Raw genomic sequence first — 57,671 nt, forward strand, 5'->3', positions numbered from 1 at the left:
AAAAGGAGGAAATGAAATGCTGCCAAAACCAACCCTGAAGATTCTTTCTCTTTGTTTTATCTTGTTATTGTCCTTTCCTTTCTCGGTCTTCGCCGCAGAAGCCGAGACCGCCATCGATACCGGCGATACCACCTGGATCCTCGTCTCGGCGACCTTGGTACTATTTATGTTCGTTCCGGGTTTGGCTTTATTTTATGGAGGCTTGGTAAGCCAAAGAAACATTCTCGCCACGATGATGCACTGCTTAAGCGCTCTTTCCGTTGTCAGCATCGTATGGGTGCTTTGGGGGTACAGCTTTGCTTTTGGCCCCGGGGACAACGGGGTCTTCGGAGGATTCTCCTATTTGGGATTTCATGATGTCGGCCAAAGCCCTAAAGAGGGGTTAACCATCCCCCACCTGCTGTTCGCCTTGTATCAGGGGTTATTCGCGGCAATCACTACAGCCCTGATTTCGGGAGGCGTTGCGGAACGCATCCGGTTTCCCGTTTGGCTTCTCTTCTCGATCGCCTGGGTTACCTTGGTCTATGCTCCAATGGCGCATTGGACGTGGGGCGGCGGCTGGTTGTCCAAATTGGGCGGTCTGGACTTCGCGGGAGGTACGGTGGTTCACATCCTGTCCGGCGTCAGTGCGCTGGTGGCGGCCATCGTTGTCGGCAAGCGCAGAACGTTCCCCAACCAAACCCATCCTCCTCACAATCTGGTATTTTTCTTTATCGGAGGCATGTGCCTGTTTTTTGGATGGTTTGGATTCAATGCCGGCAGTGCATTGGCATCCGGCGCCCTAGCGAGCCAGGCTTTTGCCACAACGCTCATGGCCGGCTGCGCCGGCGGGATATTTTGGATCTTTTTGGAATGGAGGCTTCGAAATAAGCCTACCCTGGTTGGCGGAGTCACCGGGGTCATCGGAGGCTTGGTAGCCATCACTCCGGCTGCAGGATACGTAACCGTCCTGTCCTCCATCGTCATCGGCGGAGTAGCCAGTCTCGTTTGTTATTGGTCCCTGAATGCTCTCAAAGCCAAATTCCAGTATGACGATTCCCTCGATGTGTTCGGTCTTCACGGCGTTGGAGGCATCTGGGGCGCCATGGCAACCGGGATTTTCAGTACAAAAGAAGTCAACGCCGCCGGTGCTGACGGCCTCTTAGCAGGCAATCCGATGCAGGTGCTCATCCAACTGGAGGATGTGCTTGTCGCCGTTACCCTGGCCTTCGCCGGAACCTATGTCATCCTCAAAGCCATCAGCTTGTTCACTCCGCTGCGGGTAAGCGACGATCAGGAAAGCACCGGGCTCGACCTCAGCCTTCATGGAGAAAATGCTTATAACACCTTCGAACTAAACAGCAGTGAACCGCACGATACCCCGTTGTCCGTTTATGAAAAGGATTCATATAACGCCAACCAAACTTCTTTGAAGGGAGTCTGATCTATGAAGCAGCTTACAATCATTGTAAGGCCGGAGAAACTTAGCAGCGTTACCGCAGCGCTTCACCATATCGGTGTAACAGGAATGACAATAAGCGATGTAAGAGGACAAGGAACTCAGAAGGGCGTTACCACCATTTATCGCGGAGTCGAATATCAAACCAATTTCGTCCTCAAAAACAAAATCGAAACCGTCGTGAGCAATGAAATTTACGAGAAAGCCATCGAATCGGTGTTGGAGGCTGCAAGAACCGGCAAAGTCGGCGACGGGAAAATTTTTGTTACCGAGATTACCGATGCCATAAGAATCCGTACCGGCGAACACGGCCAAGCCGCTCTGGACCAGTAAATGTTCAACCCCTCCAAATCCAGCCTTGCCAATGGCGGAATTGGAGGGGCTTGTCGTCTTTTTCAGGGAGGGCTTTCCGCCGCAACAAAAGCGGGTTGACGCCGTTTTCTCGGCATCAACCCGCTTTTGTGCCCTGACAGCATAAACCCACGCTACGCATGAATGATCAAGAAATTACTCTTGGCTCTGGAGATGCAAGGCATCATCACGTTCCGCGAGTTCTTCTCATGGTCTGACAAGAAAAAGTCCCTGTGATCGACCTCCCCCTGTTCCACTTCGATCTCACAGCTGCCGCATCCGCCCACCTTGCAAGAATAAGGCGCATCGATCCCATGTTCCAACATCACATCAAGCAAGCTTTTGTCCTCCGGAATCCGCAGTCTTATATTGCTTTTCGTCAGGACGGCTTCAAAGGGCAGACATGGTCCTGTGTCAGGCGGACTGAACAACTCGTAATGGATGCTCGATGGCGGATAACCGTAATCCAATGCCGCATGTTTAAACTGTCTGATCATAGCCTCCGGACCGCAAAAATACACATGGGTCCCGATCCGCTGCTTCCACATCACCCTGGTTGGCATCCGTTCCCGCTGGCTTGAAAAATAGAAACGTACGCGTTTCCCATAAGCGGTTCCGATTTCTGAATAGAAGGGACAATATTCTTCGGAAGCCGCAGCATAATGCAGTTCAAAGGACTTCCCTTCGGCAGCGAGTTGCGGCATCATCGCCATAAATGGAGTTATTCCGATTCCTGCGGCAATAAACACATGATGCCGCCCTTCGAAGCTCAGCGGCAAATGATTTTGGGGATGACTAATTTCAAGGGTATCTCCTTCTTTCATACGGTCATGCCAATACACCGATCCGCCCCTGGAAGTTTCGCTTCGCCGAACGGCAATCTTATAATATTCGTCCTGCAGCGGATTTCCTGCCAAGGAATAGTGCCTTTCCAACAACCCTCCATCTGTCTCGAGATAGGTTGTAATGTGCGCCCCTGGCGAGAACCCGGGAAGCATTCCTTCGGCGGCAGACAGCTTGAAACTTTTCACAACCGGCGTTTCCTGCATGATTTCCGTCACGACGACTTTCAGTTTCGGACTGTACATGATTGTTTCACCTCCAAGAACAGCACGGATTATACGGATATATACCCCAAATAGGCATTCATTCGTTCAGAATAATGGCTGGACACCAAAAGCGGCGCCCCGCAGTGCTCACACTCCATTTCAGCTTCGGCCGTCTTTTTTTGAAGCCGGTAACATCCCACGCAAAACACGGTCTCCCGTGCTTCTCCGGTAGGATACCCGTCGATTTCATCTTTAGCGAAACCTAGTCCCCGTGACAATGTTAACAAAGGATGATACATTTCCATATCGCAAATCACGATTAGCTGAACTTCCATCGTCTGATTCTCAAGCGTCCGGGATATTGCAGATTGATCCCATACTCCCAACCAGCGTACAGGAACATCGATGCTTCTCGTAAATCTCTTGAATGCTTTGTGGGATTCTCCGCGTACCTTCTGCAAATAATGCACCTCCGCCTGCTTTCCTTGTCTGCCTAAAGCAAGCAGTATCGGAATCGCGTGAAGTATGCTTGTTTCGTCCACAAACAGGATATATTTATGTTTATGATTATTCATGGTGACGGCCTTCTTTGGTGATGGGCATTGGAGAGTCCCTGACTTGGAGTGATACAGAAGATGCATCCTTTCCTCCATCGTGCAGCTCTCCAAGTCGAAATAATACCGGACTTGAGGCGTTTGCCCTCCATTCAAACGGAGAAACGTGACCGGCACATCAACATATATACCATTTAGCTCTACTCCCTGAATCCATCCTGCAGTATGGCTGCACTCCCCCTGGACCCGTTCGGCATGAACGCAGCAATATCGTGCAAGAAAAGTTCCTGATTGTAAAATATGATATACGTTGTCCACGGTAGTCCCTCCTTGATCTATTTCCGGGCGCCGATATGATCTTGCAGATATTCCAGCAGCAGCGGCTTAAATGAAATGAACCCTTTATATTCCGCCAAAGGATCAGGAAGATCTTCTAAAACCTTGTAAAACCGTTCGGCCCACACTTGATTTTGCACCAGCATTTCCAAAGGGAGCAGATGGGTATGAATGCTGAATAAAATGCCGTTATTGCCCGATAACCGGAACAATCTCTGATCCTCTGTGCGCAAGCGCACCTCTTGACCCACATTACCTAGATGGAGCAAGTATTTGTTTTTCCCCCAATCACCGAATTCCTCGGGCGATGTGTCCAGCCTGTCCCCTACATTGATCGTCCAGTTCAAACGGGTCCATGGCTTTCCCGCTTCCATTCGCAGCAGAAACCCGAGCACTTTTTGCGCCAATCCGCTCTCCGAATAGATGGGAACAGGAGAATGAAACTGCAGATAGGTCATTCCGAGATCAAAGGCAAGGGACCAATTGGCGGGAAAACAGAGCTGACCGGCATCCATGTACAGATCACCGTCCCGCTGCTGCAAATAGATCAGATCCTCCTGCACATGACGGCCGATAAAATCAAGCGGTTCATAAGGCAGTGTGGAGGATTCTCCAAAAATAAACTTGTGTTCTTCATGGATGAGCTTGTTTTGAAATGTCCACAGCCGCCCCTCTTTCTCCAATCTGAAATACCGGGGATATACATGGGACATTTCATGCATCAGCATGCCGGCAATTTCCCATTGGGCTGCAAGCGTGTGCGGAAACGACCGGAAGGTCCGCTCGGGGTATTGTTCCAAAAGCCTTCTCTTTTCAAGCACTTCTTCCCGGTATTCCGGAGTGACATCAATGCAAACGGGCGGCACCAGAGCTCTTGAATTGTTTGAATACCGGTAGGAATCGCCTTGAAACGGAAACGGAAACCTTTCCAGCAGCGATCGATCCTTGATTTTCACTTTGAAAGCATCCGTCATTTCTTATACCTCCTCAGAGCCCATAATAGAATCGGGCTCCGGAGCACCCAAGAAGACAAGCTTCTTGTCATGACCGGGGCCCTCTGCAAATAACCCTTTGATTGCGTATCATGTGCAATGCTGCTGTCGGTTCAATCGCCGTGAATGAAACTTATGCTTCGCCCGGTTTACGCAGGCCGCAGAAAAAACCGATTCCGTAATCCGGCGAATCAAACGTGATTCGGCTGCCTTTCTCAAAAAACAGGACATCTCCTTGAACCGCTTTTACCGTATTGCCCGTTTCATCCGAAATGTGCATTTCCCCTTCTACAATGATTTTCATCTCATCGTAAGTATAGGTATAGGACAGCGGTTTGGACTTTTCTAACCGGAAAAAACCGCTTGTCATGGTTTTTTCCTGATCATTAGAAGACAGGACATCCCCCAAAAAGGCATTCGTCTCCGGAACTCCCATGGAAGCCAAATCTGTTTTGATTGCTTGATTTACATACTTCAGCGCCACTTTGAATATCCTCCTTAAAAAATATGTTATATTTCATGACTTGATCATTACATATACATTGAATTCATGAAACACTTCTCTCTCATATAGTGAGAAACAGTGAAATATGATCCCCTGCTTTCGCATCGCAGCAAAGAAAGCTGCGGTTTTACATCTTGGCCATATATCCTCTCGTAACCACGCCAGTCCGGATGGAATTAGCGAGCATACATAGAGCGCTGCCTAGAGCGATCCGGCGGTAAGTTTCCGTTATACGCCGGTCTTCTGCCATGGCCAGCCGGCTTGCAAGAAGCCGCTCCTTACATTCCGTGCTTAAGTTTTCCGTACCTCTTATGGAAGCGGCCACCAGGTTTTCGGCCGCCTGCGTGCTTCTCACCCGAATATCCCCGTCTCGCGTCCGACCCGATGGAGAATAGGCAAGAGAGGTAAGAATCCGCTTCTCCGCACTGCTGATGGTTTCCTGTAGGAACAGGGCACATTCAGGATCGATGGACTCTTCCGGGATAGGTTCATAAAGCGCTGCGGCTTGGTAGGGAACGGCATCCTGAACGAGCAGACGCGTAATGCCCCGATCATTGATCGCTTCCAGAACGAGTTCCGGTTCGTCCCCGACTACCACTTCCTTATGCGGCGGCCAAATGTCCATCCAATAATGATCCAAATGCCGGATGCCCACGTGAAATACATAGTAATCCGGATAAATTCTGAGCTTGTCGGGCCCATTCCCCAGATGCTCCCGGTAAAAATCATAAAATTTGGCTATGGAAGCGGCAAGGAGGCCGCTGGCTCCGATGCTGCCCCCGGAATCACGGACCACGATACCGACGCGGTCCGCCGCATGAAAGCCCGGGAATATCTGCTCAAAGGATACCGGTTGGCCGTCCAGCTCAAAAGCAAAATCAGACGTTCGAATGAGATCAGTCGTATGCATCAGGCAAAGCTCCTTTCCATCACGTTAGAACAAATTTTATCAACAGCTGTTTTTTACGAAAGATAACTTTACATCTATTTGGGAGAACAGCAAAATAAAAATGAAATATAAGACCAATTGTTTAGAATCCCAATAGTCGAGAAAGAAAAGTTGATGCATCCGTAAATATATGAAATATTATTGTTATGTAATATGACATAAAAGGTGTTTGGAATCTTTTACTGAGGAGTGATGTGTGTAATGCCAGCCAACCCAAGTACGATGGCAGACGAAAGTTTATTGATGAAAGTCCCTGCCTGGTGGAACTGTATGACGGGATTTGAAGAGATGCGCGACAAAGCCAGACTCGTCAGCGAACAAGTGCTTCGCCCCAATGCGGAAATCTCAGATCGGGAAGGCACATATCCCCGAGCCAGTTTGCAGGCCTTGGCGGATGCCGGTTTTGGTGCGGTTACGATTCCAAAGGAGTACGGGGGGCTTGGGGCAGGATGTTCGGGTTTTGCTATCCTGGCTGAAATCTTTGCCGGCTACTGCGCTTCTACGACCATGGTATGGGTCATGCATACCGCGGCTGTCCAGACCCTTTTTATGGCCGGCTCCGAGGAACAGCGGCAGCGTTATATTCCTCATGTCGTTCGCGGTCAGATCGGAGGACTGGCATTTAGCGAGCCTGCGACCGGCGGCCATTTTTGGAATGTGGTCAGTAAAGCTCCGCGTCATGGCGACGGCTATCTGCTGAATGCGCACAAATCCTTCGTAACCAGTGCGGGAGAGGCCGATTGGTACATCGTAGAAACCAATTCCCCGGACAGTCCGCTGTCCGATCCCTTGATGTTTTTGATTGTTGAAAATAATCAGGAAGGCGTCGTAGCCTTTCCATTTGACGCGCTCGGATTGAGAGGGAACAACAGTGGCCCTATGAAATTTAACGATGTGTTCGTTCCCGAACATAACCGCCTCGGTGAAGAAGGAGGCGCCGGCTTCTATAATGACACGGTCATAGACCCCTTCTTTCTTCTGGGTTCAAGTGCATGCTGGATTGGCATCGCCCAAGGAGCGATCAGCACGGCGGTGGACAATGCCAAGAAAAAGATTCATGCCGACACCGGTCAGTCTGTCGCCAACTATCAAGTCATCCGCCATGAGATGGCCAAAGCTCAAATCCTTGTTGACAGTGCAAGAAGCATGCTGTATCGAGTTGCCGAAAAAATGGATGAAACCACCCGGAAAGGCGAGCTTCTGAGTTCCTGCCTGTACCCGCTTTGGGAACTGAAAACCCATGCTGCGGATATTGTGATTGAGGTAACGAATAAGGCGCTGCAGATCTCGGGAGGCCGAGGCTATTTAAAAGGAAATATTGAACGATTTATGCGTGATGGAAGAGCGGGTGCCATCATGGGCCCCACCAATGAAGTTTTACGGGAATGGATCGGCAGAACGATGATCGGCGTTCCCTGGCTGTAAGTCCCCTAGTTCGAACGAAAAGGGGCTAATGGTATGGTAAAGGCGATGAAGCAGCGATACCGTTTCGACGGAAAAAGCCTGACGCTCCAGGAACTTTATGCCCTTTTGCCAAAGCATAAAAACAAGGAGATTCTGGGCTCGATCATCGTTCAAACCGCCTGCGGTCTGCCGATCAAACTGGTCTTTGTTCAAAATCGCAATCGGCGGCGGGATTGGCTGGTACTGCTCAGTACCGACTTGGCGTTGACAGATGCCGAGGTCGTTCGTATTGCGAAAGTTGAGTTAATAACTTGGAAATTTTTGAACCGGCCGAAAGCGTGTTTTAATAAGGGCTTGCAGAATGGGGTTGAGCTGTTTCAGCTTCAGCCCATTTTGTATGTCTATATCTGCACATCGGGGTGAAGCCCCTTTTTTATGCTTGGAAAATTGGAATGATAGCGTTCGTTTCTCCATAGAGGGGAAAGAAATCGGCGGATTAGAAATTGAAGGTTATATCGAAGATCAAAAACTGGCATATGATTTGTACTTTAACCAAGCGTATATAGATGAACAAACCATGATGAACATTGCCAAGAGCCTGAAGTTAAATCATTAATTTACGGGTTTATTCCCTATCTGGCAATATAACCGCCGTCCACAGGTATGATGGTACCCGTTACATAATCGGAAGCCTCGGACGCCAAAAACACGGTGATGCCCGCCAAATCCTTCGGCGTCCCCCATTTGCCCGCCGGGATGCGGGCCGTGATTTGCGGGTAGCGAGCTTCGTCCTGAAGCAGGTCATGATTCATTGTCGTGGCCATGTAGCCGGGCGCGATGGCGTTCACCTGAATACCGTGCATGGCCCATTCGTTCGACAGCGATTTGGTTAACTGCACCACGCCCCCTTTGCTGACGGCATAGGCCGAAGCTTTGAAGCCGCCGATAAAACTCAGCATGGAGCCAATGTTGATGATTTTGCCCGTCTTCTGCTGCACCATCTGTTCACCGGCCATTTTGCACAAATCGAAAACCGCGGTCAAGTTGATCTCGATCACGGTATTCCAAGCTTCAAGCGGAAGATCCAAGCAGGCCCTGCGATCGTGGATGCCGGCGGCGTTTACCAAGATGTTCATTTTTCCCTCTGTCATTTCAAGCGTTTGCCGGAAAGCCTCCACTCTACCCTCGTGGCTGGATAAATCCGCCCTCACGCTGTGTACGCAAAGCCCCTTGGCCTTCAATTCATCCCTAGCCGCATTGACCTCCTCCGATTTGTCGACCAGGACGACACGGGCTCCCGCCTCAAGCAGCGCTTCCGCCATTCCGCGTCCCAGACCGCGGCTGGAACCCGTCACCATGGCGTTTTTCCCTTTGAGATCAAACATGATGTGATTCACCCCCATCCGTTAGTTTAGCCGCCTATCCTTTCACTGCCCCCATCGTAACACCGCTTATAATATATCTCTGCAGCACCAGCGCGATAATCAGAATCGGCATGGTAATGATGACCGCTGCGGCCATTAAGCCGCCCCAATTGATTTCCGAATACGACAAAAAGTTAAATACGGCAATCGGCAGCGTCTTTGTTTTATCCCCTGACAAAACCAGAGAGAACATAAAATTGTTCCATGAGAAAATGAAAGACAGAATGGAAGCCGTCACCACGCCCGGCATCGATAGCGGAAGCATAATACGGAGGAAAGCGCCCTGAATCGTGCATCCGTCCACCCTGGCCGCCTCTTCCAGCTCACCCGGCAGCCCTTCATAAAACGAGATCATAACCCAGATGATAAACGGCATCCCGACCAGCATGTGGCCCAAAATCAATGACGTATAAGAATCCACCAGTCCGATTTTGCTGAAAATGATAAACCACGGGATCATAAACGAGATACCGGGAATAATTCTCGCAATCAGGATCAATAATCCCAAGCCATGCTGTTTATATTTGGCGATGGAGTATGCCGCAGGTAAACCCAAAAGCAATCCGAACAGCGTGGAAAAGAAGCCGACGATAAAACTGTTCATAATAAACTTCGTAAAATTGTGCTCCTCGAACACGGATAAATAGTTATTCAGCGTAGGTTTAAACAGGAGTATGTTCCCGGTAGACATAATTTGCACCTGCGTTTTGAAAGAGGCCAAAATCATCCAGAAAAACGGAAACAAAAAACTGACTATGATCAATAGAACCAGCAGCATGTAAAACCGCCCGAACCAAAGCTGTTTCGTTTTCAATTGAGCACCTCCAAGCGTCTGCGCAATTGAATAATCAACAGACTGATGCCGAGTACCAGGAGGAAGAAGAGCATTAACATCGCCGAGGTCATGCCTAATTGGAAATACTGGAAGCCGAGTTGAAAGCCGTAGATGTTCAGCGTTTCCGTAGCGAATCCGGGTCCCCCTTGGGTCATGGCATAAATAATGTCGAACGTTTTCAACGCGTCGATCGCCCGCAGCAGACCCGCCGCAAAAATGGTGGGCATAAGCAAAGGCAGCGTGATCTTCCAAAACATTTGCCAGACATTCGCGCCGTCAATTTCCGCCGCCTCATAATTTTCTTGCGGCAGCGTCGCCAAACCGGCTAACAAGATTAAAGAAATCATCGGTGTCCACTGCCAAACGTCAACGAGCACAAGCGACGGGATAGCCTGATCAGGAGAAGCGATCCATAACAGCGGCTCCAAACCCAAAAACTTCAAAAATTGGTTGCCGAACCCGATCGTCGGCTCGAAGATCAACAACCAGACCAAACCGATGGCGACCGGTGTGGATACCATGGGAAGAAGAAATAATGTTTTCACCAGATTTTTCCCTCTAAACTTACGGTTAAACAGCACCGCAATGGCGATTCCCAAAACCAGTTCGAACATCATCGCAGCGATGGTGAAATAAAACGTGCGCCCAAAGGCCGCCCAGAAACGCTCGTCATCGAACAGCAGATGCTTGTAATTATCCATAAATACCCAAACCGGTTTTTGTACACCGGACATGCTCCACTCAAAAAAACTCAGATATAACGTATAGCCGATGGGAAAAACAATCATGATGCCTACAAATAACACAGCAGGCAGGACGAAAATATATTTGATGTTTTTTTCAATGAACCGTTCGATAGGTCTCACCCTCTCCCTCCACGCTGAGATGTGAAACCAGGTTGAACATTCAACCCGGTTTCACGCTATATGCAAAGCTCCCGAATTGTGCCGCAGGATATGATTATTTCTCTTTGTCGATTAAAGCCTGGAACTTGGCGTTTTCTTCTTTCGCCGTTTTGTCCACGTCCCCGCCGGTAATGGCCGTCACGATCACCGTACCGACCAAGTCGCGCGCAGCACCTACATTGATGACCAGCGGACGGTCATGACCTACACCGATTTGGCTGGATTTGTCCATCACCTCGGCCAGCTGCTGAGGGAACGCCTTCGTGCCTTCGGGCTTCGACCAGACCGATTTGCGTGCCCCCGGGTTGCCTGCGCCTTGAATCTTCGTGGAGTTTTCTTTATTCGTTGCCCACTTCACAAACTCCCAGGCAGCATCCTGCTGCTTGGATTTGGAGTTCACCGAAAGCCCCCAGGACGTCACATTGTACGGTTTCTGTCCTGTGGCGCCGGCCGGAAAAACGGCAAAGCCGATTTGATCAGCCGGAACTTTCGATTTTTGTGGATCCAGCATGTTCGGATAAAGACTATCGGCATCCGTGTACATAGCGGCTTTGCCTTGAGCGAATACGCCCAACGCTTGCGGCCAGCTCATGTTCAATACGCCCGGAGGTCCGTAGCTTTTCAGCAGGTCGCCGTAAAGCTTAAACGCTTGAATCGCTTCCGGCGTATCGATCGTCGCTTTGCCGTCCTTTATGAAATCGCCGCCGGAGCTGTAGAGGAAGCTCGAAAACTGGGTCACGGCCGGCGAACGCTGTCCGCGGGCGACAAAGCCGTAGAACTCGTTTTTCGGATCGTTCAGTTTTTCCGCCGCCGCTTTCAGTTCATCCAATGTTTGGGGGACCTGGATGTTATTCTTTTCAAAAATATCTTTGCGGTAGTAAAGAATTTCGCGTTCGGTGATCAGCGGAACGCCGTATAATTTTCCGTCCTGCATCAAGGTGCTGACGGAGCCTTCGCTGAAATCGTTAAAATCCCACTCGGTGTCCTTTGATTTTTCGGTAAGGTCGGCCACCCAGCCGTTTTTCATATACAGCTTCGCATCCTGCAATGGACGTATCATGAACACATCCAGGCTTGAAGAGCCTGCCGTAAGCTCAACGGTCAGTTTCTGCGTCAGCTGATCTTCAAAGAATTGCTCCAAGTTGACTTTCATTCCCGTTGCCTGTTCAAATTCCGGAATCATGGGCTTCAAAGCTTCGGTCCAAGGATGGTTGGCCGTCACAACCCTTAAGCTGACGCCGTCGAATTTTTTGGCCGGGGCGGCTGAATTCGCATCGTTGGCTGCCGCTCCTCCGGAAGGAGCAGGACCCGAACCGGAGCCTGAATTGCCGCTGCAGCCGATGAGGCCGGCAAGCATGACTGCTGACATCGACAGTACTGCCAATTTATTCGCCTTTTTCACCCAAATCATCACCTTTTCTTATAAAAGTAGGTATAAAAGAACTCCGTATTGCCCTTTACACGCTTCTTTTTACTCTTGCCACCAGCTCTTCAAGAATCGTCTTGAGTTCTTCCGGGTTGGCGCTCGGACTGAACTCTTTTTTGTCAATGACCAGCGGAGCGCCTACTACAACCAACGGGGCACCATGTTTCGGCATGTCCGCCGCCTGATCGATGGACAGCCCGCCAACGGCCTGAACCGGAATGTTAACCGCTTTCACAATATCATGCAGATGATCGTATGGCGTCCTGGCAGGGTCTACCGCTCTCTCATCGTAGCCGGTATGGACGATAATATAATCCACTCCGTTAGCCTCCAGCATTTTGGCGCAGGCTACCGGGTCGGGAGACGCCATAATATCGCCCATGACCTGGATGTTGAAATCTCTGGCGGCATTCACTACCGCACGGATCGTAGCGGGATGGGCTACCCCCATAACGACAACGTGCGTCGCCCCCGCTCTGGCCATCATTTCCGCTTCCAAATAACCGCCGTCCATCGTTTTTAAATCCGCCACGATCGGATGATCCGGAAAGGCCTCCCGCAGCCTTTTTACGGCATGCAGCCCTTCACCCAGGAGCAGGGGCGTGCCGGCTTCGATCCAATCCACCCCGGCTTCCACAGCCACCTTCGCCATCTCGAGAGCGGCTTCAATATGAGGTAAATCCAAAGAGATTTGTAAAATCGGCTTCATAAATGACAAGACCTCCTCTGATTGGTGCTTCGAGCGTTGCGGACTGGCCAAAATAGGCGATTAGGCGTGAACCCATACACTGGATACAATGTGGAGATCGCTTCAGCAGACGCCGGCCCCTTATCTCGAATCCGAATGTCTTTATAGCGGCTGGATGCTCATGGTATGTAACCGCTATCATTTTGTACAATACATTATATGTATAGTTACATAAGTAATACTTATCGTAATAACTTCGATAATTAATACCTCACAAACCTTCATCCGCCGCTTTTTCATAAGCGGCGCGAGGTACCTGGGTCGCCAACTTTCCGCCGCTCACGTCGATCATCGTCCCGGTGATGTAAGAGGCATAATCGGAGGCCAAGAAGCAGATCAGGCAGGCCACATCCTTCTTCTCCCCCCATTTGCGCAGTGTCAATGTATCCAGCAACCGCTCCTGCTTCTCCTTGGGCAGCTCGGTAAAATGGTTCAGCGTTGTCGGGATCATACCCGGGGCGTACGCATTCACCGTAATATCCCACGGCCCCAATTCACCGGCAAGGACGCGAGTAAACTGCCCGACTCCTGCCTTGGCCGATGCATAGGCCGCACTTCCGATACTCGGGATCATCGCCGCAAACGAAGCCGCGTTAAGGATTCGCCCGTATTTCTGTTTTTTCATGACCGGAATGACCGCCTTGCACATCTGAAAGGTGCCCTTCATATTGATATCGTGGCACAAATCCCATGCCTCTTCCGATATCTCATCCACCCAGCCGTCACCCGTGACGCCGGCATTGTTAACGAGAATGTCGATGCGGCCGTATGCGGCCGTTACTTCCTGCACAATTTCCTGGATGCGTTGATAGTCTCGCACGTCACAAACATACTGGCGTCCCGTACAGTTACTTGCGGCCAGTTCCTTGGCCAAGTCATCCGATTCGGACGGATTCACATCCAATGCGACGGTCGTTACGCCTTCCGCGGCTAAAGTCACAAGAATTTTGCGGCCTATCCCCCGGCCCGCCCCCGTTACAATGGCTACTTTTCCACGCAAATCGATAAGCACACGTCATCTCTCCCTTGATTATGGAGTTAAGCGAAAAAGCTTTTGAGCTTCCCTTAACAGTTTCACCTCACACGTCCCCCAAAGAAAAATAATACCGCTTTCAAATACAAATACACCTCTAATGGCAGACTATGGTTTCTCCGGTAAGGTAGTCGGATTGGGAGCTGGCCAAAAATAAGACGATTTTAGCCATATCATCGGGTTGGGCAACCTGCTGCAGGCGGGACCCCTCCGTTTTGATCTGGTCACCCGCGACGCGGGTAGCCCTAAATCTGCCCGTGTACGTCGCCGCAGGGGCAATACAATTGACATTCACATCGTAGGGGCGAAGCTGCTCGCCTAAACAGAGCGTGTAATGGGAAATGCCGGCTTTAGCGGCCGCATAAATCACACCGACCGTTGTTGCCACGTGACCTGCAGCTGAACCGACGTTCACAATTTTACCGGAACGGCGTTCCCTCATATGGGCTCCGACATATTTACACATGCACATCACATTCAACAGATTGAGATTAAGCACAGCCTGAATATCTTCTACCTTAATATCGATTGCATTGTTAGGATCGGGACGGGGAGTGCTGGCACCTATATCCCCTCCTGCGTTATTAACAAGAATATCGATATGCCCAAATTGATTGATCGCCTGCTCGACAAACGTCTCTATTTGCACAGGATCCGTCAAATCGGCAGCCAGAAAGGCCGAACGCCGGCCCAATGCACGGATCTCGTCTGCCACCGCTTCCCCCGAGGCGGCCTCGCCGAATTGAGCGGCCGCTGTCGGACTCACATCATGAATAATGACGTCCGCGCCGGCCCAAGCCAAATACAAGGCATAATAACGGCCCAGCCCCCGGCTGGATCCGGTTACCAATGCTATCTTTCCCGTCAGGTTCATGTCAGTCATCGCTGCACCTCTTTGTTTTATATTTGCGGGGCATCCCGCATTAAGAAAAATATTGGGTTACTTTGCCTTTCAAAAATTGAACCGACTCCCGCAAATCGCCAAGACCGTTCACTCCATCTTCTATCGAGATCCAGCTGCGGAAGCGGATGGAGTGAAGCTGCTCAAAAATTCGATCGTAATCGTTAATGCCTTTACCGATCACGCCATGGGCCAGCGCTTGCGAATATCCTTGCAATGAATATTCTTTTAAATCGTCCAGCGTGTATCCTTCTTTCAAGTATCGATCGCTCGCATGCATGGTGATCAGGCGGTGCTTGACCTGGGCGAGCAGTTTCAGCGGATCCTCTCCGGCAAAAATGGCATTGGACGGATCAAAGTTGACCCCAAACCATGGCGATGCGATCTGTTCGACGATTTCCAAATAAATATCGGATGGCTGGGCAAACTCGGGATGAATCCAAAACCCGTCTTTGTAGTGATTTTCCATCACCAAATGAACATTTTGGCGTTCGGCATACGGCAGCAGCTCTTGTATGGATTCGACAGTCCAGCGAATGCCGTCTTCCCTGGATACCTCCGGGCGCTTTTGACCGGACAATACCCGGCAGCTGCGGAACCGGTCAGGTCCCAGGAATGCCATGATATCGATGATTTGTCTCATTTTCTCGATTTCTTGCTTGCGAAAGGATGGGTCAGGGTGGGTAAAATCCGGGGAGGAGCACATCATGGGAATTTCCAAACCTTGTTCTTGTGCTGATTCTTTCACTTGGGTCAAATACTCCGCATCCTGCTGTTTCAGGAAAAGCGGGTACAATTCCAATCCGTCAGCGCCTAAGGTCCCTGCCATTTCGATCCACTCAAACAACGTCATTCTGCCATCGGACAATTCGTCCATATAGCCCTTGGGAAAAACCGAGATTTTAGGCCCGTCTTGTAGACTCATCCAGGTTGCTCCTTTTCTGTGGATTTGAATGAAACGTTTCATGTTTAATGTGAAAATAGTCCGGTCTCTCCCCTGCTTTACATAATATAAGCGTTATCTATCCACTTCAAGAGATAGCACCTGACGATTCCCTGACGAACAACTCGGGCTTAATGAATACATGGGATACCTCGTTTTGATCCCGGTCGTTCAAACGCCTGAGAATGATCTCGGCCGCTTTGCGCCCGATCGTTAAAGGTGACTGGCTGACATAGGTCACGGAGGGGGTGATCAGATTCCATTGATATTCCAATTGACCGAACGTAACGAGAGTAAGGTCTTCGGGAATCCGAATTCCTTTTTCGCGGCAAGCCATGACGATGCCGGCCGTCATGTTGTTATTAACCGATAAAATCGCCGTTGGCGGCTCATCCTGCGAGAAAAAATAGGCGACTGCCTCATATCCCCCGATATATTGAAAGTTTCCATAGAATTGATTTTCTTCTGAAAGCGGAATCCCATAAGCGGAAAATGCACTGATTATACCATCGTGACGGATTTTTCCATGCACCGTATGGATATCACCGTGCACGACCCCAATTCTCCAATGCCCCAGTTCAACCAAATGCCGGGTCAATAATTCCATGCCCAGCATATTATTATCGGCCACGATATCAGCCGGCACTGACAACACGGGACGATCGACAAGAACGATCGGAATTTGGCGGTCTATGAGTGTACGTATTTCATCATTGACTTTTCCCGTCGTGCAGACGATAATGCCATCCACTCTTTTTTCATACAGCATTTTTAATTTTTTTCGTTCAATCTCAGGATTTTCCTTGGTCGAGCTGATCAGCAATTGGTAATCATGTTCATTCATCACATCTTCGATGGCCTTGGCCAATGTCATTTGAAACGGATTGGTGATATCGCCCAAAAGAACGGCCAATGTATTGGTAGTGGATGATTTCAAGCTTCTGGCAACGGCATTCGGGTGGTAATTCAGCTCATGCACTGCCTTCCAAACCTTTTCCTGGAGCTCGGGTTTCACTTTGCCTTCTCTGTTAATCACTTTGGAAGCGGTTCCAACAGAAACACCGGCTCGCTTCGAGACATCTTTAATGGTTGGTTTCATAATACTTTATACAACCTCCATGCTTCCCTCCTTGACAAGAGAAATGAAACGTTTCATAACCAATATATTCCTGATTTCATTTGGTGTCAAGTGTATTTTATGTAAAATTATGTATAAAAACCATTCCAGCGTACGGGCCGGAATGGTGCATCTTATTAAACATATTTATTAGGGGGTAAACTGACGAGAAAGATCGTGGGGATGGTGCGGATTACTCGTCTTGGCGGTAAATCGGGGCTTCATCATCGTCTTTTTCAACGAGCTTCGCATGCACTACTAATCTCCCATCGACCTGATCAAGCGTATAATCGCACGTGGACAAGGTGACGATTCGGTCTTCAGCCGTCAAAGCCGTATCCGACTTGTACAGCGATTTTTCTTGAATGGTTTGCAGGAACGATCTGTATTCATCTTCGCTATCGAACTCCGTTTGAATATAGTTAAAGTCCGTCGTCGTATAGTAGACCGAAAAAATTTCAGCCCGATAGCTTTGATATAAGGTATCGAAAGTGAAGGTCCGATGACGATTGTAAAAATCTTTGTTAAGAAACTTCTTCAGGTCGCCAAACATGGAACCGTCTTTCATTCGATGCCCGTAAATAACGGTATTCGGATCGGGTGCAATGATCGCGTTGCGAAAGTCCATAAAAATACTTCCTGACCTCGCGTTCTCCCGCTTGTAATTCCGGTTTAAGTAATAGTCATTATTCATCGTTTGCAGGATCGGGTAAGAGATACGGGTGTCATCGATTTTAATCCATCCGACCACATCCCGGTTCACTTGAAGCAAGTCGATAAACGGCGAACGCACATCGGGCACGGCTTCGGCTTGAGCAGCGTTAAAGCTAACGCCGGAAACCGTGTCCCCAGTCCGGCTAAGGGCAGCCTGAGGGTTATCCTCATCTGCGGAGCCCTCATAAAGCGCACGGGCTTCGGCCAATGCTTGCGAATTTCTATAATAATCGATGAAGATGCCGCTTAATTGGAACAGCGAGAAAAAAAACAACACAGTCATCAGGACGTTTACAAGCCTACTGGCTTTCATTTTTAAATACCCACCGGAACCACGTATAATCCCGCAGCGTCGTCATGCTTCACGACCACTTGAACCCCATAGATCGAATGAATCGTCTTCTCCGTAATCACTTCATCCGGTTTGCCTTTCAGTTCGATGACCCCATTCTTCATCACCAGGACGTTGTCGCTATAACGGATCGCTTGATTAATGTCGTGCAGCACCATGACAATCGTCAATCCATAATTTACATTCAGGCTTTTAATCAACTCCAACAGTTCAAACTGGTAATAAATGTCCAGAAAAGTGGTCGGTTCGTCCAAAAACAAGATCGGCGTTTTTTGGGCCAAAGCCATGGCGATCCAAACCCGCTGCCGTTCCCCCCCGGACAGTTGATTTATCGTTGTATGGCGCTTGGTTTGAAGATTCGTGCAAGCTAAAGCCCAATCGATGGCTTCAGCATCCTCATCCCTCCGGGAAGCAAACATGCTTTTATGCGCCAATCGGCCAAAGCCGGTCAGCATTTCAACGGTCATATCGGCAGGCGCATCGTTATGCTGATGGACAACCGCCAATTTTTTAGCGAGTTCTTTCGGTGTGTAGCTGTAAATCGATTTGCCGTCCAATATCACTTGACCGCTATGAGGAGCATAATGCTGCGACATGACCCCAAGAAGCGTCGACTTGCCGCAGCCGTTCGGACCAATAATGGTCGTGATTTTGCCAAGTTCGATTTCACCGTTTACTGATTTCAGATGATCCACTCTTCGATCATACGAAAAGCTTACTTGATTAATTTCCATAGACGCGGTCACTCTTTCTCAGCAGGAATATTAAAAAAGGGCCGCCGATCACGGTCATAATAATGGATGCCGGTATTTCCGCAGGTGCAAGCAGAGTGCGGCCGAGTGTATCAGCCGTCAAAATAAGCAGCGCTCCTGCAAGGGCGGAGAACGGAATGAGAACCCTATGGTCCGAGCCAACCAGCAGCCGTGCAATATGAGGCACCAGCAAGCCGACAAAAGCGATGAGTCCCCCGATCGCGGTGGATACGGCGGCCAAAAGTACGGCGACCGCGGAAATGAGCAGCCTGGCCCGCGATACGTTTAAGCCCAGATTTTTTGCCGATTTGTCCTGAAGCGACAGCAGGTTGCACCACGAGCATAAGAACAAGGAAAGGAGCAGTCCGATCGAACCGTAAATGGCAATCGATTGGACGTCGCTCCATGTTTTCATCGTAAAAATGGAAGTCGTCGCCTGATTCACGGTTGTCACCGCATAGCTGCCTCTGTAATTGAACGATTGTCCTAAACCCGTAAACGTAGCGTTAATGGCAATCCCGACCAGAATGATCCGTATGGGACTAAGACCCGACTTCCAGGAGAGCGAATAGACCAGAAAGCATGCCAAAGCGCCGCCGATAAAAGCGAACAGCGGCAGCCAGAAAAAAAAGGTCGGAAAAATCGTTACAAAGAGGACGGATATGAATCCGGCTCCCGAAGAGATGCCGATGACGCCGGCATCCGCCAGAGAGCTTCTCATGACGGCTTGCAGCAGCACACCGGATACCGCCAACGATGCCCCGACAAACAGAGCTACGATAATCCTTGGCAAGCGCAAATCTTTAATGACTTCCACATTTTTATTCGTACCGGTAAACAGACCTTGAATCAGCTCCAAGCCGCCAACCTTTATACTTCCTGTAGTTACGGAAAAGACAGTCACGGCAAGGAGCAAAACGACGATACCGGTAAAGCTTAAAACGATTTTATTCATAACCATTGCCCTCTATCGTTTCGTAGTTAAGGATACAGCATCTTGACGAGTTCATTCAAAGCTTCAACCGCAGCAAGATTACCTGTTGTTCCAAACAACTCTTCTTTCAGGTCGTAAACTCTGTTGTTTTTCACAGCGTCAAAATGCTTCCAAATATCATTTTTCTTAAACTCTTGATCAAACATTTTGACGACCTCGTCCGGCATGCCATGCGCCGCCCTAAGAATGACGTCGGGATTAGCCTGCTGTAAATATTCGGTGTTGGAAGCCAAATATTCGACGGTTTCGCCCTGCACAATATTTATCCCACCGGCCAGCTTCACGAGATCTCCAATGTACGAATGTTCGGTAGCCACAAGATAACTCCCCGGCACGCCGAGCAATATAAGAACGCTAGGTCTTTTTTTGCCCTCCGTTTCTTTTCGGATTTGTTCCATTTTGTCGTTAAACCGATGAATGATCGCTTCCGCTTGCTTTTCCCGGCCGTATTTGTCGCCGAGCGACCGAATCGCGTCGTTCATCCTGCCGATGCTGGTCAGGTCCAGAAAGCTCGCCGGAACAGCCGCGTTTTCAAATACCGGTGCCAGATCGTACTCCAGTGTGGTCACGGAAAGCACTTCCGTCGGGTCGAGCGATTTCAAAATTTCCATATTCGGACTCATCGGATTGCCTACCTTCGTAGTTCCTTCGTATCGTTTGGGCAGCTGCTTATAGCTGGTCGGGATGCCTACCAAATCAAGTTCCAATGCATCCATGATTTCCGTGGCTGCTACTGTCGTCGCCACGATTCGATGCCCGGTATTCTCTTCCGCTGCAGTCGTATCGACCTTCGCATTCGAATTCGCGTCAGCTTCCGATGAGCAGCCTGTAATCACAGCTAACAGAAGAATAGTCATTATCGCGCTTATTACTTTGTTCATCTTGCTATTGCCTCCTTTCGTCGGATCGAAGCGGCCTGTCAGGTATTCCAAAAATACGGAGGACGCCGGTCTCCCGGCCTCCCCCTGTATGCATCTACTATCGGTTATCCATTCGTTTCTTACTTGATTTGGTTCATCATCGCAAGAATGTAGGCTACTGCTTCTACGCGGGTCGCACTTGCCTTCGGCGCAAAATGCTGATCGTCTCTTACATTCATTATCCCAAGACTGAGCGCTGTGGCCACTTCGGCTTTCGCCCACTCCGGAATTTGATCCGCATCCGCGAAAGTAAGCTCTGCATTCGAAGCCAATGGAATTCGTGACGCCCGAATCATCATCACCGCCAACTCGGCGCGGTTAATGGTGTGATCTAAACGGAAGGTTCCGTCTTCATAGCCTCTAACCACTTCCGAGCCCACCATTTGTGCCAGACCCGGTCTGATCCATTCCGGGATGTTCTCGAAATCGGCAAGGGTCGGTTCGGCTGCAGCGGCTTTCGGCTTGAGCGCCCGGTTGATCATCACCATAAATTCGGCACGGTTTACCTGGCGCTCCGGACGGAAGGTACCGTCCTCATAGCCGTTGACGATGCCGAGTCCCACGGCCCGCTCGATCAAAGCCTTCGCCCAATGGTCCTCGATATCCTTCAAGCGTACCTGCTCAATGATGGGGCTAGAGCCGGAAGGGTGATCGGCATTGTCCGAATCCTTTGGATCCTTTGGTTCCTTTGGTTCCTTCTTTTCCTCGACATAGGTCTTGATGCTGTCCTTGTCAAACAGGATTTCAACATCATAATCGCCAACATATTTGTCCGGAACAGCCATGCGGATTTGCGCATAAATCTTCGTCTCAGCGTCTACTACGTCGAATTGAACCGTTCTTGAATTGTCTTCCTTGCTCGACGCAATGACCTCTGCATTGACCAGCTTGCCGTCCACCTCTACCTTGAAGCCGGGCACTTCTTTGCTTTGGTTCAGAATGAGGGCGACATAGCTTTTTCCGTCTTTCACCGTCAATTTCGCGGGATGCTTCACATAATCGTTCGCGACCGACGCCTGATCTGTCCCCCGCCTGTTTATGACGAAGTCAATCGCGTATTCGCCGGGCTCCAGCTCTTCCGTAAACGGCTTGACAGTCGTCTTGGCCCCGTTCGCGTCGATAGGGATCAGGCTGGACTTATCGAAGGTAATGTGAATATCATAATCGTGGAAATATTTGAACTCCGGCCATTCGATTTTCACCCAAGCTTTAAGCTTGGCCGTCAAATCCGCGACCTTGAATCGAACGACGCGCGTATTTTTCGCCTCATCGACGTTCACGACTTCGGTATCCACGAGACTGTCCCCGTCCGCGACCCGAAACCCGGTCACTTCTTTACTTTGCTTGAGCGTGATCGACGCATACATCTGTCCGTTGGTTACCGTCAACGTTCCGGGGGTTATGACGTAATCCTGCATGACCGACTTCTGTTCGGTATTATACTTCAATATTTTGTAATTGATGCTGTAAGTGCCATCTTCAATTCCATGAATATTGGACGGGATCGTCCCGCCTCCCGGATTTGTTCCTGGATTTGAGGTAACGGGATTGATTTGACCCAACGCAATCCGGAATGTGCGCGTTGCCTTATCTTCGCCCTGCGGCACCTCAAGAATAAGCCTGTAGCTCGCCGACAAGTCTTCCAATTCAAACTGAGCCTCTGTAGTGCTTTCTCCGGCGCTTAACACGCTTACGACTCCGGATTGCTTTAAAGCAACTTTCGGTAAAATATCTTGTGTTGACCCATCGGATTTCAGCATTTGCAATTTCGTTATCGCAGCACCGTTTTTCAGTTTAAACGAAACGATATTTTTTCCGTTTTCAACTTTGATTTCCCCGGTATTCTCCATATAGGAGCTCAACGGAATGTCCGACTCATCCTCAGAGGTTCCGACAATCTCGAACGTATACACTCCGTCTGGAAGCGAACCGCCTCCCGGATGGCTAATGACCGAGGCCGTAAACGCCGAAAGCGCCGTTTGCAGCGCGGTTACGGCCTGATCCACCTGCTGCTGGGTCGCTGCCGGATTCTCAGCCGTCGCTTTAGCCTGATTGATCGCAGCCTGCAGCGCGCTCTTTGCTCCCGCCGGATATTGTCCGGCTGCGCTTCCTTCCACCGCTGCGTCATGCTTCGATTGGGCATCCGCGATTAACGCATTCAGCTGCGTTTTGTTCACGATGGTGGCAATATCGCTAAAGCCTAAATCCACCTCGTACTCGTGGTCGTAAACACCGATCGGGGGAGGCAGCACCCAATACACCTTTACCCAACCGGCTAACCTGGCCGACAAATCGTCCACCTCGAATTGCACGACCCTGGTGTTCGCCGCCTCGTCACGGCTTACCGTGGTCGTTTCCACCAAAATGCCGTCCCGCTCCGTCTTGAACGACAGCGTTTCCGCACTTTGCTTCAAGGTAAAGGAAACCAGCTTTTTCCCGCCCTGGACCTTCAGCTTCCCGCTGTTTCGATCCACATAATCATACATTACCGACGGTTCATCCGTGCCCTTTTTATAAATCGTAAAGCCGATATTGTACTCTCCGTCCTGAAGCGAGGCGCTTTCCGGCTGGCCAATGACTGACGCCGTAAACGCCGAAAGCGCCGTTTGAAGTTCCGCTTGCGCCGTATTCAGCTCCTGCTCGGAATACTCTGCGGATCCTTCTTTGACGAAATGATCGGCTTGAGTAATCGCAGCCTGCAGCGTATTTTTCGACCCTATCGGATATTGACCGGGTGCGCTTCCTTCCACGGCCTCGTCATGTACGCTCTGAGCCTGTGACACCAAAGCCCTCAATGCCGTTTTATCTCCAGCAGGCACCACATGAACCGTGTACGACACATCGTTTAATTTCAGCTTATCCCCTTGTCCGTTCGTAATGTAAATGTCGGACACGGTAACTACAGGGTTACTGGCTGCAGGGATTTTAGACTTAAAAACAAATACCGAGAAGCTTTTTTCCGCGCCGCCACTGAAGGCATAAGGGTTGCCGGCGCTTTTGACCGTGTGGGTAGTTTTAACGACCCCCGGCGATAGCTCGGTAGATTCGGGAGCATGGAAATAACTGTCGTCTATCGTCGGAATCCGGACGAGCTCCAGCTCATTCGGATCGAAATGGACCGTCGCTTCATGCTCATGCACCTGCTCATAAACCGCATCTGTCACGCCGCTAATCTTAACGGCCACCTCGATCTCATTGCCGAAAACGAATTGAACAGCCCCGGCAGGTCTCGAGTCCAGTCTCGCTTCAGGACTGTCAACCGCATGAGCGACCGGAACCGGGATATGTATGGTGGCCAAAAAAACAAACAGCATAAGAAAAAGGGAAACATGTTTCCTGAATGATCTGTTCAAAATGATACGCTCCTTTGAAACGGTAGTCTGCACTCTCCAATCAAGCCGGGCAGCAGGCGCTCACTCTGTTTCTCCGCCAGGCCGATGCGTTCTTTTGGCACAGCTACAATGTGATCTAATCAATGTCAACATCCTATTCATGGTACGGGAGTTGTTTCAACGGACCGTTTTCTACTCACTACCAGCCCCCATTGTGTTCCGTGTTGAATTTTTAAAATGCGGATTTGATTCTAACCATCACAAATGCAGACGAAATCAGCAGCAAAACGACCAACCCCGCGATCGGCGCCGTATCTCCCGTTTGGGGATTTTCAACGGTCTGCTTCCCGGCGGATGCATCCGCTGTGGCAGCATCGGACTTATGCCGAGTCGCCGGTTGAGATTTTCCGGAAACCGCTGCTGCATCGGACGAACGGACGGAAGCAGCGGAGGTCCCGCTTTTGGCCTGCCCGCTTACTTCGGCAGGTGCCGCATCCTTTCCGGTGCCGACACTTTTTATACTTTTTTCATCAAAAATAAAACGAATGGTGTAATCGTGATCGTAATCAATCGACTCTACCGTGACATGTATTTTTGAAATTAACGGCTTGGACAAGTCGTCCACTACGAATTCAACCGTTCTTTTGTCGGCAGCGCTGTCACTGCCTACCACTTTGGCATCGACAAAGCTGTCGTTGACAGGCGTTTTGAAAACCGTGATCCATTTGCTGTGATTCAATTGAATCTGTGCAGTTACAGTACCGTTCTTGACCGTCAGGATAGCCGGCTTTTCAAAATAATCATTCGCCATCGATACCGAATCGTTCTCCGCTTTTGTGATGACATAGTCAATGGTGTAAGTGCCGTCGGAAAGGGAGGGGGCGGCACCGGCTGTTTGCGGTGAAACTAACAAGGCGAAAGCGAGCACCAGCGACAGTGCAAAAAACGGGGCGGCAAAAAACCTTTTCACGTTGATGTCCTCCATTGTTATGGTACCCCCCAAGAAAATGATTATCATTCTCAGTTGGAGCTTAAAAAAAATGACTTTCGTTGTGCGACTATGGTACTTTTGACTACTGTCGTTTTTCTAGCTCATCTGTACAACACCCCTGCCTTCTTTGAGAAAAAAATGGTTGTTATCCAAGCTTTCGATTTGATATTATCTCAGCTTCCTAAATATTGTCAACCATTTTATTTACCCTCGCGGCCATCCTTTTTCGGCCTCAAGTCACAAAAAATTGGGTTAATAGCAATAAATTTGGCTAATGATTCCATAAAAAGCTGTTGACATTGATATTCATTATCATTTATGATTCTCAATAATCACATAGCGCCCAATACAAGGAACAGGAGGATTTTTATGAAGAAATACGGGGGCTTTATCTTCATGGCTATAGCGCTATTGCTGGCTTCAGGCTGCAGCCAAACGCAACCTGACGGTACCGGCGCTCTTGCAGCATCTGCTCCGAAGGCCGTATCCATTCAAGATTTTGCCGGACGCAGCATTGACTTTCCGTCTGTTCCCCGCAAAATAGCGGTTCTAAGCAACGGAGATATGGATATTGTATATGCTCTGGGAGGCGAGGTGGTCGGAAGACCTACATCCAACGGCCCCGTTCCAATCAAGGATGCTGCCCAAGCGGAACAAATCGGAACTACGCATGGCATTGATTTGGAGAAAATCGCGTATCTAAGTCCCGATGTCGTACTTGGGAACTATCCGATGAATACGAAGGACATCCCCTCCGTCGAAGGCATCGGCTCTAAAATAATGTTGACCTCAGCCAATTCGATCAGCGATATCCAAAAACAAATACAGCTTTTCGGTCAACTTTTGCAGAAGGAATCCAAAGCAAACGAGCTGATTCTTGCCATCGATCAGAAAGTGAAGGAAATCAACCCGGAGGAGAATACCGTAAAACCGAGAGTGTTATTAGTCTATGGAGCCCCCGGCACCTATATGGCCGCTTTGAACAATTCCTTAAGTGGCGATATCCTGGTCAAGGCCGGAGGAGAAAATATTGCAGCCGATTATCCGAAGCTGGAAAACTATCCTCAATATGCCCAGCTAAATACGGAAAAAATAATCCAATCGAATCCTCAGCTTATACTTCTCATGAGTCATGGCAACCCCGAACAAGTGAAGGATGGATTTTTAAAAGAAATGCAGCAAAACGCGGCCTGGCACAGCTTGGACGCCGTCAAAGAAAATCGCGTAGACGTTTTGCCGGCGGATCTTTTTGGCACCAATCCCGGCACCAGAGTGATTGAGGCGCTTGATCTGCTGCATAAACGGCTGCAAGACGTGAAGTGACATCTGATGAATATTACACAACGCCGCTTGAGAAGAAAGCTTGTGATTACCGTTGTCCCTATGTTTCTTATCATTGTAGCTTTTTACGGTTTAACCTACGGTTCCGTCACGATATCCCTGCAGGAGATATGGGCTGTGTTTCATGCCGACGGCCAGCCTGTACACGAAAAAATCATTATGAATTTAAGATTGCCCCGAGTGCTGATCGGCCTTTTGGTGGGAGCTTGTTTAGCCGCTTCCGGAGCTCTTTTGCAAGGTGTGATGAAGAATCCTTTGGCCGATCCCGGCATTATCGGGGTTTCCGCAGGAGGCGGTCTGGCTGCGATTATTTCCATGATCGTTTTTCCGCAGCTGAGCTACCTGCTCCCCGCTCTGGCATTCCTGGGCGCCTTGATCACATCCCTTATGATTTACATGATGGCTTGGGATAAGGGAGCGTCGCCGCTCAAAATCATTTTGGCGGGCGTGGCCATCAATGCCTTATTAGGGGCTATCACCAACGGGTTTATGGTTTTATACAGCGAACGGGTTCAAGCCGTCCTGCCCTGGCTGGCGGGAGGATTAAGCGGGCGGAGCTGGCATCATCTCGAATTCATGGCTCCTTATGCCATCACAGGGCTCATTTTAACCCTATTCGCGATTAAACCGTCAAATCTGCTGCTTTTGGGGGATGATTCGGCTAAACTTCTCGGCCAAAAAGTGGAGCTGCAGCGATTCCTGATTATTTTACTGGCCTCTTTGTTGGCCGGGACTGCCGTCAGTGTAGCCGGTTTAATCGGCTTTGTCGGCCTGGTCGTCCCTCACGCCATCCGGCTGCTTGTCGGCGATGATTACCGTTTCTTGCTGCCTCTTTCCATTGTGGGGGGAGCGGCACTGGTCGTTCTGGCGGATACGATAGCGCGCTCGTGGTTCGATCCGATTGAGCTGCCTGTCGGTATATTGCTGGCCGCCTTAGGTGCGCCGTTCTTTTTATTTTTACTGAAGAAACGGGGAATCATGCGATGACCGCTATTCAAACCAACCATATGGCATTCCATGCAGGCGCATTCCGACTGCATGATATCTCCCTTTCGATCCCCAGTGAGTGTATGACGGCCATTGTGGGTCCCAACGGCTCCGGCAAGTCGACCTTGCTAAAACTCATGAGTCAATTACTGCTGCCGGATCAGGGGGAAATCTATATTAGAGGAAAGCAGGCGAAAACCTATCCGGCCATCGCCCTTGCCAAAATCGTCTCCATGCTGACCCAGTCCAAGCATTCGCTTCCCGATATGACGGTAAGAGAGCTTGTTTCGTACGGACGCTCTCCCTACAAAAGACTCTTCGATCGTATGACTGCCGACGACGAACGCATCGTGGATTGGGCCATGGAAGTCACGGGCACAAAAAGACATGAGCAGCGGATGTTTCATACTTTATCTGGAGGTGAGCAGCAAAAAGCGCGTATTGCTATGGCGTTGGCCCAAAAAACGAGCATCATCCTGCTGGATGAACCTACAACGTTTTTGGATATCGCACATCAGCTGGACGTTATGGAAATGCTGCAGAAAATTAATCGGGAATACCGCATCACAATCGTCATGGTGCTTCATGATCTGCAGCAGGCTGCCCGTTACTGTCATTACATGATCGCCGTAAAAAACGGGAAAATCATGACAACGGGAAAACCAAAGGATATCATTAACCCCGCTTTTTTAAAGGAGGTCTATCAAATTGAAGCCAAAGTAACCTTTGCAGACGAATATCCGATGATTATACCTGTTAAAACTTTAGAATCGATATAGGAGGAATAGACCATGGTCATTGTGACAAATACTTCTCAAATTACAAAAGGAAATGCGCATAAATTAATCGAACGATTCGATAAAGTAGGAAAAGTGGAGTACATGGAAGGCTTTCTCGGATTGGAAGTCCTGCTGACAGAAAATACGCCCGAATATGATGAGGTTACGGTCAGCACGCGGTGGAATCGCAAGGAAGACTTCCAGGCCTGGACCCGGAGCGAAGCGTTCCGCGAAGCCCACTCCCACCGCGAGGGATTACCGGAGTATATTATTTCGAACAAAATATCGTTTTATGACGTAAAAATTGTCAGACACCCCATCACAGCCAGTTAACGGCCCAAACGAAAACCGCCTCCAGTCCGTCGTCAGGGAGTGAGGCGGTTCCTTCCTACCCCCTGATGAGACCGCCGCATACCGGGATCACCTGTCCGGTCACATAATCCGATAAACCCGTCGTTAAAAATTGAATGACATTGGCACAATCTTCAACGGTACCGAGCCGTTTTAACGCCGTGTCGGATTCCAGCTTTTCTTTGCCGATCTTTTCAAATTGCACGTTTAATCTGCCGGTCGCAATATACCCGGGAGCGATACAGTTCACTTGTATCCCATACGGTCCCAATTCCTGTGCAAGATATCGGGTGTAGCCGACGATACCGGCTTTGGCTGCGCCATAATGTGCGTAACTGCCGTCAACATTGCCCTGGAGGCCGGCAATAGACGATACCGTTACGATTTTTCCCGACTTTTGTTGTTTCATAAAAGGGGATGCCGACATGCAGGTGTGAATCGTACCGTACAAATTCCTTTCCATTATCCTTCGCGTCTGGACCATATCGAGCCTTGAGGCAAAGCTTTCCGTAAGCCCTCCCGCGCCTCCGCCCGCATTACAAATCACAATGTCGATCCGTCCGAATTCATCCATGGCTTTTTCCATCAAAGCAGTACAAGCTTTTGCATCGGTTACATCGATTTCATAGCCTGATGATCGTACCCCACGCTGCCTTACTTCTTCTACTACCGTTTCTCCCGTCATCTGATTTTTTTCCATTTCAAAATCGGTAAACGAGTGTAAATCGAGATCCGCCACAACGACATGGGCCCCCAAATCCGCCAATCTGAGGGCATAGCCTCTTCCAAGTCCCCGCGCGGCTCCCGTAACGACAGCTGCTTTGTCCTTCAGCGGTTTATGTTCCATATTCATTCCTCCGCTTCCCCTCGCTATATGCCCAAGTAAGCCGAAAGAAGCTCGTCGTTATGAAGAAGTTCTTCTCCGCTTCCGGATAATGTGATTTTACCGTTTTCCAGCACATAGGCGTAATGACATATCGAAAGGGCCCGATGAACGCTTTGCTCGACCAGCAGTACCGTTGTCTCGTCCTTATTGACCTTCGCAATAATTTCGAATACTTGCTCGACCATGGAAGGGGCCAAGCCTAATGAAGGTTCATCCAGCATTAAGAGATCCGGCTGCGCCATCAATCCGCGTGCGATCGCACACATTTGCTGTTCACCCCCGCTAAGCGTTCCTGCGATTTGTTTTCTTCTTTCATAGAGCCGTGGCATATACGCATAAATCATCTCCAACCGCTCTTTCATGGAAGCTCTTGCCCTCTTGCAAAAGGCTCCGAGCTGAATGTTTTCGATAACCGTTAAATCGGGGAAAAGCTTCCTTCCTTCAGGAACTTGAACGATTCCCCGTTCCACGATCTCTTTGGGCGTAAGCTGATGGATCTTCTCCTCCCCTAACAGGATAGCCCCCTCCCGGGGACGGTAAATACCGGAAATCGAATTGATGGTTGTGCTTTTGCCGGCGCCATTGCTGCCCAGCAATGCGACGATCTTTCCCTTTGCTACTTCAATAGAAGCTTCCTTTAGAGCCAAAACATCCCCGTGATATACTGTGACCTTCTCAAGTTTCAGCAAACGCCACACCCCCTCCCAGATAAGCTTTAATCACTTCGGGATTTCTTTTCACCTCGTCCGGAGTGCCTTCGGCAATTTTTTGGCCGAAGTTGATGACGATGATCCGGTCGCTTAAGGTCATGATCGCCTTCATGATATGCTCGATGATAACGATGGTAAGCTCCTTGCTTCGAAGGGACTTAATGACATCGATCACTTGATTCATTTCACTCTCCGAAAGACCGCCCATTACCTCATCCAGCAGAAGGAGCGCCGGTCTTGTTGCCAGTGCTTTGGCCAATTCCAGTTTTTTTCTTTCCCCTATCGTCAATGTGCCGGCCAACACATGGGTGCGGTGGGACAACAGAGCTTTTTCGAGAATTTCTTCCGCCGTTTTTCCGGCTTCTTCTATCGTCTTCACCTTACTGAAAGCGGAAACCATAACGTTTTCTTTTACCGTCATATCCTGGAATGGCTTTACCTTTTGAAAGGTTTTGGCAATGCCATTCTGCGTAAAATCACTAGGTCTTTTCCAGTCCGCCACATCCCTGCCCCGGTACAATATCCTCCCCTCATTCGGCCTCAAAAAACCGCTCAACAGATCGAATAAAGTCGTTTTTCCTGCTCCGTTCGGACCGATAATCCCGAGTATCTCCCCCGCTTCCGCAGCAAAGCTGATATCATGAACGGCAATGACACCTTTGAATCGTTTCGTCACATGCTCGACCCGCAATACTTCCATATCCATCATTCCTTATTCAGACTGATATTTCGACAGCCGTCTCGTATTCCATTTGCGCAGCATTCCAATCACGCCTTGAGGTGCAAGGATGATAATCAGCATGAGAATGGCGCCGTATAACATCCCGTGTATACCGTCGCCGAATTGCGCCAATTCCGAACGTAAGACCTCATTCACCGGCACCAGAAGAAGAGCCCCGATCATAGGTCCCAAATAAGCGGCCTGGCCTCCGATCATGACGATCAGAATCATGAGAATATTCAGTTCGAGATTAAAAACGCTGTAAGGGTCAATATACATAATGTACTGTGCGTAAAAGGTTCCCGCTAAAGAAGTGAAAAAAGCGCTTAAGCACATGATTCTTACTTTGAGCTTCAAGGAGTTAATTCCTACGGCCTCCGCAGCCGCCTCCGACAATTTCAACGCTTTCAATAAGTATCCCGTCCGGGAATTTTCAATTCGAACAGAAACGGACAGCCCGATGAGTACAAGTACGCATATGATAAAATAATAAGCGGCTTTGGAATCGAAGAGCATGTTTTGGAACGACATGGCGAGCGGGAGGCTCAAGCCCTGGGAACCTCCCGTTAAATCTTTCCAGAATACGGCCACAATTAAACTCACTTGGGATAAAGCGAGGGTAGCCAGAGCAAAAAAGGGGCCTTTTAGCCTTACGGTCCAATAACTTAAAAAACCTGCAATCACAGAGGAAAGGATTCCCCCAACAAGCATTCCGAGCCAGGGAGAGACGTTAAAATGAAGAAATAACAAGGTCGAGGTATACGCTCCGATCCCAAAAAAGACAATATGGGCAAATGATAACTGGCCGGTATATCCCCCCACCCAATTCCAAAATAAAGCGAGGGCGGCATACATTAAGGTCATCACTGCGATATTCAAATGGTGCTTATCCGTTAAAAAAACCGGCAAAATGAGCAACACAAACCCGAGTGTCATGGCAACGTAATATTTTTGTAATCTCATATCATTCAACCACCAGGTCTTTATTTCTGCTGCTTAACATTCCGGCAGGTTTAAATATCAATACGAGGAAGAAGATGACAAAACAAAACGCTTCCTTCAATCCCGGACTCACATAATATCCGCTCGCCGATTCGATGACACCGATCAAAAGTCCCCCAACCAGAGCGCCTCGAATATCGCCTAACCCGCCAAGAACCGCTACGACAAAGCTGATGAGCACAAAGTTCATACCGACCGTAGGATATACGTAAAATATGGGCATCAACAAACAAGAAGCTACCCCAACGATCGCTGCGCCAATGCCAAAAGTAACTTGAAATACCTGATTCACAGGGATGCCCATCAACAGCGAGGCATTTCGATCCTGAGCCACCGCGCGAATCGCTCTTCCATAGAACGTTTTCTTTAGAAAAAGAAACAACGCCGCAATAATGAAAATGGTGATCGCAAAGGAAACGACTTTCGTCAAGCTTACATTCAAGCTTCCTATATTCATGACGGTATTCTGATAGTCTACGCTAATGGTTCGGTACTCTCCGCCGAATAAAAACAGCGCTGCGTTTTGCAGAAAATACATCATGCCTACCGTAATGATGAGCTGGGAATTTTCGTCGCCAAGCAAGGGCTGTATAAACACCTTTTGAGTAAAAGCCCCGAGGGCAAATAACACTGCAGCAACCGGCAGCATGGTTAGATAAGGGTCGATACCCAAAGAAGTTACCAAGAAATAGCAAAGAAACATGCCCAGCATGAGAAACTCGCCATGAGCAAAGTTAACGATGCGAACCACGCCGAAAATTAACGTCAGCCCTATGGTAATGAGGGAATACATACCGCCCAATAATATGCCTGATACGATAACCTGCAGCAGCATTTGCATCATCCCCTCCTTTTTATGCGATTCATTACTCTAATGTAAATTCACTCAAAGCGGCCGCTCTCGGCCATACGACGATCATTTTGCCGTCTCTCCATTGGTGGGCAAACAAATTGCCGCGTTGATTTTGTCCGTCCTCCCCGAACTTAATGCCCCAGCCCGTCGGGCTTTGCCCCTCCGGCTGATCCCATGTAAATACGGCCTCGCGAATTTTATCCGGTTCAACAGACTCCGCTTTTTCAATCGTTTGGAAGAGCAGTTTAGCAGACCAATAATGAATCAGAGAGTGAGCGCTGTGCGGCTCTTCGCCATATTCCTTCTTATAGGCTTCGATAAAATGATCCATTCCCGGTGTATATTTCGGATTAGTCGTAAACTGCGGCACATCAAAACTAATGTTGCCTTCTACTTTATCGTTGCCCAGCGCTTTCGCATAATCCGTAAGGGAATAACCGGCGCCGGCGCCGAGGAATACGGGAACCTCGACTTTATTTTCAAGCATCTGGCGAGTCAACAAAATACCGTCGGTCACATAAGAGACCGCAAACAGGATATCCGGCTGGGCATCCTTGATCTTGAGAACGATCGATGTCAAATCTTTGGCTTGGGCGTTATAAGGATAAACGGGAGGTGCTTTGGCTCCTACAGCCTGAATCGCTTTCTTGAATCGGTCCGCCCCGCTCGTTCCAAACTCGGAATCTTCATGTACAATCATAATCTTCAGATCGCCGATTGGTTTATTGAGACTCTTTGTCAGTTCATCCGCTACAAATTGGGCTTGATCCCTTGACGACATCGTGTCGTTGGGTTGGGTTCTAAACACATATTTAAAGCCTCTGGAGGTGATTGCTGTAGAAACCGCTCCTCCCTCCCAATAGATCACCCTATTCTTTTCAGCAACCTGGCTTGCCGCCATCGAGATGGAACTGGAATAGCTCCCCAAGATCGCTGTTATTTTTTCCTTGTTGATTAAACGGTCGGCTTCCGCTTGTGCGGCGTTGGGGCTAGGGGCATCCGCTTCCTTGAATGCGACTGTTTTGCCCAGCAAACCGCCGGCCTGATTTTGCTCGAGACGGGCCAATTCCGCACCCCTGAAGCTTTCAATTCCAAGTGGAGCCAGATTTCCGCTTCGGGGGAACAGCGCGCCTATATAGAGCGCTTCTTTGTTCTCACCGGAATCGGCGTGGTTTGAGGTACCGGACGGATGGCCCGGGCCGCATGCCGACACCGTCACCATGATGAGAATAAGAAGCATGGCTATAAGCTTCGGTTGGAAATGTTTCATCATCTGACTACCCCCTTCTTCCATGATGGGCAAATCTCAATCCTCCAGGGACACGGCCATGGCGGACATGACCTTCTTATAACTTTCCCGGTCTGTTGTTGCTACATCAATCACTGTCGTACGCCCGGAGGCCAATGCACGCTTGATGACGCCGACCAATTCATCGGGATTCTCCACTCTGATGCCGTCGCACCCCATCGCTTTGGCCATATCGGCAAAGTTGCAGTTGTCATATTCGGAAGCGATAATCCGGCCGTGTTGGGCATTTTTGACCCAGCCTAACGCAGAATTATTAAAAATAATGGTGACGAACGGAATCGTGTACTGGACGGAAGTAATCAGCGCGTTCATGGTCATCGCGAAACCTCCGTCGCCCGTAACGGCCACGACTTTACTTTGCGGTTTTACCAATTTAACGGCCAGCGCAGCCGGCATGGCATATCCCATTCCCCCGGCCGAGGCGGGCGGTATAATGCTTCCTGCCGCTTTCGATTTAAAGAAGTGGGTCATAAACACGCGGTTTTCACCTGCGTCCAGCGTAATCACCGTGTCTTCGTCAACGGCTTCCTGCAGCTCCTTCACCAACCTCTGGGGAAGAATCGGGATCGCATCCGATTCCATCTCATCGCAAACCATGTACCGGTTTGCCAATTTACAAGCTTTTATTTTTTCTGTTCTTGCTTGAAGTTCCCCTGCATCCAAAGGCGTGATCATGTCTATCAATTGATTCAGGATGATTTTGGCATCGCCAATCAGCGGAATATCGACAGGATATACCCAACTGGCATGTTTGGCCTCAATATCAATTTGGATTATCGTTTGTCTCGACGGATCAATGAGTTTCGTCGTTTCGTTGCATGTATCCGTAGGCGCTAGCCTGGAACCGACAGCAAGAATCACATCGGCTTCTGATAAAAGCTCATTCGCGGCATCCTGTCCCCAATTGCCGAGCACGCCTACAGCGTTCGGATGCGTTTCGGCAATAGCGCTTTTCCCTTGCGCCGTCGTTCCGACGGGCGCTCCGATCATTTCGGCAAAGGTTTGCAGCTCGGCATAAGCTTTCGAACCGTGAACCCCGTTTCCGGCAATAATAAACGGTCTTTTGGCGCCGGACAGTACTTGGCATGCCTGTTTGATCTTGTCATGGGTTTCTCCCTTTTTATCATTCACAAGATAGCGCCGGGAGTGATAAATGATAGGGGAGCTGTCGGGTTTGATTTTTCCGTTAATGGCCGAGCTGTGGAACACCACGCCCACAGGTCCCGGATTTCCCGAAACGGCATGTTTTACCGCCAACTGAACGCTTTGCAAAGCTTGCTCCGGACCATATACCGCCGTCGCATATTTTGTAACCGCATCCAAAACTTTCTTTACGTCATAACCTCCATATTCTCCTGTACCCGCTTGATATGAACCATGATGGGAATACGGGAAATTATCCGTCATATCCGTTAAAATCAACATAGGTGAACTACCCTGAACGGCTTCCAAAGGCCCCATCAATCCATTCGAAAGGGTCCAGGCACCCTGTGCTGTGAAAACCCCCGGCTTGCCCGTCAACCTGCCGAATACTTCCGCCATAATACTTGCAATTTGTTCATGCCGGACAAGAATCGGTTTTACTTTTGGGGACTCGTACAATGCATCATACAATTTCCCCATATAACCGCCGGGAATGCCAAAGACATATTCCGCATCAATTTCTTCCAATATTTGGCATAATCCATCCATTGTGCTGCATTCTTTTGTAATCGAACTACTCTTTAGCGTTTTCGGGTTTTCCGTCATCGTCTGTCAACCTCCATTTGAAATAATGTACTGACACAGGAATGAATTCGTTCGGTATAATTTAAGAATGTGCTCCATAGATCACTACATTGTATTTGTATTCCTTACTGTTTTGTACACATGTCAATGAAATTTCGCGCAGCATGTGACTGCCTGCTGCGCATAAAGGGTGTCACCTATGGGTGACACCCTTTATGCGGTCTTTCCATATCAAATTCATCGGTTGTCCAAAATTCCCCGGTTCTCGCCCGGAGGTATTTACCTGCTCTGCATTAGGCTACTCCGTTGCCAATTCACGGATCACAGCCGCTTCAACATCAAAATCGTAGGCGCCTAGCGTAATGGCTACATGGTCGATCGTGCCGGTGAAGGCAAACGGCGCCGCGTAGGCAGGACTGACGGCGCTTTGATCGTCACGCCCAATTTGAAAAGCTCCGCCGGCAAATCCGAGAAAGCCGGTATGACCGACGGTTCCTTCCCCGATCTGCCGATTCTCAATGAACATTTTGACTGTCCCTTCATTGTCACCTGTGTTCAGCATCAACAAACGGAGAACGATCGAACCGGCAGGAAGCTCCTGATCCGAGATGACCGTGTATTTCCCGATACCGGAATAGTTGTAGTAAAATACAAGCCGGTTGTTTTGGATATACAGTACATAACCGCCGGAACCGTCCCCCTGGGAAATCAACACTCCTTCTTCCTCGGAGGTATGACGGGATAACGGCACACGGATCTCAAAGGATTTATTGCGAAGATCCGGGGCGACCGAGGCATGGAAACGGGACGGAGACGGATAATACTTCCTCCGTACCGGTCCGGCGGGTTGGGTGATGACCGATTTCCGGGTACGGATTTTCCCGGCCAGCGAACGCCCGTCCAGCGGAAGCACGCCATATTTGCCGGCCTCCACCCACCAGCGGTCGATCAAATCACGCAATATTTCGGGCTTTTGCCCGGCCAAATCGTTCATTTCCGAGTAATCCTCATCCACCCGGTACAGCTCCCAGGAATCTTCTTCAAACGGGGTATCCGGCTTATGGGCCGCCACGGCTTTCCAACCTTTATAGTAAATGGCCCGATTGCCCACCATTTCGTAATATTGAATCTCTTTGCGTGTCGGCAACGATCCATCATCAAACGTGTACGCCAGGCTGACTCCCTCGATCGGCTTCTGCGGCACACCCTTCAATACGGATGGAGCTTCGATATGAAGCAGTTCCAGAATGGTCGGTACGATATCGATGACGTGGTGATACTGGCTGCGAATAGCTCCGGCATCTTTGATCTTCTCAGGATAATGGATAATCAGCGGATCCTTGACTCCTCCCGCATGAACGAACGATTTATACCACTTTAAAGGCGTATTCCCGACTTGCGCCCAACCGGCAGGATAATGATTATTGGCCAAAGGGCTGCCTATTTCGTCTATTCGTTTCAATTTACTTTCAAACGACTCTTGAGTCCCCAGCCCGTTCCAGGAATTTACCGTTCCTTCTTTTCCGCCCATAGCGCAAGCCCCATTATCGGAAAGCAGGAGAATCAAGGTATTGTCCAGTTGTCCGATGGTCTTCAGAAAATCGATAAAGCGTCCGATATGATAGTCCGTATGTTCCAGAAAGCCTGCAAATGCTTCCTGCATCCGGGCATACAGCCTCTGCTCGTCGGCGCTTAATTCATCCCACGCCTTCACGCCTGGATTGCGGGGCGGCAGTTTCGCATCCGCAGGGATAATGCCCAGCGCCTGCTGTCTGGCAAACCACTCTTCGCGGGTACAATCCCAGCCTTTGTCATATTTCCCTTTGTACTTATCGATAAACTCCTTGGGAGCATGATGAGGCGCGTGCGTGGCACCGTAGGCCAGATAACAGAAAAACGGCTTGTCCGGCGCGGCGCTGTGGTGGTCACGAATATATTCGATCGCTTTATCCGTCAAATCCTCCGTTAAATGATAGCCTTCCTCCGGTGTTTTGGGCTGGGGCACCCTGCGGTTGTCCTCCACCAGGTCAGGATACCACTGGCTTGTCGCGCCGGACAAAAAGCCGTAGTAATGCTCAAATCCTCTTCCTAAAGGCCAATTGTCGAAAGGTCCCACATTGCTTTGCTCTTTGCCCGGCGTCAGGTGCCACTTTCCTACGGCATAGGTACTGTAACCATGTTCCAGCAAAATCTCACTGATCAATGCCGTATCTTTGCGTACTTTTCCGCGGCTATGAGGAAAACCGCTGTCATATTCGGAGACGAACGACACCCCGGCGCTATGCGGATTTCTCCCGGTCAGAAGCGATGCCCTCGTCGGTGAGCAAATCGCCGTCGTATGAAAATTATTGTAGCGGAGCCCCCCCGCTGCCAGCGCATCCATATGGGGCGTGTGAATATCGGAACCGTAACAGCCCAGATGGGCGAAACCAAGATCGTCCAACAGGATGATCACGATATTGGGGCGTCCTTCGGACGGTTTATCCGGTTTTGGCCACCAAGGCACCGATTCTTCCACGGTTCGGCCGATCACGCCTTGAAACGTTTCCTCTTTCCATGCAGACATGCCAAGCCCTCCTTTAGATTGAAATTACTTTAATTTCCCGCGAAATACGGCCCCGCCTACAATACCGTAACGCGACAGCGCGACGCTCCCGAACCAGCCGAGCAGACGGTCCGTGACAAATCCCATCACGCCCAAAGAGAACAAGCCTACAAAAATCCAATCCGTCTTGAAGTACAGTCTGGAGCTCCAGATCATGAATCCGACGCCTTCATTGGAAGCCACCATCTCTGCGCCAATAATCGCCATAAACGATGTGCCCATCGCAAGCCTCATGCCCGTGAATATATAAGGCACCGTCGAAGGAATGATCACATGGAGCAGGATTTGCCACTCGGAAGCCCCCATGCTTCTGGCCGAACGAACCTTATCCTCCTCGACCGACAGCACGCCGGTCATCGTATTCAGGATGACGATAAATAATGTGGCGTACATAATCAAAACAATCTTGGACGTTTCCCCAATCCCGAACCACAGCAGAAATAAGGTGATGAAGGCCAGAGGCGGAATAAACCGGATGAAGTTAAGGAATGGTTCCGTCAACGTGCGGATGATGGTCACCCTGCCCATCAGCAGCCCGATCGGTACGGCTACAGCACAGCCGAGCACCCAGCCTGTAAGCACCCGCGCGAAACTGATCCCGATGTAACGAAAAAGCGATCCGTCCTGGGCTAATTCCACCATTCCCCGAAACGTATGCACAGGACCAGGCAGAAAATCCGGATGGGAACTCACCGACAGGAGCTGCCAACCGATCAATACGATGATCCAGGTTACTACGCCCGTATTCAGCAGTTTTTTATAAAAAGCCAAGTTTGGCGCCCCCCTCTATTCTTCAAAATGGCTCTCAATGGCTTGCAAGAGCTCAAGGAATCTCGCATCCGCCATGTCTCTGGGATACGGCAGCGGAACGTCATACACTTTGGAGATCCGCGAATTCGGACCGATAGACATAATGCCGATTCTTTCACCCAGAAGGAGCGCCTCCTGAATATCGTGCGTCACAAACACAACGGTCTTGTTCGTCTGCCGCCAAATACGTATCAGTTCTTTCTGCATCGTACGGCGCGTCATGGCGTCCAATGCGCCAAACGGCTCGTCCATGAGAAGAATGGCCGGATCGTTCGCCAGCACCCTTGCCAGCTGCACCCGCTGCTTCATTCCCCCGGACAGCGCTTTGGGAAATTTGTCTTCGTGCCCTGCAAGCCCGACGAGCCGAATAAATTCGTCGGAAATCCGGTTCCGCTCCGCCTTCGGAACTTTCTTCATGCGCAGGCCAAACTCCACATTTTCCCGGACGGTGAGCCACGGAAACAAAGAAGCGTCCGCGCTTTGAAATACCATGGCCCGGTCGCTGCCCGGCTTGTTAATTTCTTCATCGCCGAGAGCAAGACGCCCCTCCGTTTTCGAGATAAAGCCTGCGATCATATTCAGCAGAGTCGATTTCCCGCAGCCGCTCGGCCCGAGAAGAACGAAAAACTCTCCTTCCTGAACGACCAGATTCACATCTCGCAGCACATAGTGGACATTGGTCCCGGAAGCATCAGGGAACGCTTTATTGACGTTTTCGATATGAATGGTCTTCGGTGTTGCAGATAAAGCCATATCAACCCATCTCCTTACGGCTCGTAGCTTACCGTTTCAGGCAGCGCTTTTTTCAACGGCTCGATATTAATTTTATCCTTCAGTTCGTACTTGTCTTTTAATATGCCTTTGCTTTCGACCCATTTCTTGACATCCTGCAGATGAAGATAATCCTCTTGGGTAAATCCAAGCGTATAGTTCGTCGATTGCAAGTCTTCCAAAACGCGGTCTTTCGGCAGCTTCAGCTCCTTGAACGCCACCTCCGCCGTTTCTTCTTTATGATCCGGAATATAGCGAATCCCCTCATCCAACGCTTTGAGCACCGAGCTGACGGCATCCGGGTTGTTTTTGACGAACGCCGTATCGACCAGCAAATATGAACTGATGTTTACACCGGAGCCGGATACGTCGATTAACGCTTTGACGCCCTTGATAGCCTTAAATTTATCGACCAGCGCGCCTCCGATCCACACGGCATCCATGTCTCCTTTTTGCAAAGAAACGATCGCTTCATCCGGCGTACTGTATGGCACATAGGTCACTTCTTTTTCGTCGATATTGTTCTTTTCCAGATACTTGGCCCAGACGTATTCATACACGGTTCCTTTGGCCACGCCGAGCTTCTTCCCTTTAAAATCTTCCGGCGTATTGATATGGTCTCTCGCGAATAGCAGCGTCTTGGCGGCGGATTGCTCGTTTGTGCGAGTAAGCGCACTGACAACCGTCATATCCCCTTTCCCCAGCGAGTTGACCAAAGCATAGTCTGCCGCAAGCGCCGTATCCGCTTGGCTGATCAGCAAAGCGTTGACCGTATCGATCCCGTAAGCGAAATTGGATATTTCCGGTTCAATGCCATGCTTTTGAAAAAAACCTTTTTCCTTTGCGATACGGAATTGAAAGGAGCCTCCTGCCGCCGTATCGATCGCTAATCTGACCTTGACCGGCGTTGTCTGCTTCGCGCCGGCTGCACCCGTTTGGGCGCCTGCCGCGTTATTTTCCGTAGTCGACGTAGAGCAAGCGGCTGTTAAAGCCAGCGTAAACACACTAAATGTAAGAACTGCCGTTTTCAATGCATTGATTTTCATATGGTTTTTCCTCCCCTAAATGATAGTTGATGTAACGTTATTCGTTTCTCGGTGTGGTAAATGGCTTCACCGCTTCGGACATTCTCGGCAAGTTGGCCAAAATTCGTAGACAAAAATCCAGATGAATTCTTTTTTCTTCTTCCGTAAATCCATCAAAGAGAACCCCGGGCACTTTCCCCTTTATGCCTTCATTGCGCTTGAGAAACGCTTTACCCGCTTCCGTAATGCGTACAATGACGATTCTGCGGTCTAGATCGGTTCTTGCGCGCTCTATCAACCCCGCCTTTACCAACTTGTCGCACAGCGCCGTGATCGCGCCGGTAGTAAAATCCAGTTCATCCGCCAATTCGCCTGCTTTGTGCGGCCCTTTTTGATCCAGCAGCCTCAGAATCAAAATTTGGGGAAGGCTGACCAGGCCTTCGATCGCAATTTTGTCCCGTTCGACGACAAACTTCCGGACCATTTTGCGAAAGTAGTAGTCCAATTCCTCCAATAAATGATCGTGATGATGTTCCATGATTTCCCTCCATTTTTTAAATCAGGTATTGTGCCGGAGTCCATTTACGTTATCTGCTAAAAAACGCAAAAAGACCCCTGTCCTTTCGCAAATGAAAGGAAATTCAGGAGCCTTTGGCATGTCCAATCGGCGTCGATTTTATTAATGCAGTTAATAAATGAATAGAAAGATACTTTTGGATAAGGAAATTTTATATCGATAATTCCGATATGTCAAGTATGGATTTGAAAAATCCCTCCATGAATTTGGAGGGATGAACCATAACGAAATACGGCCCGCCGCTCAAGAGCTTGCCGCTTGCCAAACGTTGTGCGCCGTGTTCCTGGCAGCTTCGGCGAATCGCCGGCCATTAAAAGATAGGTATCCTGTATTTATCTCCCGCATTGAAGTAAAGTACCGCCTCCGAGCTAAACAAGTCAATTTGCCAGGGCGGCTCCTGAATGGACGATAACGTAATTTTGTTCTGCTTTAGTGCGGATAATAAGGATGGAATCAGCTTAAGATCGGTTCCGATCAAATTCACGACTACGGGAACTTCATTGTATAAAATGGAAATGCTCATCCGGTTCATCGCATCATGACTCCTTGTTTGATTATTTTTATTCGGTTTATCCATAACAAAACCCGCAAGATCGCAGCAGCACCATGCCGCCGCTCTCTTACGGGCTTCCATAGACCCGTTGTTATGCCGTCGCCTCGTCCGATAAGCCATCATTCGGCAGCTTCTTGCGCGTTACACTTTGTCTTCCGTCCACACCGACAGGAATATCGCCATCCACCGTCACTCTGCGTACAATACGCTGCTGGTCGCCGTAATCGTTGATGGCATAATGCTGAGTTGCGCGGTTATCCCAGATCGCCACGTCGCCGGCGGACCAGCGCCAGCGCACCGTATTTTCCAAGCGAATCACATGGTTTTGCAGCAGGCTCAGCAGATAAGCGGAATCGGCGGACGACAGGCCGATAATTTTCTTTACAAAATGCCCCAGCAGCAGTGAACGCTCGCCTGTCTCCGGATGCACCCTTACGACCGGGTGCTCTGTCTCATACAGCGTGGATGTGAACACTTCCCGGTGATAGCGAAGCGCCTCGTCCGACACTTTGCTTCGATTTGCGGCATAGTCGTATTCATTCGTATGCAAGGCCCACAGCCTATCGACCAGCTTGCGCAGCTCTTCAGGCAGATGCTCATAGGCAGCCGCAGTGTTGGCCCAAACGGTATCGCCGCCCGATTTCGGAACAGTTACTGCTCTCAGGATCGAAATCTTCGGATAAGCATCGACGAAAGTGACGTCGGTATGCCACGAGTCCGCGCGGCGTCCATGTGCGGCATTGAGCTCCAGAATGTAACCCGTTCCCTCCTTCTTGGGCACGGTCGGATGTGCAACCGGGTCGCCGAACAATCCAGCCAACGCCTCCTGTCCTGCATCATCCAGATGATGCTGGCCGCGGAAGAAGATGACTTTATATTTCAATAAAGCCTCCTTAATTACTGCATCAGTCTCCGGATCCAGATCCGCGGAAAGCTTCACACCCGTAATCTCTGCACCGATCCGCCCGGCGATCGGGTGCACCTTTGCCTTCAACTCCACCGCATTGTCGTTGCCCACGTTACTCATTCCAAAACCTCCTCAAGAATATGGTTGTATCCGGGCAGCCTCCAGCTCCACTGCCCTGATCTTCTGTTACACACCCGGCTGCTGGCCGCCGTCCACCAATATTTCAGCACCCGTAATGGACTTAGCCCGATCGGATGCGAGAAATAACACAATATCCGCAATTTCCTGCGGATCCACAAGCCTGCCCAGCGGGATCGCTGCTGTGCTCTCCGCCTTATACTGCTCAACGGAAATTCCTTTCGCCTCAGCTTGCTGCAGGGCAAGCACTTCCGCTCTTTCCGTAGCCGTAAGCCCCGGAGACACCGAGTTGATCCGAATCCCGTATTTCGCAAGCTCCTTGGAAAAGCCTTTGCTGAAATTTAACAGCGCGGCGTTGGTCCCACCGGGAAGGAACAAAGGAGAAGGCGTCCGTCCGGCACCGCCGACGATATTGACGATGCTGCCCTGCCGTCTTTCCTGATAATGCGGCAAAACCGCTCTGATCGTGCGTATATAACCAAGCAGCTTCAAATTCCATGCGTCGGTAAAATCTTCATCCGTCAAGGACTGCGGCTGCGGTAAATGAATTGACCGGTCTTCTTAAGCCGTAGTGCTCGCGGAGTGTCGAGCCGCTGTATTCTGTGCGGAATAATCCTCTGCACTGAAGCTCCGGTACAACTTGCTGCGCAAACTCCTCCAGTCCGCCAGGCAAATAGGGAGGCATGACGTTAAACCCGTCGCCGGCCCCCAACGTAAACCATTCTTCCAACTGGTCAGCGACTTGCAGCGCCGTACCGGCAAATACACGGTGCCCTCTGGCGCCCGCAAGCTTATGAATCAATTGGCGGATGGTCAGCTGTTCCCGTTTGGCGAGATCGGCGACCAGTTGGAAACGGCTCTTATTGCCGTTAATCTTGTCAATATCAGGCAATTCGGGCAGCGGACCGTCAAGAGGATATGTATATAACTCTACGCCCAGCATGTTTGACAGCTGCTGCAGCCCGTAAGCCGGCACTGTCAATTCATTGATCTCCTGCTCCTTTTCCTTCGCTTCCGATTCCGTGTCGCCGATGATCGGGCAAATGCCCGGCAATATTTTCAACTGATCCGGATCTCGTCCGTATTTCACCAGCCTGCTTTTCACATCGGAATAAAACTGTTGCCCGTCCGCCAATGTTTGCTGCGCGGTAAAGATGGCTTCGGCATACTGGGCGGCAAACTCTTTGCCGTCCTCGGAGGAACCCGCCTGCACAAGCACCGGGTATCCCTGCGGCGGTCTGGGGACATTCAGCGGCCCCCGTACTTTGAACGTGTCTCCCGTATGGTGAATGGGGCGGACTTTACGGCTGTCGGCAAAAGTACCCGACTCCCGGTCGATAACAATCGCATCATCTTCCCAACTGTCCCATAAGCTGGTGGCCACCTGCAGAAATTCTCTGGCCCGCGCATACCGTTTGCCGTGTTCCAAATGCGTGTCCCTGTTGAAGTTGTGCGCTTCGAATTCACTTCCGGACGTGACGATGTTCCAGCCTGCACGGCCTTTGCTGATATGATCCAGCGAAGCGAACTTGCGGGCCACATGAAACGGCTCGTTATAGGTCGTCGATACCGTTCCGATCAAGCCGATCCGTTCAGTAACGGCAGCCAGCGCGGACAACAGAGTGAACGGCTCCAATCCGATAAAAGCGCCGTGCTTAATATTAGGGCTTACCGCAAGTCCATCAGCTAAGAACAGCGAGTCAAATTTCGCATTTTCCGCTGTTTGCGCGAGACGCTGAAAGTACTTGATATCGGTAATATGGTGCGGCTCCGTATCCGGGCGGCGCCATGCCGCCTCGTGATGTCCCGCGTTCATAAGAAACACATTTAAGTTCATTTGTCTTTGCGCTCTGCTCATGTCATCTACACCTTTCCCAATCAAATGATCATTATTCGTTTATGGATTGCTTCCAGGAAGTCAACTTTTTCTCTGTAAACACCAGGACATAGTTGATCACAAGACCAATTAAAGAGATAGAAATGATACCCGAGTACATTTGAGGGATTTGAAAACTAAACTGCGTATATTGGACCAAATAACCCAGGCCGGATTTCGCTCCAACCATCTCCGCAGCAACCAATACAAGAATGGAGCTGGCGCCGGCTTGTCTAATGCCAACAAAAATGGTAGGTACTGAGGCGGGAATAATGACTTTGCGGAACAGGCTGATCGAGGACAGCCCCATCGATCGGGCCGATTTAATTAAAAGCGGGTCTACGTTGCGGACACCGCTGATCGTATTCAGCAGCAGAGGGAACACGCAGGCGTAGAACACGATTGCAATCTTCGATGTTTCACCAAGACCAAGCAGCAAAATAAATACAGGGAGAATCGCAAGCGCCGCCGTATTGCGGAACAGCTCCAGCAGCGGGTTAAGAAATTCCGCAACCGGCCTCCACCAGCCGATGGCCAGGCCGAGCGGAATGCTGATGGCAATCGCCAGAAAAAATCCGCTAAACGAGCGCGTCAGGCTCGCTTCGGTATGCTCGGCCAAATCTCCGGATATCAGCAGTTCCCACCATGAACTAACCACTAGGGAAAAAGGGGGCAGAAAGGTCTCGTTGGTTATGCCTAACCGCGGCGCCAGCTCCCATAAAGCAAGAAATGCGATAATGGCCATTGAGCTTTTAAACAACGAATACAGATTCTTTAATGACCACCGCAGCGCGTACAACCCCCGTTTGCGCTCCGTGATCGCTTTCTCCTGTTTCAGTCCCGTCTGCAGTTCTGCCGCAGTTGCATTACTCATTGGCTGCAGCTCCTTTCGAATTCGGTTTCGCGCCTGCCCCATGCAGGCTTTTCTCCATTTCCTGTTCCTGCGATTTGTGAACCTCATCCTTCAGCAAACCCCAAATTTGATGGCGGATCGCCACAAATTCCGGATGGGAGCGCAGATCTTCCCCCGATGTTCTGGCGTTAAAAGGAATATCGATGACCGCTTTAATGCGGCCCGGACGCGACGACATCACGGCTACCCGCTGGCCAAGATAAACGGCTTCTTCAATCCCGTGCGTGATGAAAATAATCGTCTTCCCCGTAGCTTCCCAAATGCGAAGCAGCTCACTTTGGAGCGTTTCTCTTGTCTGTGCGTCCAGTGCGGCGAAGGGTTCGTCCATCAGAAGCACTTCAGGATCATAGGCCAAGCTTCTGGCGATCGCAATCCGCTGCTTCATCCCGCCTGAAAGCTCATGCGGATAACGGTTTTCGAAGCCGCCGAGGCCGACCAGTTGAATGAATTCGCGTGCGGTTTTCTTGCGCTCCTTCCGCCCTACGCCTTTGGTCTCCAATCCGAACTCGACATTCGCAAGAGCCGTTTTCCAAGGGAACAGCGCATATTGCTGGAAGACGATACCGCGTGATAAGTCGGGGCCCGCAATCGGTTTGCCGTCGAGCAAAATCTGACCGCTGCTCGGTTTCGTTAAGCCGGCAAGCAGATCGAGCAGCGTCGATTTGCCGCAGCCGCTCGGGCCGACAATCACCATAAATTCCCCCGGCCTCACGTCCAAGCTAATGTCCTGCAGAGCGTAGACAGGCTGGGCGCTTGCCTTCAGGTGTCCGAGATTCCGCTGGATCTGAAACGACTTGTGCACATGCTGAATGCTGATTTTGGCTGACATTTGCATACTCCTCTCACCGTTTATTTCTTTTCGTTTGCGTATGGATTAAATTCATTCGTGTATAATCCCTCGACCTTTAATTGTCCTTTTTTCAACACCTCTTCTTTTTCAAGCCATTTGATCCATGTATCGAACTCCTGATCCGAGATGAGCCCGCCGGCCCCGGCAACGCCTGTGCTCTTCCAATACTTAATGGCACTTGTATCTTCTTTACGGCCCCGTGTATTAATGATATTTTCGAAACGGGCAACGACTTCGTCACGCGGTGTCGTGCGCGCCCACTCGATGGCTTTCGCGGTGGCTTCCACAAATTTGCGGGCCGTGTTGGGATTCTCTTTGATAAACTTTTCCGTCAGCACGTAGCTTCCGGCCGTAAAATTGCCGAACAGTTCCCGATCCGTAAACAGCGGATGAATGCCGCCGCGCTCCAATGCTTTGTCGCGCAGTATTCCGCCGAGCGTGGCAACGTCTACCTGATTTGCCCGCAGCGTTTGCTCCGAAGTGACCGGCGGGATAACGACGAGTGTCACTTTCTCAATCTCTTCCTTCGTCAGTCCTTCCCGGTGCAAATATTCTTTAATAACAAATTCATGATGGGCACCGAGCGTATTTACGGCGATTTTTTTCCCGATTAAATCTTTGGCCGTCTTGATCGGACTGCCGTCCAAGACGTAATAACCGGTCCATGTTTCATCATCGACACCGTAATATCCGATCACCGGCTTAATGGGCGCTCCCGCGGCAATCAGCTTCACGATCGCCCCGTTAAAGGCTCCGCCAAAATCGGTATCCCCGGTCACAACGGCTTGGATATCCTGCGGGCCGCTGATCGTATTGCCGATGTGATTCAGCTTCAGAGGCGCCAAATATCCCAGGTCGGCAGCTAATTCAGGAAACGTTACCGCACCGACCGAACCTTGGTATCTAAGCTCGGTCACTTCCAGTTCGTCACCTTTGGAGCCTTTGTCAGCATCGTTGGACCCGTCGGCCGCGGAAGTTTTGGTTTGACCGCAGCCTGTAAGCAGGATGGAAGAAGCGAGTAAAAGAAATACCGCCGCGCTGATCCATTTTTTTACCCAATGTTTTTTCATGGTTCAAACCTCCGCTTTTTTGTTTTGTTCATTTCAGTACGCCCCGTATTTTGTCGATAAAAAAAGACACACATTCATCTCAAGATGATGGTGTCTCCGGAAGTCCGGTCGATTAACCGGTAATACCTATAGACTTACTTTGATTTAACGCAATATTACCCTTGATGTTTACCCATGTCAACAGGTTTTTTTGCAAAAATGGCAGCTGAGCCGATGAATTCAAGGCCTTTATTCCTCGCTCTAATGTAGGGAAAAATTGGATTGACTCCCAAAAAAATCATTGATAAGATAGAATCCAACGTCAGACGATAGGGTTAAAACAAAATCAACCGGACCTCCGGAGACATGTGCAGGGCAAGCAGTCATGTCTCTTTTTTGTTTTTAAAGCAAAGGAGTGGTTTATATGAATACCGCAGCCCGTCCTGTGAAACAAACGGCATCATCTTCCTATGTTCCTGTACTGGTCGTTGTGATCCTCGGATCGTTCATCTCGATTTACAATATTTGCTCTATGAACGTCGGCATCCCCTCCTTCATTCGTATTTTCAACTCTGACCTTGCGACTGCCCAATGGCTAATGACCGGATTTACGCTGACGGCAGGGGTCATCACTCCCATTACCGGATACCTTGGCGAGAAGTTCAGCAACAAAAATTTGTTTTTGTTCTCGATTGCCGGGCTTCTTGTGAGTTCCATTCTTTGTTCGATTTCTTGGAATATTTATGCCCTGATCGTATTCCGGATGCTGCAGGGCATCTTTTGCGGATTAATTCAACCTGTAACGCTTACGATTATTTTCCAGGTGACACCGAAACCGAAACAGACGATGGCCGTCAGCCTTTGGTCGGCATCCACCATTCTGGGTCCCGCCCTTGCGCCCACGATCAGCGGGTGGCTGATGGAGCATCAATGGCCATGGATGTTTCTGGTGCTCATCCCGCTATGCCTGTTGACGCTGCTGCTCGGCTGGAGGACGATTCCTTTCCAACGCGGGAACGTGCCCAAGCGTTTGGACGGCTGGGGGTTGGCTTATGCTGTGGCAGGGAGTCTTGCGCTGCTGACATTCTTCACGAATGTGTACAGCTGGGGCTTCGCCTCCGGAGCTTCCGTATTGTTTCTGAGTATTGGCTTATCGGCGATACTTTTGTTTGTTATTCTTGAACTGAGAACGAAGGAGCCTCTGCTGCAGCTGCGGCTGTTCCGCAACCGGATCTTCACGGCAAGCATCACCGTTTCCGCCGTGCTCATCGTGGGCTTGTACTCGGGAATTTATTTTATTCCGTTATATCTTCAGGAAATTCATCAGATGAGTCCTTCCCATGTGGGTCTGCTGCTTCTGCTGCCGGCGCTGACTCTCGGTGTCGCAACCATTGCGGCCGGACGCTGGTATGATCGGGTCGGACCGCTTCGACTGGTGCTCGCAGGCGGTTTCCTGGTGGTGTTCGCCTCATGGATGTTTAGTTTTCTGCAGCTCGATACCAGCTACACGTACGTTGCGGTTTGGATGGCCGTCCGTTACATAGGCATCGGCCTTTCGCTGACCCCTGCGATGAACGCCGGAATGCAAGCCGTGCCGCCGGAACTGTACGGCCATGCTTCGGCATTGATCAATTGGTTAAGACAAATTTTCGGGGCGTTGGCGCTGGGACTGTTCACCTCCATCTTCTATGCCCGGATGAATACCCATACGCATGTTTTGCAGCATACGGCTGCCGACGAAAGCAGCAGATGGATACATCTGACCGCCTATACGATGAGCATTGATGATGCATTTTTGTTCGCGGCCGCATTTTCGTTTATTGGGCTGCCGCTTGCGTTCATGCTTCGCACGCAGCGGTTCGGCACAGCCAAGAAAAACGCCTGACCCATACGGACACACGATGCGAATCAATAAAAAAAAGCAGGGGTGTTTATGCATCCCTGCCCTCATGCTTTGTCATTATATGATCTCCCATGGCATACGTTGTATAGAGCGTAATGATTCTCCTTGGGAGAGGAGTACCCGGACGGAAGAGCCATCTATTTAAAGATGGAGGAGATTGGTATGAGTCTTTCAGAGCTTATCCAATTGCTCTTGCTCATTGTGATGATCATTGATCTGAACAGGCCGGGAAAATCATAATGTTCCGGAAAATGGAGGCACTCATTAAGAGATGCACTCCTTTTTCTGTTTTGGGACCTCGCCCATTTTGCAAGCACTAACCCGTTCTCTTGAATAAAGTGTACTCATGAAGGAGTGAGTGCGTTGATTCAAATCACCATTGCCGCAGTAGGAGATCTGTTAATGAAAAGCAGAATCATTGCCTCGGCCAAACAAGCTGGCGGCTATGCGTTCGATCCTATCTTTAAAAACGTTAAACCTTATTTAACAAAGCCCGACATTACGATTGGGAATCTGGAAACGACGTTTTCCGGGAATAGGCGCCCGGGAGCTGGCGGAAAACAGCCGAAGGGCAGTGCCCCACAAGAGCGAAGGAATCCGAGAACGGGCTTTCCCCTATTCAACTGTCCTGACGAACTGGCATCGACCCTTAAAAACATCGGCTTTCAAGTGTTGACCACCGCAAACAATCATTGTATGGACGGGGGAGCAGCTGGTTTAAAAAGAACATTAAACGTCCTCGACAAACATGGTTTAAAGCATACCGGAACTTTCCGTTCCCCCGCAGAATCCAGACGGCATCTGATTTTACGGGTGAAGGGCGTAAAAATTGGAATTTTGAACTATGCCAAAGGGACAAACTCCATCACCGTACCGAAACCGTGGCTTGTCAACCGAATCGCCTTAAAGAAGATCATTACGGATATCCGCAAATTGAAAAATAAAACCGATTTTCTTATTGTATACCTTCATTTCGGGCAGGAGTACCGGCCTTCCCCCAATAAAAATCAAAAACAATTGATGCATGCCTTATTTAAACAAGGTGCGAATGCGGTTTTAGGGGCGCATCCCCATGTGCAGCATCCTATAGTGATTTACAAAGTAAAAGATATCGACGGTCGTGTCAGAAAGCGGGTCGCCGCATCGTCATTAGGCAATTTCATCTCAACCCGATTGAAAAACAATGCGAATACAACCCGGGGAGTGATCCTGACCATGACTTTAACGAAAAATAACAGAGGAGTAACGGATCTCTCCAGAGTCGATCGTTTGCCCACGGTGGTCCAACGCAAAAAAGAAAAAGGGAAAACGGTCTATCGGGTTGTACCGATCGTCAAATAGTAGAACCGGCGCATAGGACGCTAACAGTAAAGTGTGAAAATCAGCCTTAAAGCCGCCTCACGACTGCTTCTCCATCGCGCCCTTCACCTCCGAATGCCTGCTGTGCCCGTCCTGGTGCCTCTCCCTTTTCTCCGTTTTTACGGACAAAAGCAGCATGATCACGGCAAGTGCCGAACACACCCAGGCCATTGCATGCAACGAATCCGTAGCCATCCGGATGCCGAAGAAGGCCGCCAGTATGCTCGATGACAAGATTGTACCGATAAACCGGGAAGTCATGAACAGCCCGGAAGCAATCCCCGTATTCGCACGGTCTATATATAAATAAAGCGCCGTCTGCAGGCCGAGATTATGGAAGCTGCCGCTCATGCCGAAAAGCGACAGTACGAAAAAAATCCACCCCGAATCGGCTTCATCACCCACCGTCTGCATGAATAAGGTGGCCGCAATGACCAAAATAGCGCCAAAGATCAAGGGAGAGCGGGAACCGCTTCGATCAATCCATCGCGCCGCCAGCGGATTAACGAGAATGCCGAAGGCAGCCAGCCCGAGCATGATCGTGCCGACTTGCTGACTGTCGAAATGCCTGACCTGCTGTAAATAGGAAGGAAAGCCAAACATGATCGCATAGTAAATCGCATTGACCAAAATAAAGTGAATATATATCTGGCATACAGCCGGATGACTCCGCAAAAATTTGACATCGATGAACGGCTGCTGATGCCGTGCTTCAAACCGGTAAAAAAAGACCGATCCAATCGTCCACAACACCAGCCAATGCCAGCCAATGCGCTCCGGCAAAGACAGTAAAAACAGCAGCAAGACGAGAATCAGCGAAGAAAAAAGGGCGATTCCCCAGCCATCCAGTCGCAGCGCCTCCCTTTTGTTGGGAGGATCGCCCGGCATATATCGAAGAGCCAGCAGGAACGATACAACGATCACCGGGAAATTGACGAAAAAGATCAAATTCCAGTCCCCATAATAAAGCAAATACCCGCTAAGGGTGGGGCCAATTGCGGCCGATGTCGTTGCAAAGATGGACAGCACGCTGAGCGCCCTGGCCTGATTGCCGGTAATTTCGTTACGGATCAAGCCCATGCCGGCCGGATGAAGAGAGGCGCTTCCCCAAGCTTGAATGATCCGAAAGCCGAGCAGCCAGCCATAACTGGGGGAGAAAGGCGCCAGCAAAGAAGCTGCCGTCACCATGAACAATCCAAGCATAAATATACGTTTGCGCCCGTACATATCGCTTAATTTCCCCATCACCGGCTGACCGACTGCGCTTGCTATATAATTAGGTAGAGATTAACCAGGACAGCTCGGAAAAGGTTAAATCGAAATCAGCCTGAATCCGGCTGAGCGCGACGGAAATCATCGTTGTATTCAATGGGTTAAGAAGTGTGCCAAGGGCAACGGCGGAAATTAACAGTAGCTGCCGGCGTGTCATCGTCTAAAAGCTGGTGCGAATCTTCATCGGACGCTTGGACAAATGACCGGACTTTTCGGGCTGAAACAGACCAACGAGCGGCAGTTGCTCTTGATCCGGCAAAGGCAGCAGCCGCAGCTTATCTGTTAGCAACGCTTCGATCGGCGATGGTTTCATAAATGATGTTCCTTTCCGGTTTAATAGCGCATTAACTCCAGGTGTCGCCCACGATGCTCTCGCTTAAAGGCCGGCGTCCATTAGGCAGCTCCCGGTCGCGGAAGCTTTCGTGAAGCGTCTCTTTTCCTCCCGGATATCCCAGCGCAATGACCGCATGCAGCTCGAAGGTGTCGGGAACCTGCAGTTCCCTGCGGGCCGCCTCCTTGTCGAAGCCGCCCATAGCGCGGGTCGATAAACCGAGCAGGGACGCTTGCAGCGAGAGAGCTGCCCAAGCCGCCCCTGTATCGAACGAATGAATCGGTTGCGGATCCCCGTTTTCTTTCACCCTGGTGGAAGCAATGACAATAAGCACAGGAGCCTGGTCGGCCCAAAGCCGGTTATTCGGAAAAAGAAACGATCGAATTTGCTCCAGCTTCTCCTCCGTATTAGCCACAATAAATCTCCATGGCTGCAAATTGCTGGACGACGGTGCCCACCGGGCCGCTTCCAGCACCGTATACAGGGTTTCATCGGAAACCGGTTTACTCAAATAGGAGCGGGCCGACCAACGGTTTAAAAATAACGGGTGAACGGGATAATCCGCCGTTCGGTTTGCCTTCACTTCCTCCAACAGCTCGTTGTTCTTCCAATCCGCTTTTATGCTCATCGTCATCCATCCCCTTATTCATTTAATGATCCAGTCGTTTAAATCAAAGTCCCGGGCCGCCAGTTGCTCCTCGACCAAAAATTGCTTCGTCCCTTCCATCAGCTTTAAGCCTTCTTCCGTAAAGGCCTCGGCTTGAATTTGGCTGATCGGATGTACCTGCTTTACCAATTCAACGGTGCTGTTGTACACTTGAGCGACAAATTCATAGTATTTTTCTTCATTCGCCAGCAAGTCCTCATACGCCTTCTGACGGGCTTCATTCCAGACTTTAGGGAATTCGGGGAACTTTTGCAGATACTTCTCCGTCACAACCGTAGCACTTGTTCCAAGAAGCTCGGGATTTTTCACCGCATCGTCAAGCAGCGGGTAGCCTTGTTCGATCTGTTTTAATGCATACACCCCGGTATTGGTCATCGCATCAATCTCACCCCGGGCTAATGCCGCTTCACCGTCCGGACGGAGCAAATGAACGATATTGACATCGGTAATGTTATGCTTTTTCAACAAACCGGCCAAAAAACGGTGATGGAATGACCCTTTTTGCGTAGCCACTGTCTTGCCTTTCAAATCCTCCAGCTTGGCAGGACCGCCCTTTTTGGCAATCAAGTAACCAATGCTGCCGACGGTTCCTTGAGAGATCAGCCTTGTCGGAGCATCTGTCGAACGGGCGATAATCGCGGGCGTATCGCCCAAGCTGCCGAAATCCAAGCGGCCGCTAATTAACGATTCCGTCTGGTCAGGCCCATTCGGAAAGCCGGTAAAGGTCACTTCGGTAATGCCATGCTTCTTCAACTCTTCCTGAATAATGCCCGTATAGAAGCCCCAGCCTTCGGCGCCGCCCGGCAAATTGAGCTTGTTGCTGCCGATATAGCCATAATTTAATGTGGCCGGAATCCCGGATGCCCCCGGCTCGCCCGAGGCGCTGTCGTCACTGACCGTACCGCAAGCTTGCAGCCAGATCAAGGAAGCGACGATCATGAACAATAGACCGGAATGCCGCATTTTGCGGCCTGTTTTGATTTTCCTGGCGCGTATCATTGAAGCTCCCCCTTTTTATATCCTATCCTTATAGATGGTGTAATCGCCCGACCCACTAAACGAATCATGGCCCTCTCCGCCATCCTTCTTCAATGTGCGTTAAGGTATCGCCCTTTTCGCCAATTGATACATATACTCGTGCGCTGACACCGGTTTGCGGCCCGGCCCCCAGCCCACCTTCTCGCGATAGCTTCCCAGTATACCGTCCTGCTCCAATGCCTCCTCGCTCGCGTTGACCGGCTTATCAAACTCGGGATCGACATAGATGGCATCGGCCGGGCAGTACAGTTCGCACATAAAGCAAGTTTGGCAATCGTCCTGTCGGGCAATGACCGGGATGCCGCCCTCCACGCGGTCAAATACGTTGGTCGGGCACACCGATACGCACTGATTGCATTCAATGCACCGGGATTCGCTGATTATTTCAATCAATGCAATACAGCCTCCTTATTCACCGGCGACGTTCTTACCCACACCTGATCCAGTCCTCCGCTGACGAGCCGGTAGCGCTGATTGCTGTCCAGCTCCGGGAAATCCTCGCGCTTATGCATCCCCCGCGTTTCGGTGCGGACCCTGGCCGACTCGTACATCCACCGGGCAGTAGCCGTCATAGCCGCAGCTTCGCGGGCTTTGACTGCATCGATGTTCAAAGCAAGGCTATCCTTGTTGATTTCTTTCCACAATTGATCAAGACGTCCAAGGGAATCGCCCAGCCCCGCATCCGTACGGAACAAATTGCGGTCGTACGGAGTCACCTCCTCCTGCACGGCGCGAATATGCCCCGCCGTCTCCGATGGTTTCGCCGCATGGCCGTGTGCCGATAACGGCGAAGAGGACAATCCCTTCAAATTGCGGCGAAGCGCATGCGTACCCGTGCGCCGTACATAGTCTGCCGCTCCCTTGCCGGCGAATGTGCCTGATGACATGGCCCATGCCGCATTGTGGCTGCCTCCGCCGGTAAACCCTCCGCAAATGAGCTGGCGCGTTGCCGCGTCACCCGCTGCATACAAGCCCGGCGCTTTCGTGGCGCAATATTCATCGACGATTTCGATGCCTCCTGTTCCCCGTACGGTTCCTTCCAGCCGCAGTGTGACGGGAAACCGTTCAGTGAACGGGTCGATGCCCCTCCGGTCAAACGGCAGGAAGAAGTTCGTCTGTCCCACGCGCAGCAGCGGCTTAACATCCTCCGGCGCCTGATCGAGACGCGCGTACACTTGACGATTTTGCAGCAAATTGCGGGCAATCACCGAGCGACCGCGTGTCGAACCGGCCCCCTCCACTACCGTACCGTCCTCATAATAAAAGGTGGCATACCGGTAATACGCTGTCTTGGTCACCGATGAGAAGGTCGGGGCAATCGCATATGCATTGGAGAATTCCATGCCGGACAGTTCGGCCCCCGCCTCGGCAGCCATCAAGTAACCGTCGCCGGTCAGTACGTTGCAGCCCAGCGCCTTGCTCAGGAAAGCACAGCCTCCTGTCGCTATGATGACGGCTCCTGCCCTGACGCTCCACGATTCCCCGGTTTGCGTTCTTACTCCGACCGCGCCGCCGACGCCGTGCTCATCGGCCAGCAGCTCCAGCGCCGGGCTATGATCCAGAATGCGCACGCCGGCCTTCTTGACGAGCTTGCGCATCAGCTTCATGTATTCCGGCCCCTGCAAGCCTCTGCGGTAAGGGTTGCCTTCATCGTCGGTCGGAAACGGATAGCCCCATTCGGAAAGCTTGTTCATATTTTCGTAGGTTTGATCCAGCACCCGGTCCATCCAATCGGATTCCGCCAGTTGCCCGCCCAGGCCATAACGGCTCTGTTTGGCCTCTTCCCTCAGCTTGGCGTCAGGACTGACATACCATACACCTGTTCCGGACGGTGCCGTCGCCCCGCTCGTGCCGCAGTACCCTTTATCCGCCAGGATCACCTTTGAGCCGGATACCGCTGCGGTCAGTGCCGCCCACGTTCCGGAGGGACCTCCGCCGATCACCAGCACATCCGTCTCCAATTGCAAATCCGTGCTTTTCCATGCTTCGCTCAATGTGTTGCCCTCCCCGAAAATAGAATTGAAAGTTGTTTGCCGTCTTGTCCGGCCTTCAAGCCGGTCAGCCCTGAAAGCTGTCGCGCCACTGCAGCAGCGACCGTTCCAATAACCGCACAAATGAATCCACGAGCTTGCCGACGATCGCAAAAATGATGATGCCGACAAAAATGAGCTCTGTACTCGACGTTTGCTTGCCAAAGTTGATCAGGAATCCGACACCCGACTGCGATCCGATCAGCTCGGCCACGACGAGACTGAGCCAGGAAATGGCCAAAGACAGCCGAAGACCCAGCAAAATATGCGGCAGCGATGCCGGCAGGATCAGCCGGACAATTTGTTTGAACCGGCTAAATTCCAATACATGCGCTACGTCAAACATTTTATTGTCCACACTGCGGATGCCGAGAAGGGTGTTTACATAGAGCGGAAACAGCGCCCCCTTGGCAATAATCAATATTTTCGATGTCTCCCCGAAGCCAAACCACAAAATAACCAGCGGAGCAATCGCCAAATGAGGAATCATTCGGAACATTTGCATCGATGGATCCAGCACGTTCTCCGCATTCCTCGACAGCCCGGTTATGATGCCAAGCAGCAAGCCGATGCTTCCTCCAATCGCAAAGCCTGTCGCCGCCCTCCCCAGACTGATGGCCAAATGCTCGGTTAATTCCCCCGTAACAGCCAATGTTCTAAATGCCTCGGCAATCATAAGCGGCGTCGGCAAAAAAAACGTCGAGATCAGACCTAAATCCCCGAGCAGTTGCCAAGCCACCACGATCGTTACGGGCAGAATCGCTCCGACGATCATCCGGTTCCATCGTTCTTTCCATTTGGCGTGGATCAGCCCTCTGTCGGTCTTGCCGACGCCGCTGACCGGCTTGGAAAGCGCCTCCGCCTGATGACTCATACCAGCAACCTCCTGACTAAAAAATGCAATACGTTATTTGCCTTGAAAACTATCGCGCCACTGCAGCAATCGCCTCTCCAAAAAACGTACCAGTGCATCCGCCAAATAACCGACCAGAGCAAAAATAATGATACACACAAAAACGACCGACGTTCGTGAAAATTGTCGTGCATCCGACATCAAGTAGCCTATGCCGGACGTAGAGCCCATCAGTTCCGCCACCACCAGACCAAGCCAGGCGACACCGAGCGAAAGACGAACGCCAAGCAGCAGATTCGGCATCGCTGCCGGTATGACGAGACGGATGATTTGCTTCAATTTGCTGAATGAGAGCACCTTCGCCACTTCAAACAGCTTATTGTCCACATTGCGGATACCTAGAAAAGCATTAATGTAAATCGGAAAAAACGCGCCCTTGGCGATAATGAGTATTTTGGATGTTTCTCCGAGACCGAACCAGAGGACGAATAACGGAGCGACAGCCAGATGAG

57 protein-coding genes and 1 pseudogene (1 of these 58 cut by a window edge) are annotated in these 57,671 nt (G+C 50.3%); 11 read left to right on the top strand and 47 right to left on the bottom strand.

The genetic code is table 11. The features are described 5' to 3' along the window. Positions 1-112 precede the first annotated feature (112 nt). Together NR121_RS03570 and NR121_RS03575 are read left to right on the top strand one after the other, a co-directional pair. Positions 113-1,423 carry an ammonium transporter gene (locus tag NR121_RS03570; RefSeq protein ID WP_212741250.1) on the top strand — a complete coding sequence of 437 codons (1,311 nt, stop codon included), beginning with the start codon at positions 113-115 and terminating at the stop codon, positions 1,421-1,423. A 3-nt stretch (positions 1,424-1,426) separates the two neighbouring features. Continuing rightward, positions 1,427-1,771 (top strand): P-II family nitrogen regulator, encoded by a 345-nt coding sequence (locus NR121_RS03575; protein ID WP_054818756.1) that lies wholly within the window; start codon positions 1,427-1,429, stop codon positions 1,769-1,771. Positions 1,772-1,923: 152 nt separating this feature from the next. Here the strand turns inward: NR121_RS03575 and NR121_RS03580 are convergent, their stop codons facing one another. The 5 genes from NR121_RS03580 to NR121_RS03600 form a co-directional block, all read right to left on the bottom strand. Continuing rightward, on the bottom strand, positions 1,924-2,877 hold the full coding sequence (locus tag NR121_RS03580) for a PDR/VanB family oxidoreductase (protein WP_054818755.1): 954 nt from the start codon (positions 2,875-2,877) through the stop codon (positions 1,924-1,926). A gap of 29 nt (positions 2,878-2,906) precedes the next feature. Continuing rightward, positions 2,907-3,413, bottom strand: a complete 507-nt coding sequence (locus tag NR121_RS03585) for a dimethylamine monooxygenase subunit DmmA family protein (protein ID WP_054818754.1) — start codon at positions 3,411-3,413, stop codon at positions 2,907-2,909. A 314-nt stretch (positions 3,414-3,727) separates the two neighbouring features. Then, positions 3,728-4,702: a heme-dependent oxidative N-demethylase family protein gene (locus NR121_RS03590; RefSeq protein WP_054818753.1), complete on the bottom strand. Its 975-nt coding sequence runs from the start codon at positions 4,700-4,702 to the stop codon at positions 3,728-3,730. A 151-nt stretch (positions 4,703-4,853) separates the two neighbouring features. Beyond that, entirely contained in the window at positions 4,854-5,204 is a 351-nt protein-coding gene (locus NR121_RS03595) for a cupin domain-containing protein (protein ID WP_201023589.1), read from the bottom strand. A 148-nt stretch (positions 5,205-5,352) separates the two neighbouring features. Further along, positions 5,353-6,135 carry a hypothetical protein gene (locus NR121_RS03600; RefSeq protein WP_062407397.1) on the bottom strand — a complete coding sequence of 261 codons (783 nt, stop codon included), beginning with the start codon at positions 6,133-6,135 and terminating at the stop codon, positions 5,353-5,355. A gap of 240 nt (positions 6,136-6,375) precedes the next feature. On the opposite strand from NR121_RS03600, the gene NR121_RS03605 reads away from it, so the two are divergent. From NR121_RS03605 to NR121_RS03615, 3 genes and pseudogenes are all read left to right on the top strand, one after another. Continuing rightward, positions 6,376-7,599, top strand: coding sequence for an acyl-CoA dehydrogenase family protein (locus tag NR121_RS03605; protein WP_054818750.1), 1,224 nt, complete (start codon positions 6,376-6,378; stop codon positions 7,597-7,599). Between the two features lie 30 nt (positions 7,600-7,629). Beyond that, positions 7,630-7,869 (top strand): annotated as a pseudogene (locus tag NR121_RS03610) (IS4 family transposase); the annotation flags it as partial. A gap of 148 nt (positions 7,870-8,017) precedes the next feature. Beyond that, the gene (locus tag NR121_RS03615) at positions 8,018-8,194 is read left to right on the top strand and encodes a hypothetical protein (RefSeq protein WP_160327343.1); all 177 of its coding nucleotides are present in this window, start codon (positions 8,018-8,020) and stop codon (positions 8,192-8,194) included. A 16-nt stretch (positions 8,195-8,210) separates the two neighbouring features. Here NR121_RS03615 and NR121_RS03620 read toward each other — a convergent pair whose 3' ends face one another. The 15 genes from NR121_RS03620 to isdC form a co-directional block, all read right to left on the bottom strand. Further along, on the bottom strand, positions 8,211-8,963 hold the full coding sequence (locus NR121_RS03620; protein ID WP_074727059.1) for an SDR family oxidoreductase: 753 nt from the start codon (positions 8,961-8,963) through the stop codon (positions 8,211-8,213). A gap of 34 nt (positions 8,964-8,997) precedes the next feature. Beyond that, complete coding sequence (locus NR121_RS03625; RefSeq protein ID WP_137670526.1) at positions 8,998-9,780, bottom strand: carbohydrate ABC transporter permease; 783 nt, start codon at positions 9,778-9,780, stop codon at positions 8,998-9,000. 32 nt (positions 9,781-9,812) lie between these two features. Beyond that, positions 9,813-10,703: a carbohydrate ABC transporter permease gene (locus NR121_RS03630; protein WP_074727014.1), complete on the bottom strand. Its 891-nt coding sequence runs from the start codon at positions 10,701-10,703 to the stop codon at positions 9,813-9,815. A 94-nt stretch (positions 10,704-10,797) separates the two neighbouring features. Then, complete coding sequence (locus tag NR121_RS03635; protein ID WP_375162505.1) at positions 10,798-12,144, bottom strand: ABC transporter substrate-binding protein; 1,347 nt, start codon at positions 12,142-12,144, stop codon at positions 10,798-10,800. Positions 12,145-12,199: 55 nt separating this feature from the next. Then, positions 12,200-12,877, bottom strand: coding sequence for an orotidine 5'-phosphate decarboxylase / HUMPS family protein (locus tag NR121_RS03640; RefSeq protein WP_256830511.1), 678 nt, complete (start codon positions 12,875-12,877; stop codon positions 12,200-12,202). Between the two features lie 250 nt (positions 12,878-13,127). Next, positions 13,128-13,928, bottom strand: a complete 801-nt coding sequence (locus NR121_RS03645) for an SDR family NAD(P)-dependent oxidoreductase (protein ID WP_256830512.1) — start codon at positions 13,926-13,928, stop codon at positions 13,128-13,130. A gap of 118 nt (positions 13,929-14,046) precedes the next feature. Next, a complete protein-coding gene (locus tag NR121_RS03650) occupies positions 14,047-14,832 on the bottom strand; it encodes an SDR family NAD(P)-dependent oxidoreductase (protein ID WP_256830513.1) in 786 nt (261 codons plus the stop codon). A gap of 40 nt (positions 14,833-14,872) precedes the next feature. After that, complete coding sequence (locus tag NR121_RS03655) at positions 14,873-15,775, bottom strand: sugar phosphate isomerase/epimerase family protein (protein WP_054818746.1); 903 nt, start codon at positions 15,773-15,775, stop codon at positions 14,873-14,875. Positions 15,776-15,881: 106 nt separating this feature from the next. Then, a complete protein-coding gene (locus NR121_RS03660; RefSeq protein ID WP_062407383.1) occupies positions 15,882-16,892 on the bottom strand; it encodes a LacI family DNA-binding transcriptional regulator in 1,011 nt (336 codons plus the stop codon). 211 nt (positions 16,893-17,103) lie between these two features. Beyond that, entirely contained in the window at positions 17,104-17,937 is an 834-nt protein-coding gene (srtB, locus tag NR121_RS03665) for a class B sortase (RefSeq protein ID WP_062407381.1), read from the bottom strand. Positions 17,938-17,939: 2 nt separating this feature from the next. Continuing rightward, complete coding sequence (locus NR121_RS03670) at positions 17,940-18,710, bottom strand: ABC transporter ATP-binding protein (protein ID WP_054818743.1); 771 nt, start codon at positions 18,708-18,710, stop codon at positions 17,940-17,942. Further along, entirely contained in the window at positions 18,700-19,683 is a 984-nt protein-coding gene (locus tag NR121_RS03675) for a FecCD family ABC transporter permease (protein WP_062407378.1), read from the bottom strand. Before NR121_RS03675 ends, NR121_RS03670 begins: the two co-directional genes overlap by 11 nt. Before the next feature lie 26 nt (positions 19,684-19,709). Continuing rightward, positions 19,710-20,603, bottom strand: coding sequence for a heme ABC transporter substrate-binding protein IsdE (gene isdE / locus NR121_RS03680; RefSeq protein ID WP_054818770.1), 894 nt, complete (start codon positions 20,601-20,603; stop codon positions 19,710-19,712). A 119-nt stretch (positions 20,604-20,722) separates the two neighbouring features. Next, on the bottom strand, positions 20,723-23,995 hold the full coding sequence (locus NR121_RS03685) for an NEAT domain-containing protein (protein ID WP_256830517.1): 3,273 nt from the start codon (positions 23,993-23,995) through the stop codon (positions 20,723-20,725). Between the two features lie 211 nt (positions 23,996-24,206). After that, a complete protein-coding gene (gene isdC, locus NR121_RS03690; protein ID WP_256830519.1) occupies positions 24,207-24,944 on the bottom strand; it encodes a heme uptake protein IsdC in 738 nt (245 codons plus the stop codon). A gap of 390 nt (positions 24,945-25,334) precedes the next feature. Between isdC and NR121_RS03695 the strand changes: the two genes are divergently transcribed. Genes NR121_RS03695 through isdG form a run of 4 tightly spaced genes read left to right on the top strand, consistent with a single transcriptional unit; the run spans position 25,335 to position 28,405 of the window. After that, entirely contained in the window at positions 25,335-26,288 is a 954-nt protein-coding gene (locus NR121_RS03695) for an ABC transporter substrate-binding protein (protein WP_062407370.1), read from the top strand. Between the two features lie 6 nt (positions 26,289-26,294). Next, a complete protein-coding gene (locus NR121_RS03700) occupies positions 26,295-27,293 on the top strand; it encodes a FecCD family ABC transporter permease (RefSeq protein ID WP_074727020.1) in 999 nt (332 codons plus the stop codon). After that, entirely contained in the window at positions 27,290-28,072 is a 783-nt protein-coding gene (locus NR121_RS03705) for an ABC transporter ATP-binding protein (RefSeq protein ID WP_062407366.1), read from the top strand. Before NR121_RS03700 ends, NR121_RS03705 begins: the two co-directional genes overlap by 4 nt. Before the next feature lie 12 nt (positions 28,073-28,084). Then, positions 28,085-28,405: a heme oxygenase gene (isdG, locus tag NR121_RS03710; RefSeq protein ID WP_054817948.1), complete on the top strand. Its 321-nt coding sequence runs from the start codon at positions 28,085-28,087 to the stop codon at positions 28,403-28,405. Positions 28,406-28,460: 55 nt separating this feature from the next. Here isdG and NR121_RS03715 read toward each other — a convergent pair whose 3' ends face one another. The 19 genes from NR121_RS03715 to NR121_RS03805 all read right to left on the bottom strand — a co-directional run bounded on the left by NR121_RS03715 (position 28,461) and on the right by NR121_RS03805 (position 47,727). Next, the gene (locus NR121_RS03715) at positions 28,461-29,270 is read right to left on the bottom strand and encodes an SDR family NAD(P)-dependent oxidoreductase (protein ID WP_062407365.1); all 810 of its coding nucleotides are present in this window, start codon (positions 29,268-29,270) and stop codon (positions 28,461-28,463) included. A 23-nt stretch (positions 29,271-29,293) separates the two neighbouring features. Next, the gene (locus tag NR121_RS03720; protein WP_309144119.1) at positions 29,294-30,007 is read right to left on the bottom strand and encodes an ABC transporter ATP-binding protein; all 714 of its coding nucleotides are present in this window, start codon (positions 30,005-30,007) and stop codon (positions 29,294-29,296) included. Next, positions 29,985-30,719, bottom strand: a complete 735-nt coding sequence (locus tag NR121_RS03725) for an ABC transporter ATP-binding protein (protein ID WP_054818011.1) — start codon at positions 30,717-30,719, stop codon at positions 29,985-29,987. Before NR121_RS03725 ends, NR121_RS03720 begins: the two co-directional genes overlap by 23 nt. Positions 30,720-30,731: 12 nt before the next feature. Then, positions 30,732-31,703, bottom strand: a complete 972-nt coding sequence (locus NR121_RS03730) for a branched-chain amino acid ABC transporter permease (RefSeq protein ID WP_062407361.1) — start codon at positions 31,701-31,703, stop codon at positions 30,732-30,734. 1 nt (position 31,704) lies between these two features. Then, positions 31,705-32,586: a branched-chain amino acid ABC transporter permease gene (locus tag NR121_RS03735; RefSeq protein WP_256830524.1), complete on the bottom strand. Its 882-nt coding sequence runs from the start codon at positions 32,584-32,586 to the stop codon at positions 31,705-31,707. Between the two features lie 22 nt (positions 32,587-32,608). Continuing rightward, a complete protein-coding gene (locus NR121_RS03740) occupies positions 32,609-33,868 on the bottom strand; it encodes an ABC transporter substrate-binding protein (protein WP_256830526.1) in 1,260 nt (419 codons plus the stop codon). Positions 33,869-33,901: 33 nt separating this feature from the next. Then, a complete protein-coding gene (locus tag NR121_RS03745; protein WP_137669972.1) occupies positions 33,902-35,653 on the bottom strand; it encodes a thiamine pyrophosphate-binding protein in 1,752 nt (583 codons plus the stop codon). Positions 35,654-35,930: 277 nt separating this feature from the next. Further along, complete coding sequence (locus tag NR121_RS03750; RefSeq protein ID WP_256830527.1) at positions 35,931-38,198, bottom strand: arylsulfatase; 2,268 nt, start codon at positions 38,196-38,198, stop codon at positions 35,931-35,933. A gap of 24 nt (positions 38,199-38,222) precedes the next feature. Beyond that, on the bottom strand, positions 38,223-39,008 hold the full coding sequence (locus NR121_RS03755) for an ABC transporter permease (RefSeq protein WP_062407351.1): 786 nt from the start codon (positions 39,006-39,008) through the stop codon (positions 38,223-38,225). A gap of 15 nt (positions 39,009-39,023) precedes the next feature. Next, positions 39,024-39,800: an ABC transporter ATP-binding protein gene (locus tag NR121_RS03760; protein WP_054817959.1), complete on the bottom strand. Its 777-nt coding sequence runs from the start codon at positions 39,798-39,800 to the stop codon at positions 39,024-39,026. A gap of 14 nt (positions 39,801-39,814) precedes the next feature. Continuing rightward, positions 39,815-40,864 (bottom strand): ABC transporter substrate-binding protein, encoded by a 1,050-nt coding sequence (locus NR121_RS03765; protein WP_062407347.1) that lies wholly within the window; start codon positions 40,862-40,864, stop codon positions 39,815-39,817. Positions 40,865-40,901: 37 nt separating this feature from the next. After that, positions 40,902-41,381, bottom strand: a complete 480-nt coding sequence (locus tag NR121_RS03770; protein ID WP_054817960.1) for a MarR family winged helix-turn-helix transcriptional regulator — start codon at positions 41,379-41,381, stop codon at positions 40,902-40,904. A 349-nt stretch (positions 41,382-41,730) separates the two neighbouring features. Then, positions 41,731-41,952, bottom strand: a complete 222-nt coding sequence (locus NR121_RS03775) for a hypothetical protein (protein WP_054818012.1) — start codon at positions 41,950-41,952, stop codon at positions 41,731-41,733. 112 nt (positions 41,953-42,064) lie between these two features. Continuing rightward, entirely contained in the window at positions 42,065-43,000 is a 936-nt protein-coding gene (locus NR121_RS03780) for a TauD/TfdA dioxygenase family protein (protein WP_054817961.1), read from the bottom strand. A gap of 66 nt (positions 43,001-43,066) precedes the next feature. After that, positions 43,067-43,543 (bottom strand): SDR family oxidoreductase, encoded by a 477-nt coding sequence (locus NR121_RS03785; protein ID WP_256830532.1) that lies wholly within the window; start codon positions 43,541-43,543, stop codon positions 43,067-43,069. Beyond that, positions 43,533-44,876, bottom strand: coding sequence for an LLM class flavin-dependent oxidoreductase (locus tag NR121_RS03790; protein ID WP_054817962.1), 1,344 nt, complete (start codon positions 44,874-44,876; stop codon positions 43,533-43,535). Before NR121_RS03790 ends, NR121_RS03785 begins: the two co-directional genes overlap by 11 nt. Before the next feature lie 31 nt (positions 44,877-44,907). Beyond that, on the bottom strand, positions 44,908-45,768 hold the full coding sequence (locus NR121_RS03795; protein WP_082660658.1) for an ABC transporter permease: 861 nt from the start codon (positions 45,766-45,768) through the stop codon (positions 44,908-44,910). Continuing rightward, positions 45,761-46,636, bottom strand: a complete 876-nt coding sequence (locus NR121_RS03800) for an ABC transporter ATP-binding protein (protein ID WP_054817964.1) — start codon at positions 46,634-46,636, stop codon at positions 45,761-45,763. Before NR121_RS03800 ends, NR121_RS03795 begins: the two co-directional genes overlap by 8 nt. A 20-nt stretch (positions 46,637-46,656) precedes the next feature. Next, complete coding sequence (locus NR121_RS03805) at positions 46,657-47,727, bottom strand: ABC transporter substrate-binding protein (RefSeq protein WP_062407340.1); 1,071 nt, start codon at positions 47,725-47,727, stop codon at positions 46,657-46,659. Between the two features lie 403 nt (positions 47,728-48,130). Here NR121_RS03805 and NR121_RS03810 point away from each other — a divergent pair, with 403 nt between their 5' ends. Both NR121_RS03810 and NR121_RS03815 read left to right on the top strand, forming a co-directional pair. After that, complete coding sequence (locus NR121_RS03810; protein WP_062407338.1) at positions 48,131-49,591, top strand: DHA2 family efflux MFS transporter permease subunit; 1,461 nt, start codon at positions 48,131-48,133, stop codon at positions 49,589-49,591. A 372-nt stretch (positions 49,592-49,963) separates the two neighbouring features. After that, positions 49,964-50,950: a CapA family protein gene (locus NR121_RS03815; RefSeq protein WP_375162506.1), complete on the top strand. Its 987-nt coding sequence runs from the start codon at positions 49,964-49,966 to the stop codon at positions 50,948-50,950. 57 nt (positions 50,951-51,007) lie between these two features. On the opposite strand, the gene NR121_RS03820 is transcribed toward NR121_RS03815, so the two are convergent. The 8 genes from NR121_RS03820 to NR121_RS03855 form a co-directional block, all read right to left on the bottom strand. Continuing rightward, positions 51,008-52,240, bottom strand: coding sequence for an MFS transporter (locus NR121_RS03820; protein ID WP_256830628.1), 1,233 nt, complete (start codon positions 52,238-52,240; stop codon positions 51,008-51,010). 160 nt (positions 52,241-52,400) lie between these two features. After that, positions 52,401-52,553 (bottom strand): hypothetical protein, encoded by a 153-nt coding sequence (locus NR121_RS03825; RefSeq protein WP_171005847.1) that lies wholly within the window; start codon positions 52,551-52,553, stop codon positions 52,401-52,403. Between the two features lie 31 nt (positions 52,554-52,584). Then, on the bottom strand, positions 52,585-53,199 hold the full coding sequence (locus NR121_RS03830) for a nitroreductase family protein (RefSeq protein WP_074727032.1): 615 nt from the start codon (positions 53,197-53,199) through the stop codon (positions 52,585-52,587). 18 nt (positions 53,200-53,217) lie between these two features. Then, entirely contained in the window at positions 53,218-54,237 is a 1,020-nt protein-coding gene (locus NR121_RS03835) for an ABC transporter substrate-binding protein (protein ID WP_062407332.1), read from the bottom strand. Positions 54,238-54,336: 99 nt separating this feature from the next. Next, the gene (locus NR121_RS03840; protein ID WP_054817968.1) at positions 54,337-54,669 is read right to left on the bottom strand and encodes a 4Fe-4S dicluster domain-containing protein; all 333 of its coding nucleotides are present in this window, start codon (positions 54,667-54,669) and stop codon (positions 54,337-54,339) included. Further along, complete coding sequence (locus NR121_RS03845) at positions 54,666-56,270, bottom strand: FAD-dependent oxidoreductase (RefSeq protein ID WP_054817969.1); 1,605 nt, start codon at positions 56,268-56,270, stop codon at positions 54,666-54,668. Before NR121_RS03845 ends, NR121_RS03840 begins: the two co-directional genes overlap by 4 nt. 64 nt (positions 56,271-56,334) lie before the next feature. Beyond that, positions 56,335-57,180 (bottom strand): ABC transporter permease, encoded by an 846-nt coding sequence (locus NR121_RS03850; protein WP_062407329.1) that lies wholly within the window; start codon positions 57,178-57,180, stop codon positions 56,335-56,337. A gap of 33 nt (positions 57,181-57,213) precedes the next feature. After that, positions 57,214-57,671: the 3' portion of an ABC transporter permease gene (locus NR121_RS03855; protein ID WP_062407327.1), read on the bottom strand. The gene runs 376 nt beyond the window's last position; the window shows 458 of its 834 coding nt (coding positions 377-834); its start codon lies off the right edge, out of view — the gene reads right to left on this strand; it ends in the stop codon at positions 57,214-57,216.

Source organism: Paenibacillus sp. Pae15 (genome assembly GCF_024519685.1).
Taxonomy (GTDB): domain Bacteria; phylum Bacillota; class Bacilli; order Paenibacillales; family NBRC-103111; genus Paenibacillus_G; species Paenibacillus_G naphthalenovorans.

What these genes read in the sequence shown, in the direction of transcription:
- NR121_RS03575 (WP_054818756.1), top strand. Translation starts at nt 1,427, where the DNA reads ATGAAGCAGCTTACAATCATTGTAAGGCCGGAGAAACTTAGCAGCGTT.
- NR121_RS03580 (WP_054818755.1), bottom strand. Translation starts at nt 2,877, where the DNA reads ATGTACAGTCCGAAACTGAAAGTCGTCGTGACGGAAATCATGCAGGAA.
- NR121_RS03585 (WP_054818754.1), bottom strand. Translation starts at nt 3,413, where the DNA reads ATGAATAATCATAAACATAAATATATCCTGTTTGTGGACGAAACAAGC.
- NR121_RS03590 (WP_054818753.1), bottom strand. Translation starts at nt 4,702, where the DNA reads ATGACGGATGCTTTCAAAGTGAAAATCAAGGATCGATCGCTGCTGGAA.
- NR121_RS03600 (WP_062407397.1), bottom strand. Translation starts at nt 6,135, where the DNA reads ATGCATACGACTGATCTCATTCGAACGTCTGATTTTGCTTTTGAGCTG.
- NR121_RS03605 (WP_054818750.1), top strand. Translation starts at nt 6,376, where the DNA reads ATGCCAGCCAACCCAAGTACGATGGCAGACGAAAGTTTATTGATGAAA.
- NR121_RS03620 (WP_074727059.1), bottom strand. Translation starts at nt 8,963, where the DNA reads ATGTTTGATCTCAAAGGGAAAAACGCCATGGTGACGGGTTCCAGCCGC.
- NR121_RS03625 (WP_137670526.1), bottom strand. Translation starts at nt 9,780, where the DNA reads ATGCTGCTGGTTCTATTGATCATAGTCAGTTTTTTGTTTCCGTTTTTC.
- NR121_RS03640 (WP_256830511.1), bottom strand. Translation starts at nt 12,877, where the DNA reads ATGAAGCCGATTTTACAAATCTCTTTGGATTTACCTCATATTGAAGCC.
- NR121_RS03650 (WP_256830513.1), bottom strand. Translation starts at nt 14,832, where the DNA reads ATGACTGACATGAACCTGACGGGAAAGATAGCATTGGTAACCGGATCC.
- NR121_RS03655 (WP_054818746.1), bottom strand. Translation starts at nt 15,775, where the DNA reads ATGAGTCTACAAGACGGGCCTAAAATCTCGGTTTTTCCCAAGGGCTAT.
- NR121_RS03660 (WP_062407383.1), bottom strand. Translation starts at nt 16,892, where the DNA reads ATGAAACCAACCATTAAAGATGTCTCGAAGCGAGCCGGTGTTTCTGTT.
- srtB (WP_062407381.1), bottom strand. Translation starts at nt 17,937, where the DNA reads ATGAAAGCCAGTAGGCTTGTAAACGTCCTGATGACTGTGTTGTTTTTT.
- NR121_RS03670 (WP_054818743.1), bottom strand. Translation starts at nt 18,710, where the DNA reads ATGGAAATTAATCAAGTAAGCTTTTCGTATGATCGAAGAGTGGATCAT.
- NR121_RS03675 (WP_062407378.1), bottom strand. Translation starts at nt 19,683, where the DNA reads ATGAATAAAATCGTTTTAAGCTTTACCGGTATCGTCGTTTTGCTCCTT.
- isdE (WP_054818770.1), bottom strand. Translation starts at nt 20,603, where the DNA reads ATGAACAAAGTAATAAGCGCGATAATGACTATTCTTCTGTTAGCTGTG.
- NR121_RS03695 (WP_062407370.1), top strand. Translation starts at nt 25,335, where the DNA reads ATGAAGAAATACGGGGGCTTTATCTTCATGGCTATAGCGCTATTGCTG.
- NR121_RS03700 (WP_074727020.1), top strand. Translation starts at nt 26,295, where the DNA reads ATGAATATTACACAACGCCGCTTGAGAAGAAAGCTTGTGATTACCGTT.
- NR121_RS03705 (WP_062407366.1), top strand. Translation starts at nt 27,290, where the DNA reads ATGACCGCTATTCAAACCAACCATATGGCATTCCATGCAGGCGCATTC.
- isdG (WP_054817948.1), top strand. Translation starts at nt 28,085, where the DNA reads ATGGTCATTGTGACAAATACTTCTCAAATTACAAAAGGAAATGCGCAT.
- NR121_RS03715 (WP_062407365.1), bottom strand. Translation starts at nt 29,270, where the DNA reads ATGGAACATAAACCGCTGAAGGACAAAGCAGCTGTCGTTACGGGAGCC.
- NR121_RS03725 (WP_054818011.1), bottom strand. Translation starts at nt 30,719, where the DNA reads ATGGAAGTATTGCGGGTCGAGCATGTGACGAAACGATTCAAAGGTGTC.
- NR121_RS03730 (WP_062407361.1), bottom strand. Translation starts at nt 31,703, where the DNA reads ATGAGATTACAAAAATATTACGTTGCCATGACACTCGGGTTTGTGTTG.
- NR121_RS03735 (WP_256830524.1), bottom strand. Translation starts at nt 32,586, where the DNA reads ATGATGCAAATGCTGCTGCAGGTTATCGTATCAGGCATATTATTGGGC.
- NR121_RS03740 (WP_256830526.1), bottom strand. Translation starts at nt 33,868, where the DNA reads ATGATGAAACATTTCCAACCGAAGCTTATAGCCATGCTTCTTATTCTC.
- NR121_RS03745 (WP_137669972.1), bottom strand. Translation starts at nt 35,653, where the DNA reads ATGACGGAAAACCCGAAAACGCTAAAGAGTAGTTCGATTACAAAAGAA.
- NR121_RS03750 (WP_256830527.1), bottom strand. Translation starts at nt 38,198, where the DNA reads ATGTCTGCATGGAAAGAGGAAACGTTTCAAGGCGTGATCGGCCGAACC.
- NR121_RS03760 (WP_054817959.1), bottom strand. Translation starts at nt 39,800, where the DNA reads ATGGCTTTATCTGCAACACCGAAGACCATTCATATCGAAAACGTCAAT.
- NR121_RS03765 (WP_062407347.1), bottom strand. Translation starts at nt 40,864, where the DNA reads ATGAAAATCAATGCATTGAAAACGGCAGTTCTTACATTTAGTGTGTTT.
- NR121_RS03770 (WP_054817960.1), bottom strand. Translation starts at nt 41,381, where the DNA reads ATGGAACATCATCACGATCATTTATTGGAGGAATTGGACTACTACTTT.
- NR121_RS03775 (WP_054818012.1), bottom strand. Translation starts at nt 41,952, where the DNA reads ATGAACCGGATGAGCATTTCCATTTTATACAATGAAGTTCCCGTAGTC.
- NR121_RS03780 (WP_054817961.1), bottom strand. Translation starts at nt 43,000, where the DNA reads ATGAGTAACGTGGGCAACGACAATGCGGTGGAGTTGAAGGCAAAGGTG.
- NR121_RS03790 (WP_054817962.1), bottom strand. Translation starts at nt 44,876, where the DNA reads ATGAGCAGAGCGCAAAGACAAATGAACTTAAATGTGTTTCTTATGAAC.
- NR121_RS03795 (WP_082660658.1), bottom strand. Translation starts at nt 45,768, where the DNA reads ATGAGTAATGCAACTGCGGCAGAACTGCAGACGGGACTGAAACAGGAG.
- NR121_RS03800 (WP_054817964.1), bottom strand. Translation starts at nt 46,636, where the DNA reads ATGTCAGCCAAAATCAGCATTCAGCATGTGCACAAGTCGTTTCAGATC.
- NR121_RS03805 (WP_062407340.1), bottom strand. Translation starts at nt 47,727, where the DNA reads ATGAAAAAACATTGGGTAAAAAAATGGATCAGCGCGGCGGTATTTCTT.
- NR121_RS03810 (WP_062407338.1), top strand. Translation starts at nt 48,131, where the DNA reads ATGAATACCGCAGCCCGTCCTGTGAAACAAACGGCATCATCTTCCTAT.
- NR121_RS03825 (WP_171005847.1), bottom strand. Translation starts at nt 52,553, where the DNA reads ATGAAACCATCGCCGATCGAAGCGTTGCTAACAGATAAGCTGCGGCTG.
- NR121_RS03830 (WP_074727032.1), bottom strand. Translation starts at nt 53,199, where the DNA reads ATGAGCATAAAAGCGGATTGGAAGAACAACGAGCTGTTGGAGGAAGTG.
- NR121_RS03835 (WP_062407332.1), bottom strand. Translation starts at nt 54,237, where the DNA reads ATGATACGCGCCAGGAAAATCAAAACAGGCCGCAAAATGCGGCATTCC.
- NR121_RS03850 (WP_062407329.1), bottom strand. Translation starts at nt 57,180, where the DNA reads ATGAGTCATCAGGCGGAGGCGCTTTCCAAGCCGGTCAGCGGCGTCGGC.